The sequence below is a fragment of the Cupriavidus sp. 10L45 genome (genome assembly GCF_056395225.1).
Genome location: NZ_JBFTJC010000006.1, coordinates 113,342 through 171,012, shown reverse-complemented (window position 1 = coordinate 171,012; position 57,671 = coordinate 113,342). Strand labels below are relative to the sequence as shown.

Here is a 57,671-nt window from a genome sequence, read left to right as displayed (position 1 = left end):
TTCAGGACCTCATATTCGCGCGGGGATAGGGCGGAAGGCTTCGGGCCGGCCGCTGCCTGGGGGGCTCGCACCGGCGCATCGGCTGGCGGCGCCTGCAGGCGGGACAACACCTGGCGGGCGATCAGCGGACTGATCGGGCTGCCGCCCTGATGCAGTGACCGCAGCTCCCGCACGATATGGGCCGCCGTGCTGTCCTTGAGCAGGTAGCCGGTGGCGCCTGCGGCAATCGACTGCATGACGTGGCTTTCGTCGCCGAAGACCGTGGCCACCATCACATCGCAGCGCGGCCATGCCACGCGTGCCGCGCGGATGGCATCGATGCCGGACCCGTCGGGCAGCCCCAGATCGACAACGAGGATGTCTGCGGCAGGGGCCGATTGCAGCAGCGCCAGCCCATCGCACAACGTCGTGACGACGCCAGCGGTGCGCATGTCGGGCGCGCTGGACAGCGCCTCGAGGAATGCCGCACTGAAACCGGGATCGTCCTCGATCAGGGCGACGCGGATGGGCGGGGAAAGGGGAGAGGAGCGGTCAGTGGACACGGGAGGTCGAATGCGAGACGAACGGGTCGACGCACGACATGCAACGGCCCGTGCAGCCGCTATCCCCCCACGATCGTGGGGCATGACGGCTTGTCGCACGATCTGGGGACATACAGCCCGAAAACCCAAGGCTATGATCCAGCCGGATTGTTGCACGCACGGGACCGGATGCAAAGGCGGCGCGCGCGGGCATGCACCAAAACAACAGGCTCGACGAGCCAACAGACTAACGAACGGGGAAGGGTCGCAGAATGAAACGGGAAACCTGGGTGAAGGCATGGGCGGCCCTGGCGGTCAGTGTTGCACTGGGCGCATGCGGCGGGGACGGGGGAAACAACGGGGGGAACGGCGCGGGCAGTGGTGGCGGTAACGGCGGCGCGGGGACGCCATCGATGCCCGAAACACCGAGCACCCCGGGCAATCCGGAGACGCCCGCGACGCCGCAGGCCGTGACATACCTCGGCGTGATCAGCTTTGGCGACACGCTTGCCGTGACGCTCGATGCCCCGGCCGCAGGCCAGGTTCGGATCCGCTTCTCCGATTCGGCGTTCGGGCTGGCTGGTGCGGTGATCGGCCACTACGTCAAGAACGGGAACGTCTACACGGTCAGCGCGCTCGAGGCCGACAGCGCCGAACCGCCGCCGGCTTTCGTGACCGCGCTGCTGGGCTCGGTGACCGCGTCGTTCACGGTGTCGGGCACCACGCTGACGGGCGAGATCTCCGGCCTGCCGAAACAGCTCGGCAACGGCAAGCTGTCGGGACAGGTCACGGCAAGCAGTGTCAGCACGCCGGTGACGGCCGCCGATCTGGCCGGTACCTACACCTTCCTGCGCGGACAATCCACGTACTACGCAAGTTCCGGAAACCTCCAGATTCAGTACGGCATGGGCGGTCAGATGCGCGTGGGCGCCGACGGTACCGTGCGGCTGTGCCAGGCTGGCACGTACAGCGACACCTGCAGCATGGGCCTCGCCGGCACACTCGCGTTGGCGGACCAGACGCGCTACCCGGGCGCCTACACGCTGACCCTGGGTGGCAAAGTCTGGGGACAGGTCTTCCCGCTGAAGACGAACGGCGTCACGGCGCTGTACCTCGACCACCTTCAACTCGATTCCGCAGGTAACCGCATGACCGGCACGGGCGTCTTCCGGCCCGCCCAGACGCTGACGGCGAGCCAGATATCAGGGCAGTGGGTCTGCCGGCAGCCGGGCGTGTCGTATGCCGCTGTCACGGGTCTCGGCATTAGTGCCGCGCTCGATGGTTCGATGCAGGAGGAAGCGCTGACCATCTCCGGCACGGGTTCGGTCACCAGTGCCGGGACCGGACAGGTCGCCTCGCTGGCGCTGAATCAGGCCAACAACCTGCTGGGCGTCTCGTCGCCGGCCGCCATCCCGGGCACCATGTACGCGGACTGGACCGTGCCGGCGGTTCCGCCCAACACCGTCACGGGCCTGCGCACGCAGGTGTTCATGCCGCTCGACGAGAACAGCATGGCCTACTACGCCGAGGTGACCAGCAAGCCGACCGACCCGAGGAATTGGACGTTCGTCGTGCAGGGGATGTGTCGGAAGGGGTAGCTTGGGAAGCAACTGCCCGTAACCGAGATGGCATTTCCCGAACCAATAGGTTCTGACTGCCCCCCCACCGTCAGACAATCACCTACCCCCACAGAGCAATGTCAGGCGCAGGCCGTCTCTGACAATATCCGCCGACCGAGAAATCGGTAAGACCTAAATTCGCGTTCTGACCGCTGCCAATGCGCAGCGGTTTTTTTTTGTGCGTGTCACGCGTGCGCCGGGGACCGCCAGTCCCCAGCGCCTACCTGAGATACCCCTCGAAAGTACTACCTAGGGATTTCCGAACCCGGGTTCAGACAATTACCGATGGCCGGCAGGTGTGGCGCCGCGCAACATCCACGCGGTCAAGCAGACGTCAGGTTGAAGGAGCCCAGTGGTGAAGCCAGTGATAGCCGGTCGGGAGCGGGTGTGATTGATACCGCGCTCGCCCATCTCGCCTTGCAGTTGAATCAGATGTTCCGCCGCCGCGTGGTGCTGGCGGAGGACATGGTCGTTGTGTCCAACCTGCAGGAGCTGGGGGGAGGCGCGGTGCCTTCGGTAGCCAACAAGCTGGTGCTGTTCCTGGGCGGGATCGAGCGCGATACTGCCGCGCATCGGGCGCGCGGCGCCGTCACGGCCGAGCAGGGCAGCCGCGTGGCCGGCGCCGAGCCGCTGTTCCTGAACCTGCTGGTGGTCTGCGCGGCCACGTTCAGTGGGCAGACTTACCCCGAGGCGCTGCGCGCCCTGGCCGACGCCATCACGTTCTTCCAGGCCACCCCGGTGTTCGACCATCAGAACACCCCTGACCTCGACCCCCGAATCGACCGCATCGTGCTCAATATCGAAAACCTGAGCACGGGCGAGATGCATAGTCTGTGGAGCATCCACGGCGGCCACTACCTGCCCTCGGTGCTGTATCGCGTGCGGCTCGTGTGCCTGGACCCCGCTGCGACGCAACGTCGCGACCCGCTGGTGGGGCGCCCCGAGGTGGGTGTTCGGCCATGACGTCCGGCTATCGTGCGGTCACCGCGCTGTCCATCCGACATTCGTACTTCTCCGCGGGATGGCCGGGCGCCTTGCACCTCGCGCCGGAGCCGCCCTCGGCAGCGCTGATGTCCCGTTTTGGCCTGCTGCTGCGCGGCGAGCCGCGCCGCTTCGTGATCATGGCGGAAGCCAGCCAGCTCGACACCTTCTGGCGCGCGCGCGACGAATGGCCTGAAGCCGGCCTGTCGTTCACGGCCCGCTCCGCCGATCCGCTCTGGGCCTACTACACCGACGTGCGTGCCCCTGTCTTTGCGGAAAGACCGACGACCGGTGCCCTGCGCGTGAATTTTCCGCTGGCCTCGCGCGATTGCCCGACGCTGGCCGACTGGCTCGCCGCCGCGCCACTCGACCATGTTATCGACGTGCCGGTGCGCCATACGTTCTGGAAATACCTGCTGATCGGCGACTGGGGCACGCTGGATACGCTGCATTGCGCGGATCTTGCCGGCGCGGTCAGCTTTGCCGAGCCGGTGCCCGAGACGCTGCCGGACGGCGCCACCGTGACTGCCATCCGCTCGGCCGCGCCGCTGCCGCTGGCGGAGCGCCCGCGCCACCGTTTCCAGTTGCGCCGCGCATCGGGTGCGGGCGCCCGCGTGCTGGTGCCGCGCCTGCCGATGGCAGCCCCTGTGGCGTTGCGCCGGGAAGTCATCGACGGCGCGCTGTGCGATGTATCAGAGATCTTTGTCAACCGCTAACCGTTTTCACCGGGAGAGTGTGCAATGGGTGCAATGAAGACGCCTGGCGTCTATATCGTGGAGAAGAACGCCTTCCCGAATTCGGTGGTGGAGGTGGCAACGGCCGTTCCGGCGTTCATCGGCCATACGCAGATTGCCGATAACCGCAACAAGCCGCTCAGCATGAAGCCGTGGCGCATCAGCTCCATGGCCGAATATCACCAGTACTTCGGCTTCTCGCCGTTTCCGCGCTTCACGATCGCCGAAAAGACCGATGCCTCGGCGATTGCCGCGTTCCGCGTGGCCGGCAAGGACTACGTGCTCGAGATGCCGGAAGGCAAGGACGGCGGCGGCTACATGCTCTATCGCGCGCTGCGCCATTTCTTCCAGAACGGGGGTGGCCCGTGCTACATCGTCTCCGTGGGCGACTATACGCAGGACCTCGACCTCGACAAATTCAAGGCCGGCATCGACGAACTGCTCAAGGAGCAGGAGCCGACCATGGTCGTGATTCCGGAGGCCGTGCGTTTCAAGGCCGCCGAATGCATCGACCTGCAACAAGCCGTGCTGGCCCACTGCGGCGACAAGATGCGCAGCCGCGTGGCAATCCTCGACATCTGGGGCGGCGACAAGCCGCGCAGCGACCCCGCCGGCGATCCCGTAGCCGCATTCCGCAACGCGCTGGGGATCAATTTCCTGGATTTCGCCGCCGCCTACTACCCGTGGCTGAACACCACGGTCATCGGCGACAAGGACATCAGCTACGAGAACATCGCCAACCCGGACGTGCTGATGCAGTTGCTGCGCAGCGACCTGGGCCTGCCGGACACCTTGCCCGACGACGCACCGCCCAAGACGCGGGAACTGGCCGGCGCCGTCGCCGACATCGGCAAGGACTGGAGCGCCACCACGCCGCCGCTGACGGACGACGCCATCCTGACCAGCAAGGCGTTGCTGAACAAGACGCTGACTTCGGTCAGCAGCCTGTTCAACACCATCCTCAACGAAGTCAAGTACCAGTTGAACCTGCTGCCCCCGAGCGCGGCGATGGCCGGCATCTACACGATGGTCGACAACACGCGCGGCGTCTGGAAGGCGCCCGCCAACGTCAGCCTGGCCGGCGTGGTGTCGCCGTCGGTGTCGATCTCCGCGGTAGACCAGGAAGAGCTGAACGTCACCACGCAGGGCAAGTCGATCAACGCCATCCGCAGTTTCATCGGCGAGGGGGTGCTGGTCTGGGGTGCGCGCACGCTAGACGGCAACAGCCTCGACTGGCGCTATGTGAACGTGCGCCGCACGATGATCATGCTTGAGGAATCGTGCCGGCTGGCGGCCAAGGCGCTCGTTTTCGAGCCCAACGTGGCCAATACCTGGGTCACCATCAAGAGCATGATCCAGAACTTCCTGACCAGCATCTGGAAGCGCGGCGGTCTGGCCGGCGCGGTGCCGGAGGACGCGTTCAGCGTGCACGTCGGGCTGGGCGAGACCATGACGCCCGACGACATCCTCGAGGGCATCCTGCGCGTGACCGTGCTGGTGGCGATGGTGCGGCCGGCGGAGTTCATCGAGATCACGTTCCAGCAACAAATGCAGAAGTCCTGACGCCGGGTCGCGGGCAGGGTCCAAAGACAAATCACAGATAGCAAGGGAGAAGTGTCATGGCAGACGACGGCTCGGCACAGTCGAAGAACGTGTGGCCCATTCCGAAGTTCCACTTCCAGGTGAAGTGGGACTCCACGGTCATGTCTTTCGAGGAGGTCTCGGGGCTCGACGTCGAGGCCCAGCAGATCGAATACCGTTCGGGCGACAGCCCGGTGTTTTCCACGGTCAAGATGCCCGGGCTCAAGAAGTTCGGCAACGTCACGATGAAGAAGGGCGTTTTCAAGGCCGATAACAAGTTCTGGGACTGGTTCAACCAGATCAAGATGAACACCATCAAGCGCGTGCCGGTGATCATCAGCCTGCTGGACGAGACCGGCAATCCGACCATGGTCTGGACGCTGAACAACGCCTGGCCGGCGAAGATTACGGGTACCGACCTGAAGGCACAGGGCAACGAGGTGGCCGTGGAAACCATCGAGATCGCCCACGAGGGCCTGACCATCGCCAACAGCTGACGCGGGATCTTCCATGCAGAAATCGGCGCGCTTCGGCACCGACTTCACGCCGGTTTCGTTCGCCTTCTCGGTTGGCTTCACCAACATCGCCACGGGCGTTGACTGCTCCTTCCAGGAGGTGTCGGGCATGGACCAGACGATGGAGGTGGAGGACGTGCAGTGCGGCGGCGAAAACCGCTTCGTCTACAAGCTGCCGAAGGGCATCCGCCAGGACAAGCTGGTGCTGAAGCGTGGCGTGGCGGACATGCGTTCGCCGCTCATGCGCTGGTGCAAGTCGGTCCTTGGCGGCGGCTTCGTGCAGGCCGTGACACCGATGGACGTGAGCGTCTACCTGCTGGACGAGGTGGGCAACAAGGTACGCGGCTGGACCTTCCATGCGGCGTACCCGGTCCGCTGGGGCGTGGACGAGTTCCAGTCCACCAAGAACAACCTCGCCATCGAGACCATCGAGCTGGCCTACCTGAACTGCACGCGGGAGCTCTGAGCCCATGACGATCGAAGTCCGCCAGATGGTAATCCGCTCCGAACTCGGCAACGGCCAGCGGGGTGCGGCACCGGCCCGTGCCGAGGCCGAGCCCGATCCCGCGCAGTGCTGCGACGAGGACGAGGCCGCCAGCACGCGCCACCGCGAGCAGCGCGCGCAACTGCGCATGCTGCGGGCGCAGCTGGCCCGGCTGAGGGAGCGCTAGATGCCATTGCAGTCGGCCGAATTGACGCCACTCAAGATCACGGCCTGCGAGGACAAGGGCGGCGTGGTGTCGCCCCAGGCCGGCGCGGGCAAGTCCGTCTCGCTGCTGATCAACCCTTCGCAGCTGCGCCACGAGCGCAACACGTGCTTCAGCAAGGAGAAGCCGATGGGCGACACGGGCTCGGGCCGGCCGTTCAGCCATATGCAACCCGGCAAGCTTTCGTTCGCGGTGATCTTCGACGGCACCGGCGTGGTGCCGCGCCCGGCCAACAGTGCCGTGCCGGCCGAGGTGGAGGACCAGCTCAAGGCGCTGAGCGCCGTGATCTACGAGTACAAGGGCGTGCAGCATCAGCCCAGCATCGTCCAGATCCTCTGGGGCCAGCTTATCTTCACGGGCCGGTTGACCAGCTTCAGCACCGACTACACCATGTTCCGCCCCAGCGGCGTGCCGCTGCGCGCGACGGCCTCGCTCGCCTTCGACTCGTATACCAGCAGCAAGCAGGCCAAGCTCGAGGCGGACGCCAGTTCGCCGGACCTGAGCCACCTGGTGCAGGTGCGCGATGGCGACACGCTGCCGCTGCTGTGCGAGCGCATCTACGGCGACAGCCGCTATTACATGGCCGTGGCACGCTTCAATGGCCTGCGGCAGTTCCGTGCGCTGACGCCGGGCATGGCGCTACATTTTCCGCCGCTGGAGTAGCGCATGCCAACCTATCCGTCGATCGACACCGATGGCGTGCTGCGCCTCACCGTGAGCGCCAACGGCACAGCGCAGCCGGATCTCGCCGTGGTCTCGGTGACCGTGCGCCGCGCGTTCAACCGCATCCCATGGGCCGAGATCGTGATCCGCGACGGCGATATGCCCACCGGCACCTTCGCCTGCGGCGACTCCGCAGATTTCGCGCCCGGCAGCGGGGTGACCATCAGCGCTGGTTTCGGCAACGACGAGGCGCAGATCTTCAGTGGCGTGGTGATCCGCCACGGCGTACGCATCGAGGGCCAGAACGATTCGCGGCTCGTGATCGAATGCCGCGACGCCGCGGTAAAGATGACCGTTGGTCGCAACAATGCCAATTTCATCGACAGCACCGACAGTGACGTCCTGTCCACGCTGATTGGCGCACACGGGCTGACGGCCAAGGTCGACACCACCGTGGGCAGCTATGGCGAGATGGTTCAGTTCCACAGTTCGGACTGGGACTTCCTGCTGGCGCGCGCCGAGTTCAACGGCATGCTCGTCGACGTGGAGGACGGTACGGTCAACGTCCAGACGCCGCAGGCCGGCGGCGCCGTCGCGTTCGGCGTGACGTGGGGGCTCGACCTGTACGAGTTCGATGCCGACATCGACGCCCGGCTGCAGTACCAGTCGGTGCAAGCCACCGCCTGGGACCCGGCTGCGCAGGCCATCGTCCAGGGCGACGCGGCCGCGCCGGCGCCGTTCAACGCGCAGGGCAATCTCGACAGCGCCACGCTGGCCGATGTCATCGGCCTGTCCGTCATGCCGCTGCGCACGGCCACGACGCAGTCGCCACAGATGCTGACGAGCTGGGCCAAGGGCGTGCAGACCCGTGCCGAGCTGGCGCGCATTCGTGGCCATCTTCGCTGCATGGGCACGGCCCTGGCCCGGCCAGGTGTGCTGGTGCAGGTCAGCGGGGTGGGCCAGCGCTTCTCGGGCGCGGTCTACGTCACCGCAGTGGAGCATGCGCTGGTGGGCGGCTTCTGGCACACCGATGTCGAGTTCGGCCTCGATCCGGCCTGGCACCCCCTCCAGCACGACGTGGTGGCGCCGCCTGCGTCGGGGCTGCTGCCCGGCATCGGCGGCCTGCAGATCGGGGTGGTGCTCAAGCTGGACGGCGACCCGCTCAACGCGCAGCGCATCCAGATCTCGCTGCCGGTCACGCAGGCGCAGACACAGGGCGTCTGGGCCCGGCTGATCCAGGGCTATGCGTCGAACGGCTTCGGTGCCTTCTTCCTGCCCGAGGTCGGCGACGAGGTCATCGTCGGCTTTCTCAACGACGACCCCTGCCACCCGGTGGTGATCGGCGCGGTCTACAGCGCCAACCATGTGCCGCCGTATGCCATCGAGGCCGCCAACGACACCAAGGCCATCGTGACCCGCGCGCGCCACGTGATTGCGTTCGACGAGAAGAACAAGACCGTGACCATTACCACGCCGGGCAAGAACAAGGTCGTGTTCGATGACACCGCGCAGTCGATCCTGCTGCAGGACCAGCACAACAACAGCGTGAAGCTCTCGGAGGCCGGCATTGCCTGCGACAGTCCCTACGACATCACGCTCACCGCCCAGGGCAGCATCCGCATGAGCGCGAATGTGTCGATCGAACTGACGGCACAGGCTGACGTCAAGGCCGCCGGGCTCAATGTGCAATGCGAGGCACAGGTCGGCTTCACAGGCAAGGGCGGCGCCACGGCCGAGCTGTCCGCCGCCGGCCAGACCACGGTGCAGGGGGCCATGGTGATGATCAACTGAGCCCCACCGGCCGCCCCGCACCTTACTGAACCGAATCGAATCGAACCGAACCGAGCCCACTGCCTGCCGCCATGCCTCCCGCCGCCCGCTTGACCGACATGCACGCCTGTCCGATGCAGACCCCGGGCCTCCCGCCCATTCCCCACGTGGGCGGGCCGGTGATCGGCCCCGGCGTGCCGACAGTGCTGATCGGCAAGCTGCCGGCCGCCGTGGTTGGCGACAACGCGGTCTGCGTGGGCCCGCCCGACGTCATCGTGCAAGGCTCGGCCACAGTCATCATCGGCGGCCGCCCGGCGGCACGCGTGGGCGACACCACGGCCCACGGCGGCACGGTGGTGATGGGCCTGCCCACGGTCATCATCGGAGGCTGACGATGAACGAGACGAGTCCGTTCCTGGGCCGGGGCTGGCAGTTCCCGCTGCGCTTCGACCCGCGCAACGGCCAGGTCGGCATGGTGGCCGGCGTGGAGGATATCGAGGAAAGCCTGCGCATCCTGCTCGGCACCTATCCGGGCGAGCGCGTGATGCTGCCGGCCTACGGCTGCAGCGTGCGCCGCGCGGTCTTCGACACCCTCAACGAGAGCACGCTGACCGAACTCAAGGAACTGATCCGCCGGGCGATCCTGTTCTTCGAGCCGCGCATCCTGCTCGAGCGGATCGACGCCGACGTGCTGCCGCTGGAAGGCCGCGTGGACCTGCAGGTGTGCTACATCGTCCGCACCACGAACACGCGGCACAACCTCGTCTATCCGCTCTATCTCGACCAGGCCACCGAGCCGGTCCGGATGTACTGAGGCGGCGCGGTATGTCAAACGGTACGCGTCAGGAGGACCGCCTGGCCGATGCGCTCGCATCGCACCACCTGCTGCCTGACGAGTTCGGTCTGGCGGACCGCCTGCGTCTCACCCTGGCGCAGGCGCGCGGGCTGCGCTTCGGGGCGGGCGGCGACGCCAACTGGGATACCGTGCTGCGCCAGGACGAATCCATCCTGCTGGCCGAGCTGGCATCGTTCCCGCTTGAGCGTCTGGAACGGGATTTCCTGGCCGCACTGGACAGCGAAGGCGAGGGCGCGCTGTGGGCGCGCATCTGGCAGCTGGTGCGCGCCTACGACGGCTGGTGCTGGTGGCTCGGCGGGCAGGGCGTGATCGCTCACGGCGTGGGGGACCAGCCGCCCGTGGCCGACGGCAACGGCATGGGCGATGCGCTGCGCGAGGCGCTCTACGCGCAGATCTCCCAGGGACTGGCGAGCGTGCTGCGCACCGGCATCGACGCCTTCGGCCACGGCGGCGGCACGCTGCACCCGGCCTGGGCGATGCCGGCCGGGCATGGCGCCCACGCCGACGCCCCTCTGGCCGGCACGTTGCCCGAAGACGATGCCGCCGCGCGGCGGCAGTGGCTGCGCCGTGCCTGGCTGGCCATGCGGTTGGCCATCGCGCGGCTGCAGCCGCTGGCACGCGCGCGGCTCGGGCCCAGCCTTGCCACCGGCCGGCACGAGCCCGCAATGGGCCTGCTTTTGACGGCGCTCCAGCTGTTCCAGTACAGCCGCGCGCCGCTGAACCGCTTTCCGGACCGGCTGATCGATTTCTACTACCGCGACGTGCTGCGCCTGTCCCCGCGCCCGGCGGTGCCCGAATCGGTGCACCTGCTGCTGGGCCGTGCGCCGCGTTATGCCGGGCCGGTCGATATCGACGCCGGTACGCGCTTCCTGGGCGGCAAGGACGCGCAGGGCCGCGCGCTGGCTTTCGCCGCCGATACCGCGCTGACGGTGACCGATACCGCGGTCGCCATGCTGTGCAGCCTGCGTGTGGCGCGCGACCCGAGCATTTCGCCTGAGCGGGAATTCGACTATCCCACGCGCATCCAGGTCGAAACGCTGCCGCTCCTGCCGCCCGAGGCCGCGTATGCCGAACGTGCGCCGTGGTGGCCGCTGCTGGGGGGCGCCGTGCGCGACTCGGCCGCGCAGGCGCACGACGCGCGGCTCGGCTTCGCCATTGCCTCCCCGCTGCTGCGGCTGCGCGAGGGCCAGCGCGAGATCCGCGTCCGGCTGCAGCTGTCGCATCCGGCCAGCGACGATCCGGCGCTGCAACGCGCATTGCGCACCGCGCACGCGGCGCGCACCGTCGACTGGCTCGCCGATCTGTTCCAGCGCTACGCGGCGCGGGAGCGCCAGCAGTTTCCGCCACGCCCACGTCCACGCGCAACGCCGGCCCCCGCGCCCGCTGAATCGTCCGAGCCCGCCACGCTGGCCCAGGAAGCCTGGGCGCGCTCGCCGGATTTCGGGTCCGACGTGCAACTGGCCTACCTGCTCGCGGCCTGCCTGGCCTGCGCCGACGCCGAGCGGTTCGCGGAACGGCTGGGGCGGCTGTTCGCGGCCTGGCTCGTGGCAGGCGAGGAAGACCTGCGCGCCGCCGATCTCACCGCACTGCGCGCGCACGCCGCCAGGCTCGATCCGTCACGCGCGGGGCGCCGCGTGGAGATCGACGATCCGCTGATCCTGATCCACCCACCGCGCGACGCCGCGCAGGCCGGCGCGCTGCCGGACCGCGCGCTGATCTTCGAGCGGGTGTTCGCCGATGTCTGGCACGTCCAGTTGAGCGTGCCCACGGGTTGGCTGCGCATCGACACGGTCTTCACACGCCGGCGGCCCGGCAGCGGCGACCATGCCGGCGGGGCCATCGAACTGACGCTGCGGCTCGGCCCCGAGCAGCCCCCGGTGGTGCCGTGCCAGCCCGCCAGTCATGGCGCGCCGTGGCCGGCGCAAGCCGTGCTGCAGTGCATGCTGCGCACGCAGAGCCGGCTCTTTGCGCACGGCCTGCTGGCGCAGTACGCGGTCCACGATATGCGCCTCAGCGTGAGCGTGCAGGACATGCGCGACGTGGTGCTTTACAACCAGCTTGGGCGCCTCGACCCCTCCAAACCGTTCCTGCCGTTCGGCCCGACGCCTGCCGTCGGCAGCCATCTGGTCCTGGGCAGCGCCGAGTTGGCCTGCAAGCCGCTACAGGCGCTGCAGGTCGACCTGAAATGGTCGGGCCTGCCCACCGCGCCGGGCGGCTTTCCCGAGCAATACGCAGGCTATCCCGGCGACTGGTCGGCCAGTGACTTCGGTGTCGGCGCGCAGGTGCTGACCGATGGGCAATGGCGCGGTGCGGATACTGCGGTGCTGTCGCTGTTCAGCACGCACGACGGCGATGGCCGCGGCGAGCGCCTGGTGCCCGGCCACCGGCTGGTGTTCCCGAGCACGGTGCTGCGCCGGTTCCAGCGCGCGGCCGCACCGGTCGCCCCGGGCCAGCCGTTCCAGTATGGCCTCGGCACGCGCGCCGGTTTCTTCCGATTCGATCTGAGCCAGCCCGCCGGCGCGTTTGGCCACGCGGCCTATCCGGCGCTCCTCGGCGCAGCGCTCACCCGCAATGCGCGGCGCAAGCGCGCCGGTCCGCTCCCGCGCGAACCCTACACGCCGGTGCTGGAAAGCCTGTCCCTGCGCTACCAGGCCAGCCAGGACATCGACCTCGTCGGGGAGCCGAACGGCGGCCATGTCGATGGGCTGGTGCAGGCGGCCTATCACCTGCATCCGTTCGGCGTTTCGCCGATGGCGCGAGCTGGCGGCCAGCCGCCCGCGCTGCTGCCGCGCTTCCCCCATGACGGCAATCTCTACATCGGCCTGTCCGGCGGCAATCCACAGGGGGCGCTGAGCCTGTTCTTCCACCTGCGCAGGGAGGCAGCGGCCGGGCGCTGGGCCGATGCCGAGCCAGCCTTGCATTGGGCGGCGTGGCGGGACGGTGGCTGGCAGCCGCTGCCGGCGCACGCGCTGGTCAGCGACGGCACGCAGGGCATGCTGCGCCCGGGCATCGTCCGGCTCAACCTGCCGGCCGGCATGGCGACGGACTGCCTGGCTGTGTCGCGTCCCGCCGGCCAGGCGTACTGGCTGCGGCTCAGTGCCGATTGGGGCTTCCTGCGGCTGGCGGGTCTCCATGGCGTGCACGCCCACGCCGTGCACGCCACGCGCTGTGTCCCGGCCGATGCCGGCATCGCCCCGGACGCGGTGCAGGTAGCCTTGCCGCCGGGCAGCATCGACCGCCCCGAGCGCAGCGTGCCGGGTCTCGGCGCGGTGGTGCAGGTCGGCCCGTCCGAGGGCTGGCGCGCCGCCGATCGCCCTGAGGCGGTGCGCCAGCGCGGTGCCGAGCGGTTGCGCCACAAGGCGCGCGCGGTCACGCGTTGGGACTACGAGCGGCTGGTGCTCGATGCCTTCCCGGCGGTGTGGAAGGCCAAGTGCTTCCCCCACCACGAGGTAACGATCGACGACGACACGGCGGCCAACCGCAGTACGCGCCATCGCCACCTTGCCAACCATCCCGGGCAGGTGCTGGTCGTGGTGGTGCCGCATCCGCATTCGGGCGACCTGTTTCGCAGCACCGAAGCCCCGCGCTTCGACGCCGCCGTGCTCGACGCCATGCAGCGCCACCTTCAGTCGTGTGCGCCGCCCGGCGCGGCCGTGCGGGTGCGCAACGCTGCCTACGAGCGCGCGCAGCTGCGCTGCATCGTGCAGCTGCGCGCCGACGCCCACCCCGGCGCGGCGGTGCGCCAATTGAACCGGGCGATCGTCGAATACCTGTCGCCGTGGCATGCGGATGGGCTCGGCGCGGAGTTCGACTGGAGCGTGCGCGCGGAGGCCGTGGAAGCGTTCCTGCGCGGCCAGCCCGGCGTGGCCGCCGTGGGCCGTGTGTCGATGCTCCATATCGTGCGCAACGACAGCCAGTTCAACGCGCTGCGCGACACCGCCACGCACGTGACCCACGGCGAGGCGCGCACGCTGCGCCCGGCGCAGCCGTGGAGCCTGCTGCTGCCCACGCGGCGTCACCTGATCGAGTTGCGCGACGAGGTCGGCCCGCTGGTGCCGCAGCGCACCGGCATCGCCCGGCTCGAGGTGGGCAATACCTTCATCGTGGGCCGTTCGCTGCCGACGTCTTCCGCGCAGGAGCGAGATGACCAGTAGGAACCGAGAATCCCTCAAACGCTATTTCCGCGAAGGCGCGCTGCCTGACGAGGACCATTTCGCCGATCTGATCGACTCGATGCTCAACATGAGCGACGAGGGCTTCCGCAAGACGGTGGAACATGGTTTCGAGGTCTATTCGCCGGTTGGTCACGATGCGTTGATCAGCTTCTTTCGCGACCAGGACCCCGAGCGGCCCGCTTGGCGCATCGGCTTCGGCGGTGAGCGCGACGCGCTGCTGGTGCAGGGCCGCGCGGCCGGTGCCGGTGAAGGGGAGGGCAAGGAGGAGGGCGAGGTGGGGCCGGCGCTGCTGTGCCTGGACCAGGCGCGGCGTATCGGCATCGGCACGGAGCAGCCTGCGGCCACGCTGGACGTGGCCGGAGCGGTGCGCAGCCGGGGGCGCCAGGGCGCGTTCGGGCGCACGCATGCGACCCCGCTGCGCGCCGACGGCACGTGGCAAGACCTGACCGACGACCTGGAGGGCTGTCAGGCGTTCGAGGTCATGGCCGGCGCGGGGCTGCGCGGCAAGGGCCGCTTCGGGATGGTCCACGCCATCGCCGTCAACACCTACAACCCCACGCTCGGACTGTTCGACTTCCTGAACCGCAAGCGCGGCATCCGCTGCACGCACGGCTACTACAGCCGCCGCTGCGACAAGCTCGAATTGCGCTGGACCGGCACCAGCGGGCGCAATGCCACGTACCGGTTGCAGATCCGCACCGGCTGCGATTTCGGGCCGGACGTGCAGATCCAGGCGCAGCTGACCCAGCTCTGGTTCGATCCGCACATGAGCGGAGGCCAGCCGTGAGCCGAACCAACCCCGCACCCATGACCGGGCCGATGTCGGGTCCGGGCGCTTCCACCGATCCGCCGCCACGCGGCACCGTGTTGCCACCTGGCGCAGTGGATGCCGACGCGCTCGGTACGGCCGCCATCGCACGGCTGTACGGCGACGCGCCGTTCAGCTATCCCGACCTGCGCGCGCGGGGCATTGCGCTCTCGCAGGCGGCCAGCGGCCAGCTCTGGACCGACTACAACCTCCACGACCCCGGCGTCACGCTGCTCGAGTCGCTGTGCTACGCGATGACCGAAGGCGTATTCGCCGCGGACGCCGACGTGGCCGACCTGCTGACCGCGCCCGATGGCCGCATCCATTACCGCCGCCACGCGCTCCACGGCGCGGAGGAAGCGTTGCCGTGCCGGCCGACCACCGAAGCCGACTGGCTGCGCTACCTGCTGGACCGCGTGCCGGCGGTACGCCAGTTGCGCCTGCGCATGCCCGCAGCGGACGGGCGATGGCAGATGGCGCTGCGCGTGGCTGATGGCGACGGCGAGGCCGCCGCGCGCGACACCGTGCGCGCCTACCTGGCCCAGCGCAACCTGGCCGAGGATCTCGATGGCGCACCCGGCATCCTGCGCCCGCGCTGGTGCGCGCTGGAGATCCGTCTCAGCGTGGAAGGCCCGCGCGAGCTTGGCGACATCCTCGTCGAACTGGTGCGCCGCTGTGCCGACATCGTCGGTGCCGCGCCGCCGCGCCAGCCAGTGCAGGCCCGCCTCGCCCAGCGCGACGCCCAGGGCCGCGTGCTGCCCACCGACGAACTGTTCGACGGCCCCGCCGTGCAGTGCGGCTGGATGGCCACGGAAGACCTTCGGCACGATCCGGCCAACCGGCTTTACTTCAGCGACCTCGCACGCGCACTCCGCGAGATCGACGGCGTGGCCGACATCAGCACGCTACGGCTCGTGCCACTCGACGCCCCGGCCACGGACGTTACCCATGACGAGGCCGGCGACAGCCTGCCGTGGCAGGGCCCGGACTGGGCGCTGCAATTGCGCTGGCCGGAAGATGCCGATGCGCTGGCACGCTGGGAAGTCAGCCGGCGCGGCAGCCGGCTCCATCTGGATACCCATGCCCTGCTGGTACGGCTGGCCGATGCTCGGCAGGCTGCGCGCGTCGCCCTGACAGCGCCACGTACGGCGCCGTATGCAGGCCAGTTGCTGCGGCGGCCCACCGGACACTACCTGCCCGATGCCCCCTACCTGTCGAGCTGGCAGCACTTGCCACCGCTCTATCGGGAGGCTCACCTCGCGCCGAAGGCCGACCCGGTACGGCAGGCCCAGTTCGGCGCCTATCTTGCCCTGCTCGAACAATGGCTGGCGCACGGCAGCGCGCAGACCCAGCGCCTGCGGGCACTGTTCAGCGTGGCACGCGCGTCGGCCGACAGCTACTGGTGGACGCCGCTGGACGCCACGCACATCCCCGGCCTGGCCGGGGTGCCGGCCGACACGCCGGCGGCCGTGCAGGCGGCGCTCGGCCAGGAAGACGACGCACCCGAGCGACGCAGTCGCGTGCTGGACCTGATGCTGGCGCTGCACGGCGAATCGTGCGACCAGCACAGCATCCAGCGATTCGGCGTGTACTACGATAGCGCCGCCTGGCAGGCCCATCTGCTGACTTGCAAGCGGCGCTTCGTTCAGCGGATCGTGCGCCATACGCGGGACCGCGCCGGCGGTTTCGACTACAGCCGCCCCTCACTGGGGCGGCGGGGCAATACCGCGCCGCTGCAGGAGCGCGTGGGGCTGCTGCTCGGCTTCGCCGAGACGCACAGCCGGCGCCTCGCGGGCGTGCTGGCGCGCCACGGGCTGGCCCTCGACGAACGCCCGCCGCACGTCGCCCAGCCGCCCATCGCCCCCGCCACCCGCCCGACACCCCAGGCGGGCGCGCCCGACCACCCCGAGCTGCTGGTGATGTACCCGCCGGCACGCGCGCGGCTTGTCGCGCATTACGAGGAAGACCTGGCCGAGCGCCAGGTGCACGAACGGCTGGCTTTTCACTTCCCGCAACTGGCGCCGCAGGCGCTGCCGGCAGCACTGTTCCGCTGCGCAGTTCATGCCGGGCGTTATCACCGCGTGGAAGGGGCATCGGGGCCGGAACTGTGGTTGGGGCCGGACGAAGCGGGCCATTGGTGGCCGCTGCCGGTGCGCGACGGACCCGGCGGCGTGCTGGCACCCGCGCTCTACCTGCATGAGCTGGCCTGCCGCGTGCAGCGCGAGGCGGAAGGTCTTCATCTGGTCGAACACATCCTGCTGCGCCCGCTGGGGCAGGGTGGCGGCCAGCCGGACGTGCCCGAAACCTTCTACGCCCACCGGATCAGCGTGGTGCTGCCGGGATGGACCGCACGCGGCGCGGACCGGAGCTTTCGCGATCTCGCAACGGAGACCATCGGTCTCGGCTGTCCGGCGCATGTCAAGCCGGACGTCCATTGGCTCGACACCACCGCGCTGGCCGCCTTCGAGCGGGAGTTCGCGGCATGGCTGGATGCCCGCATGGCCCACGCCCGCGACAGCGCCGCCGTGGCGCGGCTCGACGCCTGCGCCGCGCGGCTGCGGCGGCGGCTGGCCGCCCTGGCGGGAGACCAGCCATGAGGCAGGCGCATGCGATCGAGACGCTGACCTGGCACGCGCTGGGCTCCGACGACCGCGAGGCAGCGCGCGCCCATCAGGCCCGCCTCAGCGCGTTCCTGAACGGGCCCGGGCGGGCGACGATTGCCCGTGTGTTTTCGCGCCTCTCCGTGCCGGGCGAGGTGTGGCAAATTGAGCGGCTCGAAATCGACACCGGCCCGATGCCAGCGGATGGCAGCTTCGGCCAGTGGTCAGCCATTCTCGAGCGCCAGCTGGCCGACGCGCTGCATCACACACTGCATAACGCGCGTCACGGCCAGCGCGGAGGGGGCATGCGTGCGGACGCCGCCGCGCTGGCCGGCATGGCGCCAAGGCCGGCGGACCACCAGCGGCTGGAGCACTTCCTCTTCTATCTGCGCCACGGACACCTGCCGTGGTCTCGCAGTGCGATGGCGGGGCGTGGGTTGTCGGCGTGGCTGGCCACGCTGGCACGGCGCACGGGGCCGCGCCTGTGGTCGTTGCTGCGCGCGCTGCGCCCCGCGGACTACGTGCTCGCGCGCCTGAGCCAGATCACGCCGTACCAGGGGTTGCAGGCGCTGGTGGCGATTCGCCATCGGGAACTGGCCGAGAGCCTCGACATGCTGGACGCGCAGATCCTCGCGCCGCTCCAGGCGCGCGGTCGCCTCAGCGCCTATCAGGTGCAGCAGCTGCAGCAGGCGTGGCGGGTGGCGGCGTTCCGCACGCTGTGGGACCGGCACGCCGGGCACCTTGGCGCAGATGGCATCCAGCGCTTGCGGCGCGAGCTTGGCGCCGCGCTGGCGCGGCAACTGGGGCAGGGCGGACTGGGCGCGTGGCGGCCCGCACGCCGGCAACCCCCGGGCCGCGCCAACGATGCCGCGCTCGCCCCCCTGCTGTTTGCTGGCGTCATCGACACCGTGGCTCCCGGCGCGATGCTGGCCCCGGTGCCTGCGCGCCTCGCCCCAGGCATGCCGGGGGGCGCGCCCGAGCACGCGCGGCGACCGCTGGATGCCGCGCTGGAACGGCTTGGCACCGCACTGGACGGTAGCGTGCCACTGGACGGCGCGGCGCTGGAGGTGCTGCTGCAGGATCTGTATCGACGCGAACCCGACGTGCTGCGGGCCCGGCTGCGTGGGCTGGTGCTGCGGGACGGGCAGGCCGAACAGTGGCTGGCGCGGCACGGCGCGCCGCTGACTGGCCGTGTGTTGCGGGCGCTCGCACCGCGCGACGACGCGGCGCGCGGCGCGAGCCTCGGCGTGCACTGGGCCGAGTCGCTGCGGCAGTTTGCGCTGGCCGCGCTGGCCCGCCCGGCCGGCGTGGGCCGCGCCGCGCGACCCGGGGGCGTCTCGGCGCTGCAAGCGTGGCTCGCGGCGTACAGCCTGCGGCAACTGGCGCTGGGCGAGCGCGCACCGACCGACCAGCGTGGCTGGGAACGGCTGTGGCTGCGCGCGCTGCGGGCATGGCAGCCTGACCATCGCCCGTCGCGCCGCCCGGCGGCTTCAGTGGCTTCAGCGGCTGCAGCGGTTTCATCGGCGCCCATCCAGGCCGTTCCAGGCCCTCAGGCTGTCCAGGCCATGCAGGGATCGACGGCAAGGCCGGCGACGTATGCGCCACAGACGCCTCGTGCGTTGGCCGGCCGGCTCGACTGGGACGCGATTCACCGCATCGCTTCCCGCACACTGCGGATTGCCCATCTGCTCGCCTTGCCGCAGCGTCCCGCCGCGCGGCGGGACTGGATGGTGCGGCGGCAGGCGACGCGCTGGTTGGCCGATCCCGCGCTGTGTGCCGACTGGATTGCGGTGACGCGGCCCACCCAGCGCTGGGCGCTGTTGGGCGTGCTGTTCCCGCGCGAGCTTGGCACGTTGCGCGAGGCCAGCGCCGCGCTGGCGCAGACCGCGGCGCTGCTGGGTCCCGACCTCTCGGCAGCGGCGCGGGCGCGCAGCCACTGGCGCTTTCTCGCACACCATGTGCTGGTGGAGCAGCGGCCGATCACGGCGGCATCGCTCGCGCGGCGCCATGCCTTGTACCTGTATCGCGAGCAGGGCCACGGCGCAGGGGCGCTTGGCCAGTGGCTGCGGCGTGTGGCGCAGGCCAGTGCCCGGCCGGAGGCGCCCGAAGCCACGCCCCCGCTTGCGCCGCCGGTGAAGCTGGCGAAGCTGGGGCAGTGGGGTCGGCTGGGGCGCTGGTGGCGGCGTGGGCATGCAGCCCCGGCGTCCTTGCCGGCGCCAGTCCTGTCTGCAGGCGCCATCCGTGCCTTGCACGCTGCACCCACCGAAACCGAGCAATGGGAAGCCCGCCAGCCACTGGACTGGCCGCTTCCGCCATCGACAAGGAATTCACCCGTGGCCGACCGCCCAACCCCTCCGGCGCCGGCGCGCCCCGAAGCCGCCGTACTGGCCGAACTCGCCGCGCTGGAAGCCGCCATCGCAACGGGCACGCATTACGTGTCCGATGCCGGGCTCGTGTTGCTGGCCAACTATAGCCAGCAACTGTTCCGCATGCTGGACCTGCTCGACGGTCCGCGCCTGCGCGATGCGCGGGCGGCATCGAAGGCGGTGCGCTGTCTGGCGTGGCTGGCGCACGGTCACGACGACGCCAGCGAGCCCGAGTGCATCCTGCCGAAGCTGCTTTGCGGCATGCCGCTCGGCGAGCCGCTGTCCGCGCCTGCGGAAGGCCCGACCTGGCTCGACACGGAGACGCGCGCGGTACTCGACAGCCTGCTGGGCGCGGTGATCGCCCACTGGAAGACGATCGGCCAGACCTCCCCGGATGGCCTGCGCGAGACGTTCCTGCGCCGCGAAGGCCGGTTGGTGCGCGAGGAAGCCGCCGCCGGCACGCACTGGCGCCTGGTGGTACGGCCTGCGCCGTTCGACATGCTGCTGGACCGCCTGCCGTGGTCGTACGCCACCATCAAGCTGCCCTGGATGCAGGAGGCGCTGTATGTCGACTGGCGCTGAGGTGGACATCGTCCTGCACGCCGAGGCGTTGCGGCGCGAACTGGACTGGCTTGTCGCCGCGCTCGATGCCCGCTTCCGGCAGCATTTCGCGCAGCCGGCCGGGGCGTCTCCCGCAACGCATGGCGACGCAACCGAGGTGGCGCCGGACGTGCCGCCGCCGCCCGCGCTGCCCGCCGGCAGCGCGTTGTCCGTCATCGTGACGCAGCACGGGCTCGCGGCCCACGAGCGGCTGGTGCTGGCGCTGGCGCTGGCACCGCACCTGCGGCCCTCTGCGCTCGACCTGTTTTTCGTCAAGAACCGCGATTTCGACCGGGGCTTCACTGAATTCGGCGGCAGTCGGGCGCAGCACCACGGCGGCTTCCTGCCGAGCGGGGAAACGGCCATCTTCCTGCTGGCTGGCGAGGACCTGGCCGCCCGGATCGCCGCGCTGGCCCTGTTCGACCCCGATCATGCGTTTGCGCAAGCAGGCCTGCTGCAGCTCGATGGGGAGATCGGTGGCGAACCGCAGTTGAGCGGCGCGCTGCGCGTCAGCGCCGAGACGCTCCAGCGCCTGCAGACCGGCGTCTGGCACAAACCCGACTACAACGCGCAGTTTCCGGCGCGGCGCATCGCCACGGCGCTGGCGTGGGACGACCTCGTGCTCGCGCCGGACGTGATGGACGAGATCGAGATCGTGCGCACCTGGCTGCGCGACGGCCCGGCCCTGATGGAGACCTGGGGCCTTGCCAGGACCGTCAAACCCGGCTACCGCTGCCTGTTCTACGGCCCACCCGGCACCGGCAAGACGCTGACCGCCACGCTGCTGGGGCAGGACGCGGGCGTGGACGTGTACCGGATCGACCTGTCGATGGTGGTCTCCAAGTACATCGGCGAAACCGAGAAGAACCTTGCGCGCGTGTTCGACCAGGCGCAGAGCCGGCGCTGGGTGCTGTTCTTCGACGAGGCGGACGCGCTGTTCGGCAAGCGCTCTGCCACGCAGAGCAGCAACGACCGCCACGCGAACCAGGAGGTGGCCTACCTGCTCCAGCGCGTGGAGGACTTCCCGGGCACAGTGATCCTGGCCACCAATTTGCGCGGGAACCTCGACGAGGCCTTCTCGCGCCGCTTTCAGTCGATGATCTATTTCCCGATGCCTGATGCAACCCAGCGGCTGCGGCTGTGGCGCAGCCTGATCCGCGAGCCGGGGCGGCTTGCGGCCGATATCGATTTGCCGGAGCTGGCCGAGCGGCATGAGCTGTCTGGCGGGGCCATGGTCAACGTGCTGCGCTTCGCCGCCTTGCAGGCCCATCGGGAGGGCGCGGTGCAGATTGGGGCCGGGCATCTGTTGCACGGCATCGCGCGCGAGCTGCGCAAGGAAGGGAGGACACCATGAGGCCAGCGCGGCGGGGTCTTGCAGCGGCGCTATTCGCGGCCGGGCTCGGGTTGCTCTGGCCTGCCCCGGCGGCAACGCCGGGGCAGGCATCGGCCGGGGTGGCCCCGCCTGCCCCGGCTTCCGTGCCGGCTTCGGCTGCCGTGGCGGTGCCGGCGTCCGCGCCGGCCGGTGCGCCGCTGGCGGTGGTGACGGTGGTCGCCTCGGCGCCGGCTGCGCTGTCGTGCGCGGTGGCGCCGGGCCAGCCCGTGCCCGATCAGTGCATTGCCGATGCCGACCCGCTGTCGTTCGAAAAGACGGCTGTGACCACGCTGCCGGCGGCGGTAGAGAACCTGCCGTATACGTACCGCTTCCGCGCCACGGGTGGCGAGCCGCCCTACGTGTTCCGCGCGGCTGACAACGGCTTGCCGGAGGGCTTGGCGCTCGATGCGGCCGGTAACGTGCAGGGTGCCACGGCGAGACGCGGCCGGCACACCTTCCTGGTCGAACTGCGCGACCGCTGGGGACAAGGCGTGCGCCAGCGCTTTGCGCTGAACGTGGTCGGGCCGCGCGCGCCGTCGCCGGCACGGCCGGCTTCCACGCCCGCCGCCGATCCGCCGATCCAGACCGTGCCGATCGCGGCCACGCAAACCCCGCTGCGTGGGCGCACGCTGATCGATACGTGGCTGCTGACCGAGGCTGTGCTCGGCAAGATCGCCCCGCCCGCGGCACCGCCGGCGCCGGAGGGCGAGGCCGATGGCGAGGGGGCGGGCCCATCGACGCCCCCGACGCCCCCGGCGCCCCCGGCACCACCGGCGCCAGACCCAGATGGCCTCGACGAACTGAGCGAGGCCGGCGCCAGCCAACTGGCCACACTGTTGCAGCCGTTGGTCAATGTGGAATACCCGACGCGCGCGCTGTTCACCGCGGCCCTCGATGCGCGTGTCTGCACCTACGCGGCGGAGCTGACCGCCAAGGTCGCGCTCGATACCGGCAAGGCCGCCCCCGGTGCCGCGCAGTGGCGCGAGCGCTGCCTCACGGCATGGCAGGGCCCGCCGCCGAAGACGCCGCCCCAACTGGCCGAGACGCCGGTCAAGTGGCAGGACCTGCCGGCTACGCTGCTGCCGCCGCGCGTACGCGCCTGGCTGGTCGAGCAGGCCATGACCAGCCACGATGCCGCCAAGGCCGTGGCACCGGGCTGGTCAGGCACCGGCTGCAACTGCTTCGTGTCCGAGTCCACCGGCAAGGTCTATGGCATGGTGCCGAACTGGAGCGACCCGAAGACCGGGCCAAAGACCGACTTCGGGCTCTATGACCGGCTGGTCGGCTATGCGCAGCCGTTCGACGAGGACGGCAACGTCACGCCCCTCGCGCCCGATGCGGCGCAGATCGACTTCCTGCGTGCGATCCACCGTTATGGCAGCAAGCTGGACGTGACGCTCTATCGCAAGGACTGGCAGTTTCTGCTGCGCCTGCCCGAGACACAGCGGCGGCGCGTGGCCGAGGAGGCCGCACGGCAGGCGCTGCGGCTGATCGACACGCCGCTCCGGCGGCTGGACACCCGCTGGGAGGACCGCGTTCCCGGGCTGGCTGGCGAGAGCCATGTCGGCGACGGCATCACGCTGTTCCTCGACCAACCGCCGTTGCCCGGCGATGCACGCTACGCCGCGTTCGACGACTTCCGCAACCGTCTGGTGCACGCGCTGATTGCCGAGATGCGCCAGCGCCACCGCCACTACACGCTGAACCTGATGGTCCAGGCGGCGGACCTCGTGCCTGCGCTGCGCAACGGCGACGAGCCGGCCACTGCTACGGCGCCCAAGCCGTCCAATCCGCCCACGCCCGCCGCACGGGGCAGGGCGCCTCCGCCGCCGGCGCCGCCGGCTGACCCTCCCTCTGCTACCTGGACCTTCGACGGGCTGCTCGACTATCTGGTGCGCGCCGAGGATCCGCCGTTCCAGGATGGTCGCATCGCCGTGGGCGCGGGTGGCTATCGATCCCACACCAATGTCACCGTGCGTTACCTGGTGGCGCTGCCGGAGCCGACCACGCTGAGCAAGAAGACGCTGCGCGAGGCCGTGGAGAGCACGCCGGCGCTGGCCGGCACCAACCGGGCAATCCTGATGCGGCGCATCCTGCCGCTGGTGTCGGTGGGCAGCAGCCAGGCGCAGCAGATGAGCGACGACATGGCTTACTTCAACGACAACTTCGGCGGGGTGGCGCTGTGGCCGCAGCCGGTGGCCGATGCCACGTTCACCCACCTGGTGGAAACCACCTTGCGTGGCACCATCCTGGCGGGCGAGACGCGCGAGGGCGCGCTGTGCAATCTGGTCTGCGACTGGCGCTGGGCGCTGCGCGCGGCGTTCTGGCTGCTGCTCGGCATCGTGGCCGTGTCGTTGGCCGCGTTGCTCCTCTCGTGCCGCGTGCGCGCGCTGGGCCGGCCGTACCAGCTTTATGTCGTGGTGGCGGGCATTGTGCCGCTGGTGATCGGCGGGCTGCTGTTGCGCTGCGATCCCGACCTCGCTTCCGCGAACTTCAGCAACCAGCTGCTTTTCGCGGTACTGGCGGTGGTGATCGTCGCGCTGCTGGTGCCGCTGCTCAAGCCCAAAGTGCAGAGGCCCTGAGCCATGGCGAAGCGCTTGCTACTGGCTCAGGCCCTCGCGCATCGCGTAGCGCGTCAGCTCGGCGATGCTGCGGATGCCGAGCTTGCGGAAGGTGTTCTCGCGATGGCTGGCGATGGTTTTGTCGCTGAGAAACAGCAGGCGGGCGATCGACTTGGTGCTGTGCCCCTCGGCAAACAGCTGCGCGATCTGGCGCTCGCGCGCGGTCAGCTGCGGCAGCCGCAGCGGCACCTCCACGGCGGCGGGGCTGCGCGCGGCGTGGAGCACGCCGCCGATCAGCTCGCCGCTCAGGTAGACCTGGTTAGCCATCACGCGGCGCACGGCGCGGGCCAGTTCGTCGTAGGAGTTTTCCTTCAGCACATAGCCCGATGCGCCGGCGTCGAGCGCCGCGATGACTTCCTGGTGCTGGTTGTTGACGGACAGGCACAGCATCTTGCACGGCATGGACTCGGCGGCCAGCCGGCGGATGGCCTCCATGCCGTTCATGATCGGCATGCCGATGTCGAGGATCGCCACGTCCGGCCGGACCGAGCGCACCAGGTGAAGCAACTCGATGCCGTTGCGGGCCTGGGCCAGCACTTCCATGTCGGCTTCACGCTGCAGCAGTGCGATCAGGCCCTCGCGGATCATCGCGTGGTCGTCGGCGACCACGATGCGGATGGTCATGGCGCGCCCGCGCCCGGCCAGCGGACGCGCGCGCGCACGCCCCGGCCTGGCGCAGTCTCGAGAGCGAGTTCCGCCCCGACCTGGCGCAGCGCGCCCGGCAGCCCGCGCAAGCCGCAGTGGCCGCGCGCGGGCTGGTGGAGCAGGGCGGCGTCGAAGCCGGGGCCGTCATCGGCGATCGTAATGTCGATGGCGCCATCGACCCCGCGCAGGGCCAGCGCCACGCGCGCCCCCGACGCATGCTTGCCGGCGTTGGCGAGCAGCTCGCGTATCGCGCGCAACAGCACACGTGCCACCGCCGCTGGCGGATCGGCGGGCAGCGGCGCCGCATCGACATCGATATGGATACCCTGCCGGCTCTGCTGCCGCGCGGCCTCTACGATCCGCGCGCATTGCACCGGAAACGCGCATGGGGGCTCCGGGGCTGCCGGCGTGGCCGCATCGAGCAGGCCGGCAATCACGTCGCGCGTGGTGCGCAGTGCGTCCTTGACGAGTTGGCGGCCGTGGCGCAGCGCCGCGTCGCGCGGGTCGCTGCTCGTGCTTGCGGCAGCGGCGGCGGCTCCCTGGGTGGCCGTGTCGATCTGGATCAGCGCGAACGAGAGGCGTTGCGCAAGGTCGTCGTGCAATGTCTGGGCCAGGGCCGCGCGGGCGGCGGGGTCAAGCGCGGTATGGCTGCCCCGATGGTAAGAGACGGCACGCAAATCGTCGAAGTGCGATGCCGGCACAGGCAATGAACCACTCATCATTCGTCCGAATTCCCGAAAAGACTCAACAGCTCTCCGGCAATGCCTTTGCATTGGACGCATGGTTGCGGCGCCGTCAGCCGGGATTTTGGCCGGCCTCGTACAGGATGGAACCTGGGGGCCGACGCGTATCGGACAGTACTATAGATCGCGTACCCGCTGCGCATCCTGCGGAAAAAACGCGTAAAACAACGAGCGATTTCTTCTTGTTTAATCGAGATGTAAGCGGCGTTTAATCCCGTATCGCGCCGCGATAGCGGGGCGCTTAGTCCCTGGCGCCTCCGACCACTTCATGTGACATCGTCGCGTGACATTCGATTGACTAGTATTGGATCCACCCTCAAGTAGACGGAAGAAGACGGACCTGCCATGCGCCTGAAAGTGGAAAAGCCCCATCGCCCCGAAGCCAGCCACGCATCGCCGCGCGCGCGACGGGAGCCTGAGAACGCCCACGACGCCATGCACGACGGGCGCCTGCAGGCGCCCGTCCAGCGGCAGGCCCAGGACCTCGCCAGCCATGGCGAGCGCGCTAACGCGCTGCGGGACCGGCAGGCGATGGCCGATGCGCGGTCCGATGGCCTGCCGGCACAGCTGAAGTCGGGGATCGAAGCGCTCTCGGGCATGTCAATGGACCACGTGAAGGTTCATTACAACTCGCCAGCGCCGGCGCGCGCGCAGGCCTTGGCTTATGCCCAGGGCCACGACATTCATCTGGCGGCTGGTCAGGCGCATCACTTGCCCCACGAGGCGTGGCACGTCGTGCAACAGGCACAAGGCCGCGTGCAGCCCACGCGCCAGCTCAAGGCGGGAATTCCCGTCAATGATGACGAAGCTCTCGAGCGGGAGGCTGACCGGATGGGCAGCCTGGCGCTGGCAGGGGGGCAGGGCACGGCAGCGCCCCGGTCTGGCGTGGCGGCCGCGCACGGGGCAATCCAGCGAAAGCCCGACGCGTATGGCGACGTCGAGCATGCGACAAAGAAGGCCGGCAAGCAGGCGGAGGGCCATCCCGAGGCGCCGCTCGATGCCTCGCTCAAGTTCCAGCGTTTCCGCAAGCTGAACCGCCTTGCCGGCGCGCTCTACCAGAACCAGGCGGTGCCCCATATCGACCCGGTGGTGACGGGGCTGAAGACCTTCCTGGTGACCGTCGATACCGATCTCGGCCTCACCGAGGCGACCGTGCCTGCCGATGACGGCATTCACCGCGACAGCGTCAGCGCACTCCAGGAGGCCGTGAAACCGGACACCGCCCTCACGTCGCAGGACTACGAGGCGTACAGTTTGCTCGGGCCGCTCGATTTCTGGCTCGAGAACCAGCACAGCTCGGACGATGTCCAGCTTGAACTGCGCAAGCTGCGCCTGAGAATGGCCGAGCGCCCCGGCGTCAGCATCGTCGCGCATCGCGGCCATGGTCCCACCAACCGCACGCGCGGCGGGCTGATCCGCCAGACCGATCTGCGCCGCACCGGCAACCCCGCGGAAAACTCGAAGTCGGCGTTCGACGCGGCCTATGCCCAGACCACGCGCACCCCCACGGCACCGTCGCTGGACGGTATCGAGTGCGATGTCTTCCTGTCGCAGGACGATGTGCCGATCCTCAGCCACGAAGGCAACATCAAGGAACAGCTCTCTGACGCGCAAAAATTGGTGCACCACGCACTGGTTGGCGACAACACGCATATCGAGGACCTGACCGCTGCCCAGCTGACCGGCATCCAGCGCACCGCCAGTGCCGACAGCGCATTCCTGACATTGAGGGGCTTCCTCGACGGCACGCTTGGCGTCGCGCAGTCTTACTTCACGGCCAGTGGCAAGCCGCTGCGGGTGGAAATCGAAATGAAGGGGCACCAGGCCGACGAGAAGATCACGGCGGCAACCAACCTGATCACGGGGCCGAATGCGAAGCAGCGCAAAAAGGATGAGAAGACGCGGCTGGAGGCCGAATACAGCGGCAAGCTGGAGGGTGCGGTCGCCAAGGCCATCAGCCAGTTCAAGAAGGCGCATCCCGAGCCCTGGTGGGAAATTATCCTGTTCAACAATTCGCCCGATGCGGCGAAACGCTTCGACGACCTTCGCAAGAAAAAGCCGCACCTGGGCCAGATCTACACCGGACTCGGCTCGAACAACACCGTCCATGGTGCCGACGCCCGGGTGGACGAACTGCGCATGGCGGCATCGGGCGAAAACCTGGCGCTCATGAAGGGCAACAAGAACTTCATCGTGACCTATGTGCCCGGGGCGGAACGCGCGGCGGAAACCCCCGACGCGCCTCTGGGCGACCTTGATTTCGCGCCCACCCAGAAGCCCGAGTATGTGGACCGGGTCAACAACGAGATGCGAGACACCACGGGGGCCCAGTCGACCATCATCTATCGGATTCTGGCCGAGACGGCCGGCGCGAAGAACGTGCACCTGCTCACGGACATGCCCCGCAACGCCGGATACTACAAGGGCATGCAGGCGCTGGCGGCGGACCTGAACGGCAAGGCGCCGAGTGCGATGCATATCGCCTGGAACGGGCTGCGGGAGGACCAGAAAACGGCCGTGCGGACGCTGGTGCTGGTCTCCCCGGAGACCTATCCGGAGGCCTACCGGCGGATCTTCCACCACCAGCGGCGACGCGGAAAGCGGGGGCTGTGACAGGGCGCCACCGCTGGCGCCCGGCGTCTGCTTCTAGTCGTCCAGGTAGGCCGTGAGCGATTTCTCGCTGCCCACGGGCCCGAAGATCGGCTTGTGGGCCTTCGTGGCCTTCCAGCGCTTGCTTGCCGTGCGCTTCTCGCGCAGCGACTTGACGGAGGTGTCGGTGTAGAACTGGTCGAGAGTCACCTGCAGGTCGGACAGCATCGTGAGCTTGTCCTCCAGCGCCTGGCGCTCGTCTGTGTCCACGGTCTTGTCGAGTTCCATCTCCAGACCAGTCTCCATCTTGTCGATCAGGGCTTTCTTGCGCTTCAGGTAGTCGGACTCCAGCCGCGTGACGTGGAAGTCCGTACCGTGCTGCTGGTTCGCCCATTCGACGCGCCGCTTCAGCAGCTTGCGGCGCTTCGTATGCTTGCGGTCGCGCTCCTCGGCGGTTTTGCGGCCGGGGSGCGCCGGGCGCGCCGAGTCCATTTCGTCGATCAGCTGCTTCTGCGAAGCCACCTTGGAAAGCGTGGCCAGACTGACCGTGAACAAGTCCATCCTCGGCTTGTTCTGGAAGATGTTCTCATCGACGTCCATGACGCTGGCGTCGCTGTGCGTCCCATAGTCTTCTGCATCGGACTGGTCATCGTCCGACTCCTCGCCGCGGGTGCTGAACTTCGGGAAGCCGAGCGTGTTCTGCACGTAGGTGGTTGCCTCGTCCGGCGTCGTCAGATGCGTGCCGTCCATCTGGGTCATCTGCTGGGCGAAGGCGTTGTTCAGGTGCAGCCGCTGGGTGAAGAAATTCTCCGGGGAGGGCGCCTTGTTTTCCGGCAGGGCCCGATAGGCGAGTTCGAGGATCTGCTTGGTGCAGAGGAAAACGGCCTTGTAGGTGGCACCGTCGAGGGTGCTCTGGGGCAGCGGCCGGTTGACATCCATCAGTGCGGAGAACGCCAGCTCGGGCTGGTCCGGTTCGGTGGGCTTGGGGGGCAGGGTCCTGCCGAAGCCGTGGCTGGCGTCGTGCACCAGCATGGCCTTGGACTTTTCCAGCTCGAACTGGCGGAACCGGTTTTGCCCGGCCTCCTCGTCGGTCGGGCCCTGCTTCCGGCGCCCCTTCAGTTGCGGATGATTGAACGCCTGATATTGCAGGGCATGCTGCACCATCAATTGGATGTCGGCGTCCATCCGGACATCGACATGGAGCTTCATGCGCTCGAAATTGTCCACCGCGGCCTGGGCGGCCTGCTTGGCCTGTTCGGGATCCATGCCCTGGGTGGCCGCGGCAAGGATCGAATGGAGGTCGACGTACGAGAAATCGCCCACCGGATCGGCCTCCACGGCCTCTGTATCCGAGTCGTCGTCGCTCCGCTTGCGCTTCTTCTTGTTTTCCGCTTTGGTCTTCGCCTCCTGCTCTTCTTGCGCCAGATGCCGATGGGTCCGCGAGCGCGCTTCCGGATAAGACGCGTCCACGTTCCGGGTGGTATGCAGGCGGCGGCCAATCTGTTTCAGCGCGAACCGTTCCAGGCGGGGGTCGTCGAGCTTGTCGAGGAGTTCATGCGTGTTCAGCGTGCCATGGTCGCCCTTGGTGGCGAGCGCAACCAAGGCGGCGATCTGACTGGGCGTGGCCTCGTCGCCATAGAGTTCCCTGGCGAGCTTCCCTGCGGCGGCCCGGCTGCTGATGTCGCGCAATTCGTCATCCTTCTTGTAGACGAACTTGCCTTGCAGGACCGGAGACGTGCCGGCGGCAGTCAGCGACGCGAGCGCCTGGCGCTGATGCAACTGCCGGGGCGAGCGGTCGACCAGCGCCTGCCGGCCGCCCGCCCCCACCGGCGTTGCCGATCGCTCGGCGGAGCCGGGTTCCGTGGCATGAGGATCAGGGGCCTTTTTCTGCCTCGTCAGGGATTCACGCATTGGGATCGCTGGAAGGTTGGGATTGCCGAGGACACTAGCAGGCCGCTCGCGTGTTGTCCACGAGGGCCGTGGTGGGTATTCGATGCGCTCGCACCAGCCACCCCCCGATTGGGGGATGTGGCATATCGCCGGCGCTGATAGAGTCGCGCGCAAGCTGCCCCGTTGAGGGCGCAAGTGGCCGCCGGCTCAAGGCTTGGGCGGCCCTCGCTATATAGATACGGGTTGGGGCCATGTTCTCACACGCTATTGCCGGCGCGCGCGCTGCCGGCCTTGCCTTGCTCGCCGCGGCCTTGCTCGCCGCCTGCGGCTCCGATGATCCCCCCGAAAGCCCGACCGCCACGCCCGCGGCAGCGCGCCTGGTGGTCGACACCGGCAGCGCCGCGCCGGTGGCGGGTGGCACGCTGACGCTCAAGGCGACGCTGCTGGCCGCCGACGGCACCGAGGTGAAGGGCGCGAGCTTCGCCTGGACGTCTTCCGATCCGGCCGTGGCCACCGTGGCGAGCGCCTCGGACAAGGCGCCAGCCGCCTCGGCATCGGTCATGGGGCCGGTCGGCACCTACGCCACGATCCAGACCCTGGCCGCCGGCGCGGCCGACATCACGGCCACGGCGACGCTGGCCGATGGCAGTCGCATCAGCAGCATCACCCATCTGGTGGTGCAGGCCGCGCCCGCCAAGTCGTACGCCCTCGTGCTGACCCCGGCGAGTCTGGTCGTGACGGCCGGCGGCGCCGCGCAGACCGTGACCGTCGCCGTGCGCCGCTCGGACGGCGTGGACGGGGCAGGGGATCTCACCAACTGGGCGTGGACAACGGATGGCGCCAGCTTCGTGGCCACCCCAGCCGCCGACGGCCACAGCGCCCAGGTGGCGAGCCCTGTCTCGGCCGTCGCCGCCGCAGCCGGCGTGCTGACGGCCTGCGCCGACGCCCCGGCTGGCGGCCGGCTGTGCGCCAATGCGGCGCTGTCGCGAGGCGCTGCACCGACGATCTACACCGTGGGCGGCACCGTGTCGGGCCTGGCTGCGGGCAAGAGCCTGCAACTGGCCGACACCAATGGCGACACCCAGGTCGTCAATGCCAACGGCAGTTTCGCGATGCCGGCTTCGCGCGCTGTCGGCACGGCCTACAACGTCACCGTGGCCGGCCAACCCGCCGGGCAGACCTGCACGGTGGGCAATGGCAGCGGCACGCTCGCGGCGGCCAGCGTGACCAACATTGCGATCACCTGTGTGCAGGCGCAGTTTGCCGTGGTGGCCAACAGCACAGACCGCACCTTATCTGTCTACCGGATCGACCCGATCAGCGGCGCGCTCGCCGCGGTGCAAGGTAGTCCGTTTGCGGCCACGGGGCAGATCGCCGATCTCGCCTTTTTGCCGTCGGGACGGGTAGCGTACGCGCTGATGCGAGACACAGACAGATTGATGCCATTTGCGCTGGACCCGGCATCCGGCGTTTTGGAAGCCGTGCCAGCTGCCGCGATACCGAGTCCAATCGCGGGAGTTAGAACCATCGCCGTATCGCCCTCTGGGCAGTCGTTCTACGTAGGCTTGGATTCTGGCTGGACATTTCGGTACGACGTGGATGCCGCCAGTGGTATGCCGCGTGCCTGGACTAGCAACATCAAGGTGGGATCCGCAACGCAGGCGGGGACGGCTATCGCGATTTCACCCGACGAACAGTGGATCTACGTGGCCGGCACGAGTGCGGATGCGGTCACGACGTTGCGGGGCGATCTTTATATCGGATTTTTTGCTGACACGCCTTCCGGAGGCATCGGACCGAATGCGGCTGTGCTTTCGCCGAACGGGGCGTTTCTCTATACCCCTAACATGGGCAGCGGCACCGTCGGCGTTCATGCACTGGCTGCCGGTTCTGGCCTCATTGTCGGTACCCACGCGTTTGCAGTGGGTTCGGCGCCGACCGATATCGCGATGGCACCTTCCGGCCAGTTTGCCTACGTGGCCAACAGCGGCAGCAACAATATTTCGTCTCTTCAGATCGATGCCACAACAGGCATGCCGACAACGGCTCCGGTGAATGTTGCTGCCGGGATAGGCACCCAAAGGCTGCGCGTGACGCCGAACGGGAAGTTTCTGTACGCGCCGGCGCTCAATGGATCGGTCTACGGCTACGCGATTAACGGGACGAGCGGTGCCTTGACCGCGGTGCCGGGCAGCCCATTCCCCACCGGCAACGGCAACGTGGCGATCGCCATTGTCGAGCCGAGGCCCTGAGGAGAGGCGGGCCGGTTGCGGTTCCAGCAGGACCGCAACCGGCCGACGGACGACTCGACCAGCGGCGATGGCATAAGCCTCGCCTCACCGCTCCGCCTCACGTCTCCTATGCTGTTCAAGCGCCTAAGCCGCTTGACCTGCCCCCAAGGAGATCCCCCATGCTCACCCAAAAAACCAAAGACATCGTCAAGGCCACCGCTCCCGTCCTGGCTGAGCACGGCTACGACATTATCAAGTGCTTTTACACGCGCATGTTCCAGGCCCATCCTGAGTTGAAGAACATCTTCAACATGGCTCACCAGGAGCGGGGGCAGCAGCAGCAGGCGTTGGCGCGGGCGGTTTATGCCTATGCGGAAAATATCGAGGATCCGAGCAGTCTGATGGCGGTATTAACCAATATCGCCAACAAGCACGCGAGTCTGGGTGTTCGTCCCGAGCAATATCCTATCGTCGGGGAGCATCTGCTTGCGGCGATCAAGGAAGTCTTGGGCAGTGCAGCGACGGACGACATTATCTCGGCATGGGCGCAGGCGTATGGGAATCTTGCCGATGTGCTGATGGGGATGGAAAGCGATCTGTATGAGCGGTCGGGGGCACAGGACGGGGGCTGGACGGGCTGGCGGCATTTTGTCGTGCGGTCAAAGGACGCGGAAAGCAGCGTTATCACCTCATTCGTTCTGGAACCCGTCGATGGCGGGCCGGTGGTCAACTTTGAGCCCGGCCAGTACACCAGCGTTGCCATCAACGTGCCTGCACTGGGTATGCAGCAGATTCGTCAGTACAGCCTGTCCGATATGCCGAATGGCCGCAGCTACCGGATCTCGGTCAAGCGTGAAGGGGGCGGGCCGCAGCCGGCGGGCTATGTATCGAACCTGCTGCATGACCACGTGAATGTCGGCGATGAAGTCAGGTTGGCAGCGCCTTATGGCAGTTTCCATATCGACGTCAATGCGCGCACGCCCATCGTGCTGATTAGCGGCGGCGTAGGGCTGACGCCGATGGTCAGCATGCTGACGCAGGCGATCCAGGACCCGCAGCGGCATGTAGTTTTCGTGCATGGTGCCCGTAATGGGAGCGTTCACGCCATGCGCGACCGGCTGCGCGAGACGGCTCGGACATTCCCCAATTTCGATTTGATCGTGTTCTACGATGCGCCACTGCCGGAGGATATCGCCAATCACGACTACGATTTTGCCGGGCTAATCGACGTGGCGGCGATCAAGGATTCGATATTGCTGACCGATGCCGATTACTACATTTGTGGCCCGATTCCATTCATGCGGCTCCAGCATGACGCGCTGAAGGGATTGGGCATTCGTGAGTCGCATATTCATTACGAGGTTTTCGGCCCCGACCTGTTCGCCGAATAACCCAAGAAGGCCAGCGAGCAGTGGATCTCGTCATGATTGCTGGCTTGAGACTTACGCGCGACAATGCGTGCCATATTGCCAACCGCTGAATCACTGCATGCAACATGGGACACTCGAAGGAGACGAAGGCCTCTACGCGTCAACGCATACTTGCCGTCGCCGCACAGCGCTTCCGCGAGCATGGTTTTTCAGGGATCGGGCTGGCTGAGATCACCCGCGAGGCAGGTATTACGCCGGGGGCGTTCTACCGGCATTTCTCGTCGCGCGAGTCAATGCTGGCCGAAGTCGTCCGTATCGCCGCGCGCAGTCTCGATGAGTGGGCTGCAGGATCGCCTGATGCGCCCAGTGCGGTGCGGAATTACCTCAATGCCGCGCACCGGGACGCACCCGGTGTTGGCTGCCCCTTGGTGGCGCTGGTGCACGACATCGCGCACGCAGACCCGACCACACGCGATGCCTATACGCTCGAGGTGAACCGCGTGCTGGACTTCCTGGAAGGACTCAACAAGGCGGAAGGGCACGCCGATTCACGGGCGATGGCGCTGCTTCAACTCTCCGCCTTCGTCGGTGCGATGGGGTTGTCCCGTGCCGTCAGCGATCCCGCGTACTCGCAAGACCTCCTCGACAACGTGGCGGACGGTCTGGTCCAACTCGCCACGCCGCTGCGCTAGGGACGCTGGCGCCCTACAGCACGGCTTCGTGCTCGTGTGCTATCGCGGGGGCCGCGGCCGGCACGCGAGCGGATGCGCCTGCCAGCGGCATCGCATCGGGACACTTGCCTTCATCCGCCGCCAGCAGCGGGCAGCATTCGAACATCTGCGCCACCCAGTCGACGAACACCCGCACCTTTGGCGCGAGATGCCGGTTCTGCGGATAGATCGCCGCAATCGGAATCGGCCGTGGCCGCCATTGCGGCAATAGCTCCACCAGCGCGCCACTGCGCAGGTGCTCCTTCACCATGAAGCGGGGCGCCTGCAGCATGCCGGCGCCGCTCAGGCCATACGCCACGTAGGCATCGGCGTCATTGAAGCTGACGCGGCCGCGCATCGCCACCTCCACCGGATTGCCGTCCACGATGAAGTTCATGTCCAGCGTGCGCCCGGTGCGGTTGGAGAAGTAATGGATGGCGGTGTGGTGCGCCAGGTCGGCCAGCGTACGCGGGATGCCATGGCGGGCGATATAAGCCGGGCTGGCCACGGTGGCCAGGTGCATGTCGCCCAGGCCGCGCGCTACCAGGCTCGAGTCCTGTAGCGGTCCGACGCGGATCGCACAATCCACGCCGTCCTGGATCAGGTCCACGAGCTTGTCGCCATAGCCCACCACCAGTTCGATGTCGGGAAAACGCGCGTGGAACGTATGCAGCCGCGGCACGACGATGGCGCGGCCGATGGCCGCCGGCATCTCCACGCGCAGCCTGCCCATCGGCCCCTGACCAGAGCGCGTCATGGCCACCTCGGTCTCGGCAATCTCCGCGAGGATGCGCATGCAGCGCTCGTAATAGTCGGCGCCCTCGGGCGTCAGCCTGAGCTGCCGCGTGGTGCGGTTGATGAGCCGCACGCGCAAGTGCGCTTCCAGTCCCTGGATGATCGTGGTGGCCGACGTGCGCGACAACCCCAGCGCCTCCGCCGCACGCGAGAAGCTGTTCATCTCCACCACGCGCGTGAAGACTTCCATTGCCTGGACCTTATCCATCGTCTTGCCCTTCATTGGTGCGCCGGACCGGAACGCCTGGTGCGTTACGGGCCGGATTGTTCGGTCACGCCAAATTGTGTTCTGGATTATGAACGTTTACCAGAAGTTCGCAATGTACCAGACTTCGTGCATCGCAGCATTTGCAATTCTAGGCAGCCCCTCATGGTCCCGAATGGCCAATCCCCTCCTGTAACGACCCGCGTGGAAAGCGTGCGGATTGCGGGTCACGTGCAGCCGATTCCCTTGCGCATCTACGTGCCGGTCGGACTGGACGTCCGGCCTCCCGTGGTGCTCTACCTGCACGGCGGCGGTTTCGTGCAGGGCAGTGTGGCGTACGCCGACGCGGCAGCGCGGGCCATTGCCGCCGCCACCCCAGCCGTGGTGATTGCGGTGGGCTATTCGCTGTCGCCCCGGTTTCCGTTTCCTGTACCGCTTGAGGACGGGTATCTGGCAGGGCTTTGGGCCTTGGCCAATGCGGGCACCTACGGCGGTGACGCGCGCCGCATGGGTATCGCAGGTCACGATGCCGGCGGCAACCTCGCGGCTGGCATCGCGGCCATGGCGCGTGACCGCAAGGACCTGACGCTGCTCGCGCAAGCGCTGATTGCCCCGCTACTCGACCCCAGCATGACCCGGCTGGCCGATGGCGGGAGGCTGGTTGGGGCCGATCTCTCGGCGAGCGACTGCGCCATGGCCTATCGCGCCTACTTGCCTGACGTCCTCCAGCACTTGCACCCCTACGTGGCGCCGCTGGAGTCGCGCCGCCTGCAACGGTTGCCGCCCACGCTGATCGTGAGCGCCGCGCGCGACCTCTGCCACATCGAAGGCGAGACCTACGCCAGCGAACTGATTGCGGCGGGCGTGCCGACCGAGACCACCCGCTACGCCGAGGCGTCACACCAGTCGATCGTGACCCATGCCGGCGCGCTGGCCGACGTGGCAGCGTTCTTCGCTCGCCGTCTCCACGCTGCCGAAGCCGGCCCGCGCCGCGCGCAATGAACATCCCATCCACAAAGACACGCTTCGCAGGAGTGAAGTCATGGAACAACGTAGATCCATTTTCCGCCGTCCACCGGTGCTGGCGGGCGTCGGTGCCGTCATGGTGGCAGCCGGGTTGGCAGCCAGTGTGGCGCTGACCGAAACAAGCGCCGCCGCACCGCCGGCCGCCGCTGCGCCCACGGAGGTGACCGTGAAGTCGCTGCAGCCGGAGGACGTGCGCGTCTGGACCAGCTTCTCCGGGCGACTCAAGGCGGTGGACGAGGCGCTCGTGCGGCCCGAGGTGAGCGGGCGCATCGTGGAAGTGAAGGTCCGCGACGGTCAGTCCGTACGCGCTGGCGAGGTCATGTTCGTGATCGATCCGCGGCCGTACGAAGCCGCCGTGGCGCGCGCGAGTGCCGACCTCGCCTCGGCGCGTGCGCGGGCGGAGTTTGCCACCACCGAGTACGACCGCGCCAAGGGCCTGATTGCCGCCGAGGCAATTCCCAAGAGCGTGCACGACCAGCGCGGCAACGAGTACCGCATGGCGCAGGCGGCGGTGCTGGCCGCCAATGCCGCGTTGCGGCAGGCCAGCATCAATCTCGACTATGCCTACGTCAAGGCACCCATCGCGGGCCGTATCAGTCGTGCCGAATTGACGGTGGGGAACCTCGTGCAACCGGGCCCCAACGCGCCGGTGCTCACGCGTATCGTGTCCAACGATGGGATCTATGCGGACTTCGAGGTGGACGAGCAGAGCTATGTCCGCTCCATCCGCAATCACGCGGACACGCAAAGCAAGGAACAGCAGATCCCTGTGGACATGCGGCTCCAGGGCGATGCCGAACACGTCTATCAGGGAAAGATCTACACGTTCGATAACAGCATCGATGTGAACACCGGCACCATCCGCGCGCGAGCGCGCTTTGCCAACAAGGACGGCGCATTAGTGCCCGGCATGTTCGTCTCCATCAGCCTGGCCGGTAGCGGAGACACCCGTGCGCTACTGGTGCCGGACGTGGCGGTGGGGTCCGACCAGAGCAAGAAGTTCGTCTTCGTAGTGGGGCCGGAGAACAAGATCGTCTATCGCGAAGTGACGCTCGGCGCGGGCGTCGATGGCCGGCATATCGTGCTGAGCGGGCTCAACGCGGGCGACCGCGTGGTGACCAAGGGCTTGCAGTTCGTCCGCCCCGATGTCGTGGTCGCCCCGAGGGAGGCCGCTCCCGAGGCGGTGAAGACGGCATCGGCGGGCCCGGCGCGGGGCACGCCGCCCTTGGCGGAGTGACAGCATGAATCTCTCGAAATTCTTCGTCGATCGGCCCAACTTCGCGGCGGTCATTTCCATCATTATCTTCCTGGCTGGGCTGATCGCCATCCCCAAGCTGCCGATCTCCGAGTATCCGGAAGTGGTACCGCCGTCGGTGGTGGTGCGCGCGCAGTTTCCGGGCGCCAATCCGAAGGTGATTGCCGAAACCGTCGCCACGCCGCTCGAGGAGCAGATCAACGGCGTGGAGAACATGCTCTACATGTCGTCGCAGGCCGCCAGCGATGGCCAGATGACGCTCACCGTGACGTTCAAGCTCGGCACCGATCCGGACCTCGCCACGCAACTGGTGCAGAACCGCGTCAATGAGGCACTGCCGCGCCTGCCGGACGTGACGCGCCAGCTCGGCGTCAGCACGGTCAAGAGTTCGCCCGACCTGACCATGGTGGTGCACCTGGTCTCGCCCAATGACCAGTACGACATGCTGTACCTGCGCAACTACGCACGGCTCAACGTGAAGGACGAACTGGCCAAGATCAGCGGCATCGGCCAGATCAACATGTTCGGCTCGGGCAATTACGCCATGCGCATCTGGCTCAACCCGCAAAAAGTGGCCGAGCGCAACATGAATCCCGACGAGGTGGTGGCCGCCATCCGCAAGCAGAATATCCAGGTGGCGGCAGGGGTGATTGGTGCCGCGCCATACGCGAACAACGTCGAGATCCAGTTGCCGGTTAACGTGCAGGGGCGTTTGTCCGATGTCGACCAGTTCGAGAACATCATTGTCAAGCGCGACGGCGGGGTGGTTACCTACCTCAAGGATGTGGCGCGCATCGAGATTGGCGCCAGCGACTACGCGCTGCGCGCACTGCTGGACAACAAGCAGGCGCTGGCACTGGTGATCTTCCAGTCGCCGGGCGCTAACGCCATCGAGATATCGAACAATGTGCGGGCACGGATGGAGGAACTGAGCAAGCGGTTTCCCAAGGGGCTCGAGTACCGCATCGCCTATGACCCCACGACCTTCGTGCGCGACTCGATCACCGCCGTCACGCATACGCTGATCGAAGCCATCGTGCTGGTGGTACTGGTGGTCATCCTGTTCCTGCAGACCTGGCGTGCAGCGATCATCCCGCTGCTGGCGGTGCCCGTGTCCGTGGTGGGCACCTTTGCAGCGATGCATGCGTTCGGGTTCTCGATCAACGCGCTGTCGCTGTTCGGGCTGGTGCTCGCCATCGGCATCGTGGTCGACGATGCCATCGTGGTGGTGGAGAACGTGGAGCGCAATATCGCCACCGGGCTCTCGCCACGCGATGCGACCATCAAGGCCATGAAGGAGGTGACTGGTCCGATTATCGCCATCGCCCTGGTGCTGTGCGCCGTGTTCGTGCCGATTGCCTTCATCAGCGGCCTGACCGGGCAGTTCTATCGCCAGTTTGCGCTGACCATTGCGTTCTCCACGGTGATCTCGGCCTTCAACTCCCTGACACTGTCGCCGGCACTGGCGGCGCTGCTGCTGCGCGGGCACGATGCGCCCAAGGACCGGCTGACGCGCTTCATGGACCGGCTGCTTGGTGGCTTCTTCACCAGATTCAACCGATTCTTCCACCGCAGTTCCGAGGCGTACAGCGGGGGCGTGACGCGCGCGCTGCATCGCAAGCGCGGTTCGATCGCCATCTACCTCGTGCTGCTGGGGGCCACGGTGCTGGGCTTCAGCAAGGTGCCGTCGGGCTTCGTGCCGATCCAGGACAAGGGATATCTGGTCAACCTGATCCAGCTGCCGAATGGTGCCACGCTGGAGCGAACCGAATCGGTTGTGCGGCAGATGACCGACATCGCCGCCAAGGAGCCGGGCTTCCGCAATGCGGTGCAGTTCCCGGGGCTGTCGCTGAATGGCTTCATCAACAGTTCTTCGTCGGCAACCGTGTTCTTCGGCGAGAAGACGTTCGAGGAGATGCGCGAGATCGGCTCGTCCGGTCCGGCCCTGGCCGGCGCGCTGCAGCAGAAGTACAGCGCCATCAAGGATGCGTTCATCGCTGTGTTTCCGCCGCCGCCCGTGCAAGGGCTGGGCAATACGGGCGGCTTCAAGCTGCAGATCGAGGATCGGGGCGATGTGGGTTACCTGGCGCTGAGCAAGACCGTCAACACGGTGCTGGAGAAAGCGCGCAAGGCGCCCGAGCTGGCCGGGGTGTACTCCACGTACAACGTCACCACGCCGCAGCTATTTGCCGATGTGGATCGCACCAAGGCGTCACAGCTGGGCATCGACGTGGATGACATCTTCAAGACCATGCAGATCTACCTGGGCTCGCTGTACGTGAACGACTTCAACAAGTTCGGCCGCACGTATCAGGTGATTGCACAGGGCGATGCGGACTTCCGCTCGTCGCGTGATGACATTCTTCGACTGAAGGTGCGCAATGGCGAGGGCAAGATGGTGCCGCTGGGCGCGGTGGTTACGCTGAGCGACACCAGCGGGCCGGAGAGCGCCGCACGCTACAACGGCTATCGCTCGGCCGATATCAACGGCGGCCCGGCGCCCGGTTACTCCACGGGGCAGGCGCAGGCCGCGATCACCAAGATCCTGGACGATACGCTGACGGGCGAGATGACGTTCGAATGGACTGAACTGGCTTACCAGCAGATCCTGGCCGGCAACACGGCGCTGATCGTGTTCCCGATCTGCATCTTGCTGGTGTTCCTGGTGCTGACCGCGCAGTACGAAAGCGTGTTCCTGCCGCTGGCCATCATCATGATCGTGCCCATGTGCCTGTTCTCGGCCATCATGGGCGTGTGGCTGACCAAGGGCGACAACAACCTGTTCACGCAGATCGGCTTCTTCGTACTGATAGGGCTGGCGTGCAAGAACGCCATCCTGATCGGCGAGTTCGCGCGCGAGTTGGAGATCGAGGGAAAGTCCACGTTTGCGGCGGCGGTGGAGGCGGCTCACCTGCGGCTGCGGCCTATCCTGATGACATCCATCGCGTTTATCGCAGGCGTGCTGCCGCTGGTGCTGTCGCACGGTGCCGGTGCCGAGATGCGCCATGCCATGGGGGTGGCGGTGTTCTTCGGCATGATCGGCGTAACGTTCTTCGGCCTGTTCCTGACCCCGATTTTCTATGTGATGGCGCGCGCATTGGAGAAGCGCATCACCAAGACCGAAAAGGTGCATCACCATGTTGAAGCTTAAGCTGATGACGGCGCTGGCGGCTGCGGCGCTGGCGGCCTGCACGGCACCCGTGGGGCCGCAGTCGTCGGGCATCGATCCTGCGCCGCAGTGGACGAAGCTGGAGGACGGAAATGGGGCGGCAAACGCCTATCTGGTGGCCGACGCCGGTGCCGGCGTAGACCAGACGTGGTGGTCGCGCTTCCGCGACCCGACACTCGATACCCTGGTGAGCGAGGCATTGGCCAGCAACAAGGCACTGGCGATTGCCAAAGCCAGGGTGGAGGAGGCCCGCGCGGGCCGCCTGTTGGCGCAATCGGCGCTGGCGCCGCAGGTCAATGCGACGGCCAGCTCCGAGCGCGGCAACCGGGGGTTCGTGACCAATGACCAGGCCGTGACGATCAATCAAGTGGCGATCTCGGCCGCGTGGGAGGTGGACCTGTTTGGCCGCAACCAGGCACGCACGGCACAGGCGGCTGCGGTGCTGCAGTCCGCTGAAGCGAGCCAGCGGGCGGTGCGCGTGGCGCTGCTGGCCGAGGTGGCACGCAGCTATTTCGAACTGCGCAACTTCGCGCAGCAGATTGGCATCACGGAACGCAACCTGGACAGCCAGCGCCGCACACTGCAGTTGATCGAGGCGCAGAAGCAGGGCGCGCTGGCGAGCAACTTCGACGTACAACGTGCCGCCGCACAGGTATCCGCAACGGAGTCGCTGCTGCCTACGCTGCGTACCGGATACGACGGCGCGATGAACAGGTTGTCGAGCCTGCTGGGCCGCACGCCGGGCTCGTTGTCGGCGATGCTTGCCGGAGAGCCGGCCTGGCAACCGCTCGATCCAGGCATCGTTGTCTCGGCCCCGGCAACGGTGCTGGCCACGCGGCCCGACGTGCGTGTGGCGGAGCGTCAGTTCGCGGCGAGCATCTCGGCACGCAAGGCAGCGGTGGCGGAACTGTTTCCCAACATCTCGCTGACGGCCTTCTTCGGGGCGCAGAGCGCATCGCCGTTCTCATCAACACCGTGGGGGATTGGCGCCGGGCTGATCCAGCCGGTGCTGAACTTCGGTCGCATCCGCTCGCAGATCAACGCGGCCGATGCACGGCAGACGCAGGCCTATCTCGGCTATCAGCAGACTGTGCTCGATGCGCTGGAGGACATGGAGAACGCGCTGTCCGGGTATCTGAACGAGAACGTCAAGAATGCATCGTTGACGGCAGGGGTGGCGCAGAACCGCAAGGCGGCAGAACTGGCGCGCCTGCAATATCGATATGGGTATGTGGGACTGCTCGATGTACTGGTAGCGGAACGGGATCAGCTAGAGGCGGAGTCACGCCAGGCGGCCTCGGATGCGAACTTGCGCAAGGCACTGGTGCGGATCTTTGCGGCGGCTGGAGGTGGCTGGGAAGTGCAGTAGGTAGCTTAGCGCTCCTCTCCCTCAGGGAGAGGAGCAGGGGAGCGGTCGGGCATTTCAATCACCGCCATCAGTTGATCCGCCACGGCATTCAGCAATTCCCTCGATAACTTTGCATCGGACACCGCGCGTGACAGGGTCAGCGCCCCTACGCACGCGCTATACACCAGCATCGCCTTGGCCTGCCTGTTGGCTCCGTCCTCCGGCAGCAGCGACGCAATCAGTTCCACCAACCGCCGCAGCCGATTCGTATACAACGCACGCGATTCCACACCGCTGACACCCGTGTCGTTCAGGAAGGCCGCAATGCCGCAGCTGTTTTCGCGCCGGTCCCGATGCGATTCCCCAAGGTATTCCCGCAACGATCGCCGAAGATTTGCACGCAGGCGCAGGCTCCACTGGTCGGTATCGAGGAACGCCTCGGCCATCGCCTCGCAGACCAGCGCCTCACGTGTGGGAAAGTGCTTGTAGAAGCCGCCCACCGTCAGCCCGGCTTCCTGCATGATGTCCGCTACGCCGATGCCGCGAAGTCCGTGCACGCGGAAACGCTGCGCCGCAATGGTGACAATGCGTGCGTGAGTGGCTTGCCTGGAGGCTTGCGAATGGCCCATGGGAGGAACGACTGGATGAAGGCGGATGCTGCGGAGCATAGCCGATATCGCCACACACTGAACGGCCTCTCACGGTCTCGAGCGGCGACTGCTGGCCGATCGCGCCTTCATGTCCTTCCCGCTCTGCGTTGCCCACAGAGCAACGATCTTGTGTAAGGATTGCTGTATCTCGAACAAAATTTCCGGCCAACAATCCCCTCACAACCGGTTCTCGTATCGATGCGAGAAGGTCTAATAAAGTGGAGGACGAGATGCAAGACCGAGGACACCCCCCCGCCAACCGCTGGATGGCGCTTAGTGCCGTCATCCTGGGGATGACGCTGACCGGCGCACCGGCATCCGCTGCCGACGCGTTTCCCACCAAGCCAATATCGATGCTGGTCGCATTTCCTCCGGGAGGGCCCGCCGATGTGCTGGCGCGGGCCATGCAGCCGGCAATGGCCAAGGCGCTCGGCCAGCCCGTGATCATCGAGAATCTGCCCGGCGCCGGCGGCGCGCTGGCAGTGCAGCGGCTGCTGAGCCGTCCGGCAGACGGCTACACGCTCATCATGGGCTCGCCCAACGAGGCCATCCTGACGCCGCTGGCGCTTGCCAGCGCCAAGTACAAGTCAGAGGAACTAACTCTGCTGGCGCCGGTCTCGAACCACCCACTCGTCGTGATGACGCGCAGCGACCTGCCGTACAACTCGATGGAACAGATCATCGCGGCCGGCAAGTCGGCAGGTAGCAATAGCCTGACCTTCGGCAATCCGGGCTACGGGACCATGTACCACATCGTCGCCGAATACATGGCTCAGCTGACCGGCGCCAAGATGCTGCAGGTGCCGTACAAGGGCGCCACGCCAATGCTGGCAGACCTGACCGGTCGCCAGATTGACATGACGATTCTGCCAAACCTCGGTGCCTCCACGCAGTTGCTGGAAACACACAAGATCAAGGCGGTGGCGGTGCTGGACACGCAGCGCATGCGAACTCTGCCCGACGTGCCTGCCATCTCCGAAACCAGCGTCGCGCGCAAGTCCGAGTTCGTGTATTCGATCTGGCTGGGCGTCATGAGCAAGGCCGGTGTCCCAGCGGAGCGTGCCCGCGTATTGACGGACGCCTCGCAGCAAGCGCTGCGGTCGCCCGAACTGATCAAGGCGCTTGAGCTCTCCGGCGTGCAGCCGATGAAGCCACAGACCCTTGCGGCGTCCGCGAAGTTCTACGTCGACGAGACCGAGAGGCTTAGGAAGATGGCCGCCTCGATCAAGCTGACGCCCCAGTAGTTCCAACCCAAAGCGGGCATCCAGGATGGGCAGAGACTGATATCCACTAGACGCCAGGCATGACCGGAGAATGCCCTCAGCGCGTTTTCTCCAGCGCCTCATGTATCTGCTGGACAACGTGCGCCTCGATGTCCCCCTCATTTGCACCCGGCGAGAAAACTGCGCAGCACGCCGTGGCTTCACCAACGGTGCCACGATAGACCGCCACGACACTTCCGGGCCCACATCCGGTATGTCCAGCCACGATCAAGCCGCCTCCGATAGCGCCTCGCATAAGACCCAGAGCGTATCCTGGCGAAATCCAGGGACGCCCGGCGATCGGGCCACCCAGTACCCGTGTCGACTGCATATCCTGAAGCAAGTTGGCGGGAAGAAGCTCTCCGGCGAGCAGACGATCCAGAAGAAGAGCAGCCTGCGAAACGGGGCCGATCAGCAATCCGTGATAGACCCAGGCCGGATCGTAGTTCAACGAACTGTCGAGGTAATCCCGGTGTATATCTGTGCGCTCCGTTGCGAAACGAGCCGTCGAAATATCGAGAGGCACCAACACCTGCCGCCTGACGGCTTCTTTAAGCGGCTGGTCTGTCGCACGTTCGATAAGCCTTGCTACGAGCATGTAGCCAACATTCGAGTAGCGCCAGGCAGCTCCGGGGGTGTATCGAAGCCGGCGACCATCGAGACGGCGCATCATCTCGTCTGGCGACCATGCCGCTTCATGGTTTGCAATGGCAGCGTGGTACTCGGGAAGCTCGCCATAGTCTGCGAGTCCAGCCTCGTGCCGCAGGAGTTGGCGCAAGGTGAATGCGCTTTCAGGAAGTGAAGTATCCAGGTCGAGCAGTCTGTCTCGCACCAGTGTCAGAGCTGTCGCGGCCAATACTGTCTTAGTAAAACTCCACCATGGTACGGCGGGTTCAAACTGCCCGGGAGGTCTTGGTGATTGGCCGTTGGAGATGACGGAGATCAGCATTGAGCACTCAAACGGTAGTGGCTGGATGGTGGTAAAGCGTGGAGCAGGCAAGATACACCATCAACCGGTAGCGCCGTCCGCAATGACTGCTTAAACTACGACCTTGACGAAGGAATAGAGGTGATGGAGACGAATGGCAGAGTTCTATTCGCAGAGAGCCCTCTCCATGTCGAGCTGCGCCAACGGTCCGACCGCTATCGCGATTTTTCCCTGTAGGCCGTTGCCGGAACTTTCGAGTCGGGCGTGGGCGAGGGGGATGTCGGCGAGGGAATAGACTGCGCCTACGTGCGGCCGTAGTTGGCCGCGCTCGACCAATGCGCTCAGTTCGTCGAGCTTGCCGCGGTTCTGTCGTGTGAACACGAAGTGGTAGCTCGCGTTCTTGCCCCATGCCTGCATCACGTTCTGCGGCTGCGCGGTATCGACGATCGTGACAACGCGGCCGAGTTGGGCGAGGGCGTCCGGGCTGCGGGACAGCGTGTTGCCGCCGATGGTGTCGAACACGACATCAACGCCTTTGCCGCCTGTTTCGCGCAGGATCGCGCCGACGTAATCCTCTTTCCGATAGTCGATGCCCACATCCGCCCCCAGGCGTCTTGCGAACTCGAAGTTGTCGTCGCGCACGGTCGTGAATACTCTGGCTCCCATCGCTTTCGCGAGTTGGATCGCAATATGGCCAACGCCGCCCGCACCGCCGTGGATCAGGATGCTCTCTCCCACGCGCAGCGCCGCACGCGCGACCAGCGCTTCCCACACCGTTCCGCCAACGAGGCTCAGGCTTGCCGCTTCGAGGTGGCTCAGGGACGCAGGCTTCCTTCCTACGATGTTCTCGGATGCTACGTGGTATTCGGCATAGCTTCCGGGGCCGTCGAAGATCTGCGGGGTGTACCAGACTTCGTCGCCGGGGATGAAGGCCGTCACGCCGGGGCCGATTGCTTCGACGACGCCAGAGACGTCGTGGCCGGTAATGGCGGGCAGTGGCACGAGGTCGGCGTAGTCACCACGCCGGACCTGATAGTCCAGGGGATTGATCGAGGTAGCCTCGACCCGGACCAGGACTTGTCCCGCCTGAGGCGCGGGCTTAGGTACTTCCCAAAGTGCGAATGCGTCGGGCCCGCCGAATGTTTTCAGGACCAGTGCTTTCATGGTGAGGTGTCTCCGGATTGTTTCGATAAAACGGGATATCGGGAAATATCGATATATATAGGCAAAAAATTACAGCTCCTTCCCGATGAGCTGGGCGAGGGCGCTGATGGCTGCTTCGTTCCGCTTGTAGTAGGTCCACTGTCCGATGCGCCGGACCTCGACCAGGTCCGCGCGTTGCAGCGTGGCAAGGTAATCCGACACCGTTGATTGCGACAGTCCGACCCCTTCCTGGATGCTGCTCACGCAAACGCCCACCGTGTGAACGTCGCCCTCATCCTGCGGCGGGAAGTTCTTCACGGGATCTTTCAAGCCGCGCAGGATCTCGAGCCGTGTCCGGTTCGAGAGCGCTTTGAAAATTTCGAGCAGGTCCATGACGGCAGTATATCGATATTTCCCGATATGTCAATGAAGGGTTCTGCCGATGTTGAATCACATATGGTCCGATTGTTGACGCTGTTCCGGCATCGGAGCAAAGGCCGCGTCCGAAGGGCGACCGACGATTCCCTCCCATGTGATTCGTAGTGTACTTGACCTAGAATGCCAGACATCTTGAACTCCGTGTCCGGAACATGTCCAAGTCGCTATTGCGGTTACTGATTGCCTCGGTTGTTGCAGTGTTTCTTGTGCTTGGCGTGTTGTATGCGATCGTACGTGGACCGGACTACCGCGACCAGTATCGCGATGTGCTCATCGCCTTCCATCTGGACACGCTGCCGCGCGACGCTTTCAGCCGCCGCGACATCGTCGGGCACCTGGACTCCCTCAATCGCGAGCGATGCGACAAGCAAGCGGCATGGGATCTGTCCCGCGCGCTGCTGGCGGCGCGCTATCGGCGCGAGGCCGCGACGTTGCTGACCGAATACGGCAACGTGTGCCAGCCGCAGCCGGCCTTCCTGAGCGACGCTGTGGAGATCTTCCGGATGCTCGGTGACTATCGTGCCGCGCGGCAGGCGGCCGACAAGCTGGTCAGCATCGACGGTTCCGATATGGCGTTGTTGATGCGCGGGACGGTGCTGAATGCGCAGAAGGAATACGCCGCAGCGCTGCGGGATTTCGAGACGATCATTCGCCGTAGCACCGCCCCCTCGCAGTTGATCGGTGCCGTGTATGTGGGCGCGGCCGATGCGCGCGCAGCGCTGGGCGAGCCGTGCAAGGCGGCCGAATTGATGGCGACATGGATTGGCTATGATCCGGCGCGGCGGGCTTCGTCCAGCGCGCGCAAGCAGCTCGCGCAATACCGGCAAGAGGGCGGCAACTGCAAGACCGAGGAACTGCCGCCGGTGCAGCGTTTCCCGCGCAGGCCTAACGAGGTGATACGCGTCAAAGTGACGGTCAACGGCCAGACGGGCAACTTCATTCTGGACACGGGCGCAAGCTATGTCTCGATGACATCGGCTTTCGCCCGCCGGGCCGGCATTTCGCCCACCGACGGCCGGCCCATCAAGCTGCATTCCGCCAACGGCGTGACGACTGCGATGCTGGCGCACGCATTCACCGTGGCGGTTGGCAACATGAGTACGCGTCAGGTCGAAGTCGCGGTGAAGGAGAAGGGCGACTTCGCGCCCGGCATCGATGGGCTGCTCGGTCAATCCTATTTATCGCGCTTCCAGGTGGTGATTCATCCTGACCACTGGTCGATTGCCTTGCGTTGATGAGGACCTCGGCCCGATTCGGGGACGGCATCTCGGCACCAGAGGCGGCTGCCGACCCTGAGCGGTCATTTGGATAGGCGGCTTCTCCAGTGAGCGTAACCACGCGATAGCCAATTGGAGCGGGCGATCGGAGGAAGACGGTTCGTCCGAGTTTCTAGTTCGCCACCGAGGCCGCGAAAACGCGTCGATAGTTGCCACCGAGGATCTGCTCGGATTCGGACTGCGAGAACCCTGCAGCGAGCAAGGCGTTACCGAGGGATGGCAACTGCGCGTAGCTGGTGAATACGGGCGGGGAAATGAAGCCGAGCATGTCCGTCCCAAGCCCTACGTGGTCGACGCCCACGATGTCGGCCATGCGTCTGAATCCATGTGCCATATCCTGCAGGTCGTGGAACGAACTGGAGCTAGGCCACACGCCGATCACGCCGCCCGTGTCCGCTATCGCGCGTGCATGATCGGCAGAGATCAATCGGCCTCGGCTGGTCGGGCGCCTGGCCAGCGCGGTATGCGACAGGACCGGCGGCTTTGTTGCCACGGAGGCCGCACGCTTTACGATAGTGAGTCAACTGCAGGTGGCGTAGCTGATACAACGTAAAGGCTTCGTCGACACGCTCGATTTTGTCTTCGAGAAAATCCGCGCCTTCTGCCGAAATGATCGCGCGAGGCCCGGCAGCATCGTCCGGCGTGAGTTCGCCCGGATGCGTGACGACGCTGATCCCTTCCTGCTCGACGAGCGCCTTCGCGCGCTTGAACTCTTCCTGCGATAAATGATAAAGCTCTCCTGGCTCCGGCTTGCGCCACGCCTCGAAGCGTCTGCGATCGGCAGAGACTCGCGTAACGAGGGCATCCGTCACAATCGCAAGACAAATCACGTTCATGCCGCCAGGAAAGCGGCACCGTGCTACGGACACTGGCTTAGGCATTACCGTTTGGGAAGCAAACTATCAGGGTCGCGCAGGAAAATTGTCAACGATTTCTGTCCTCAAGTCGACTAAGCGCTTCTGGCGGATAGCTGCCATGTCGGGGCGCTCGCCGGCCGTCAAAGGAAGCGACAGGCATGTGTCCCAGTTCGCCAAATGAACGCTTCGGGTCGAGAAATGCAGTTCGTCGAGCTACTTCCCCAGTGATTTCAATTTCAGTCAAAATACGTTGATGACAGTAGACTCACCTTCTGCGGGCAATCGGAAAGGAGAATAATGCAAACAGCCGAAACAACCACCACCCCGGTGAAGATCCGTACGGTCAATCCGGACGATTTTCCTGCTTGGAAAGTTCTCTGGGATGGGTATAACGCGTTCTACGGCCGGCACGGTGCTACTGCTTTGCCGGCTGAAATCACGCTCACAACCTGGTCACGCTTCTTCGACGCGTACGAGCCAATGCAAGCGTTAGTTGCAGAACAAGCCGGTGAGCTGATTGGGTTGGCACACTTTTTACTGCATCGAAGTACGATTCAACTTAATCCGAACTGCTATCTGCAGGATCTTTTCACAGCGGAGGCCGCAAGAGGAAAGGGGGTTGCACGCTACTTGATCGATCAGGTCTTTTCGCGTGCAAAGGCACAGCGCGTGGAGAGAGTGTACTGGCAGACCCAGGAAACAAACACGACCGCCATGCGCCTCTACGACACCATCGCTGAGAAGTCCGGATTTGTCGTGTACCGCAAGCAGCTTTGAGTCAGCTTTGAGTCGAGAACACTACCCGGCCGGGACAACCGATTGATGACCGCCAGCCGGGCATAGGCGGACGGAACAACGGCGGTGACATTTTCTATTTGGCTCAGAGGGGCTGCGGACGATTTCTTGGACTGATTCAGGTTGCGATTCCCAAGCGGCGCCGGTAGTCGACCGGGCTCATCGCCTGCAGGGACAACTTGATGCGCCGCTCGTTGTACCACTGGATGTACGAGTTTAGCTCGTTCATGAATGCCTCTACCGTGGTGCCGGCCCAGTTGCGACCGTAGTACATCTCGTTTTTCAGGCGCCCAAAGAAGCCTTCGCACGCAGCGTTGTCAGGTGAGCAGCCTTTTCGCGACATGGATCGGACGAGACCCGCCGCATCGATACGTTGTAGCCATCCCGGCCAACGATAGTGCGAGCCCCTGTCACTGTGTACGACGGGGCTGTCGCCTTCGGTGAGCGTCTTGATAGCGCCGTCGAGCATGCTATTGACCAATTGCGCGTCAGGCCTCGTTCCGATAGACCAACTCACAACCTTGCCGTCAAAGCAGTCGATCATGGGTGATAGGTAGACCTTGCCCGCTGGAAGCTGGAATTCGGTGATGTCCGTCAGCCACTTTTGATTTGGAGCCTGCGAATGGAAGTCCCTGGCAATCAGGTTCTCGGGCGCAACGCCAATCTCCCCGCTGTAAGAGCTATACCGGCGACGAGGTCGATGGACAGTAAGCTGCTCCTCCGCCATCAATCTGCGCACAACTTTCTCGGAGATCTGCATATCGCGCTGGCGCAGTATCGCGTGGATACGGCGGTACCCGTAACACCGATGGTTGCCCTCAAAGATCTCGACCATGGCGTTACGAACCTCGCCATATTTATCGGCCAGGCCTAATCTTGTCTTGTGATAAAAATAGCTACTGCGTGCAAGCCCGACGATGCGAAGAAGTTCGGACAACGGATACGTAGATTTCAAGGCATCAACCACCTGTGTCTTCTCCCTGTTTGTCAGGGCCAGGGTGTTGATGCCTTGGTCTTTTTTTATTAGATCGCCCGCCTGCGTCAGGATGTCGCGCTCAAGTTGCAGCTGGCGTACCTGCTGTTCGAGCTGCGCGATTCTTTCCAGCAACGCCGCATGCTCGTCTTCAGGCGAAGCCAATTTACGTTTTCGCATAGATCGATATGCCTCGTCTCCGAGCAGTTGATCTTTCCACTTGTACAACATCGGTCGGCTTACTCCAACCTTTTTTGCCACATCCTCCGCTGAGCCCGGGCGGGTGCAAAGGTCAGTGACTGCCTGACGCCTCTGTTCGGACGCAAACGGCGCACTGGTGTTTGTGCTCGTGACCATGCGGCGCGACCCAGGGCGCAGCTCCTCAATCCAGCGGGCCAGCATTTCGGTGCTGGGATACCCGAGGGCTCTGCGGGTATGAACTAAAGAGCAGCCATGACCGAAATAGTGATCCACCGCCACGCGTTTTTGCTCCAGCGTGTATCGCTGCCTTGGACGGCGGAGCTTGGGCAGGTCCCCAAGCGCCTGGTACAGGTGAACCCACCGCTTCAGGTTCTTGCCCGACGGATAGCCCAGCTCACGAACGACCGTTGCCGTCTTTCCCCCGTACTTGAAATATAGCTTGACCGCCCTGATGCGATCCTCGTACGAATACATGAACTACCTCCAAGTAGTCCAAGTTTTCATCCGCACCCCCTCTTCCGCTAAATAGAAATGTCAGTCCGGGCGTGCTTTTTGTGCGGGGTGGGATGTTTTTTGTGGGGTGCCCGTAAGGCGGTGGCGCTGGCCGATGGCGCCTGAGCCGGGAGCAGGGTGGGACATTCCGTTCCCGCGATGGCGCGTTCCAGATCCAGCCGGTTGATCAGCCGTTGGCGCTTGACGTTCAAGGGCACCTTGGCCGGGCGCGGCGACTCGCCCGAGAGCGTGCGCGACGGCGCGCTCCAGTGCCGGCTGTCCCGCTCGGCCTGGACCGTGGCGGCAATCGCGAGCACGTGCCCGAGCCGCTTGTTGTCCACGATCGCGCCCTGATCCACCTCCGGCAACCGGTCATAGGTGGTGTAGGGCAGGGCAGCGCCATCGGCCCATAGCTCGACCCGGCCATCGGGGTACTCCGCCACCTCGATATAGCGGTGGATCAGCCGGCGATGTTCAGGCAGGTCCTCGATCAGGTACATGACCTTCGCATACTGCAGTGTGAGGCTCTGCGAGACCTTGCGCCATTCGCGCCAGCTGAAGATCCGTTCCAGGTCCTCGTCACCGCGCAGCGGCCGATGGGCATCGAAGTCGCTGCGCGGCACCTTGGCGAAGCGCGCGTTGAAGTCAGCCATGAAGGCCGGCGCGTAGGCGTTGGCGGCTTCCATGCTGGAAATCTCCCGCAGCCGCAATTCCTTGACCAACCGGTCCTGCAGCGTGCCGTTCATTCGCTCGACGCGGCCCTTGGCCTGGCTCGTGTTGGCGCACAGGATGTCGATGTTCAGCTCGAAGAGGGCGCGCCCGAACTGCGTATAGCCGCGGCCTTCGGCATTCTCCTGTCGGTTGACGCGGAAGACGCCAGCCTTGTCGGAATAGAACGCCATCGGCTTGCCGTGCCGTTCGATATAGGCCCGGGTGGCGGCAAAGTAGGCTGGCGTCGATTCGGTCGGCACGAACAGCAGCTGCATCAGCCGGCCGGTGGCGTCGTCGACGTAGACCAGCAGCGTGCACGCCGCCGCCCGGTCCTCGAACCAGTGATGATCGCTGCCATCGATCTGCACCAGCTCGCCCAGGCAGGCGCGGCGGTTCCTCGGCTGGTGGACCTTGGGCGGGCGCAGCTTCCTCGGCACCCAGAAGCCGGCGTCGATCATGATCCGGCGGACGCACGCGGAGGAGATATCAATGCCGTGGCGCTCGCGCAGCTTCTCGGCGGCCAGGGTCGGCCCAAAGTCGGCGTAGCTGTCGCGGACGAGGCCGCGGACACGAGATTCCAGGCCGGGAGGCAACTGGCGATTGCTGGAACGTCCGCGCTTGCGCGATACCAGCCCGCTTGGCCCGTCCTCCAGGAGCCGCAAGACCAGCCGTCTGACATGCCGGGCACTGACGCCCAGACGTTCGGCTGCCCGCCAGCGCGCAAGGTGCCCATCGGCCACAGCCTGGATCACCTTCATGCGGTCAACTTCGCGCATGCTCATGGTCACCAATCCTTGTCTGTGCATGGCTGCCTCCCAAAGCGCCCGACGAAACTCGGAGCGTACGGGGAGGCAGCCTCAGGTGACATCTCTATTCGTCGCAAAGGTGACATTACTAATAACGGCCAACATCGTTCAGATGCATAATCTATCTTATGTTAAATACAATTCGTACTCCGGTGCCCCAACCATCCCGATCAACACTCTCTTACAGCGCAAGGGTCACCACGCGCAGCGTCGTGTCGTCGGGACACGGTACGTCGGCAAATCCTAAGCGGTGAGCCAATCGCCGCATCGCGGTGTTCGATGACAGGACATAGCCTTCCATGGATCGGTAACCGCGGCGGCGAGCGGTGTCGATTAGCGTGCTCAGCAGTCGGCTGGCAAGGCCAAGCCCATGCCAGTCATCGACGATCGTGACCGCAAACTCGCAGGTATCGTTGCCGGGCGCCGCGGCATAGCGCACGCCCCCCACAATAGACGGGCCCTTGCCTTTGGTGGCTACTGCCACCAGGGCAAGCTCGCACTCCGGCGACGGATGCGTTGCGTGCTCGAGCATGGCTTCGGGTAGCTGTTGCATGGCGGCCATGAATCTCGTGTAACGCGCGTCGGCGGAAAGTCTGTCGAACGCCGCCAGCAGGCCAGCCCTGTCGTCTTCGGCAATCTCCCGAACCAGCACCTCCCGTCCATCGCGCAGCAACACGCTGAACGGCACGAATGTTGTTGTGTCAGGCTTGTCTTGCATGGCAACCGTGTCGTTAGGGAAAAGACGAGTTCGATGCATTCGCCTCGTCGCATTTCATACTAGGTGACCCGGTGCAGTTCGCCGAAGTCGGCGTCGGACCACCGGACACGGCATCCGGGCCCTCAGGTTTTCCCGGACTATCCCGAAAAGCAAAATGCATGTCCCGAACGGTCAAACCGTACGCAACTGATTCTAGATACTTGCTTCCGTTGCGACCGGACGTTGGCAAGCGCCATGGAAGGACGCGTCAGCGCCTCGGCTCAAGTGGCCGGGAGTCGTCAAAGTGATCCTTCTGAGGTATTCATGCTCGAACAACGTTCCACATTTCCGACCATGGCAGCAGATCCAGTCAGGCCAGTCGGACTCCACTACTACTCGTGGGTAGTGTTCGCGCTGGGCTTTGGTCTGCTGCTGTCAGACTACATGTCGCGCCAGGTGCTCAATGCCGTATTTCCGCTACTGAAGCAGGAATGGGCGCTGACCGATACGGAACTCGGCGCGCTCGGCGGCATTGTTGCGCTGATGGTGGGTATCCTGACATTGCCACTGTCTGTCCTCGCGGACCGCTGGGGCCGGGTCAAGAGCCTTATGCTGATGGCCGGCTTGTGGAGCCTCGCTACGCTCGGCTGTGCCGTGGCGACGAACTTCGGCGAAATGTTCATCGCCCGACTGTGCGTGGGCGTCGGCGAAGCCGCCTATGGCAGCGTGGGCATTGCCATGGTGCTGTCGGTATTCCCCCGCCGCTTGCGCTCCAGCCTGAGCGCCGCGTTCATCGCCGGCGGCCCGTTCGGATCGGTGCTGGGAATGGCCCTGGGCGGCACCCTCGCCGCTCATCTCGGGTGGCGCTGGGCGTTCGCCGCGATGGCCATCTTCGGCCTGATACTCGTAGCCGTGTTTCGCTTCGTGGTGACGGAACCGCGCCTGAAGGCGCAGCGCGCGCGGATTGGCGAGGACAAGGGCGACGCGGGAGCACCCAAACGCCTGGCTTTGCGGCCCCTGGTATCCGCCCTGTTCTCGGCCCCTTCGATTCTTTGTACCTATGTCGGCAGCGCCATGCAGTTGCTGGTCACGGGCGCCCTGCTTGCGTGGATGCCGAGCTACCTGTCACGCTACTACGGCATGGCGACGGACCGTGCAGGCCTGACAGCCGCAGGCTTCGTGCTGGCGGCCGGCGCAGGCATGATTGCCTGCGGTGCGCTGACCGACTGGGCCGCCCGCAATGCCCCGACCCGCAAGTGGCTGATGGCCATTGCCTACAGCACCACCAGCTGCGTGCTGCTCGTGGCGGCCTTCCACACGCCGGCGGGCACGACGCAAATGGTCCTGATCTTTGCCGGCATGCTACTGGTCGGCGGTACGGCCGGACCGGCGAGCGCCGTGGTGGCCAACCTCACGCATCCCAGCATTCACGCGACGGCCTTCGCCACGCTCACGCTCGCCAACAACCTGCTGGGCCTTGCGCCCGGTCCCTTTGTGACGGGACTGCTCGCCGACAGAATCGGTTTGCTTGGCGCCCTGCAGATCATTCCGCTGGCCGGCCTGTGCGCCACATTGTGTTTCGCGATCGGGCGCAAGTACTACGCCGCCGACCTGCGTCGCATCGAGACCGAGCGCGCCTCGCAGGCACAGACCTGACCGCCCTCCCCAACTCTCCTATGATGAGTGCCATGGGAGGGTCCGACGTCGCATCTCCATGCAAGACGATGGGAGGAGACCGGGGTGAAACTGAAGAACATCGCCATCGCATCGCTGCCCCTGTGTTCTGGGGCGGCATTTGCGCAGTCTAGCGTCACGCTCTACGGTGTGGCGGATGTGAACGTCGAGTATGTCAATCACCTGGGCGTTGTACCTACGGCGTTCAATCAGTTCAATCGCGGGCCATCCCATGACGTCGCCCGTATGACCTCGGGCGGACTGGCCGGGTCGCGTTGGGGCCTGCGTGGTGTTGAAGACCTCGGTAGTGGCTTGAAATCCATCTTTGTCCTGGAAAGCGGCTTCAATCTGGAGACCGGCACCTCGCAGCAAAGTGGCCGCCTGTTCGGCCGCCAGGCGTTGGTGGGCCTGCAGAGTTCTTATGGCCAGGTCAGTTTTGGCCGCCAGTACACCTCGATGTTCGAGATGCTCGCGAATTACTCGCCGACCGCCTATGCCACGCAGTACGAGCCCATCATCCTGCAATCGGGCCCGAATTTCCGCGAAGACAACACCCTCAAGTACAGCGGCCAGTTTGGCCCGGTGAAGGCAATTGCACACTGGTCCTTTGGCGTCGGGGTGGCCCTGCCCGCGACGGTCGGCATCGCGACGCCGATTGGTGGCAATGGCGAGGTGCCTGGCCAGTTTCGGCGCGACTCCGCCTACGGGGCTGCCGTGGCGTATGAAGCGGGTCCGATTGGCCTCACCATCGGCTACGACCAGTGGAATCCGACCATCGATACGAGCAGTGGCACCGTCAGGAAGGCCGTGGTCGGCGCCAGCTACGCCTACGGCCCGGCCAGGATCATGGGCGGTTATCGCTGGGGTCGAAACACGAATGCGGCGGACGTTATGTTTCAGCGTGACGATTTCTACTGGATCGGTGCGATCTACCAGGTCTCCCCTGCCGTGGGCCTCACGCTCGAATACAACTACGACAACGTGAAGAGTCTGTACGGCAACACGCAAGTGGCCAACCCATGGCAGATCGCCTTCGTCGCGAACTACGCGTTCTCGAAGCGTACCGATGTCTATGTGACCACGGCGTTCGCCAGGAACGCCGGCCTGATGCTCGAATCGCTGGCAACCGTCTACGCCAACAGCCTGTCGCTGGGCAACAGCTATGCCCTTGGCAACGGGCAGAGCACGATGATCGGTGCAGCCGTAGGCCTGCGTCACAAATTCTGACTAAAGCGAATCTGACAAAGGTGGCCTCCCGGATTCCGGGGGACCACTGCGTCAGGCCTGAGGCTGACGCAGGAAACGCAGCACCACCGTTGCTGCTTCGCTGACGCGAGTCAGGAGAAAGAGGTGTCCATCGTCGAAGATGTGGAGCGCTGCATGTCGAATGCGCGAAGCGAGGATCCTGGCATTGACCAGGGGCACGATGGGATCGTCGGAGCCGTGCATGACCAGCGTGGGCTGGCCCAGAGCGCCGAGCCACAACAGGCTGCTCCATCCCCATGCCGCCAGCAACTGGTACACATAGCCGCGGCCGCGCGGCGGATGCATATGCCGGCCGTGCGCTTCCAGCAATCCGGGATCGTCGCGGAAGGCACCGCCATAGATATCGGCGCCCACGCGCCGCAGGTAGTCCGGGTCGTTATAGCGGCGCGCGCCGATCATCTTCGAGAGGACCGACACGCTACCCGGCACCATGATCACGCCGGGCGACGTTGCCGCCAGCACAAGGCGCCGGCAGCGCATCGGGTAGAGATGCGCGAACTCCTGCGCGAGCGCCCCGCCCCAGGAAACGCCGAGCACGTCGACCTGCCCTTCATAGCCGAGATGGCCAAGCAGTTTGTCGGCGAGCACGCACAGGTTGGACAGACGATAGGGAAGCAGCGGCGCGGGAGAACCGCCAGCGCCGGGGACATCGAAGATGATCACTTCGACACCCTCGAGCGCATCGACGAACGGTTCGACGAGTTCGAGATTGGCGCCGATACCGTTGAACATGAGGAGCGGCGGCCCCGCATCGTTGCCGGGCCGGATGCCGACCCGCAGCACCTGTCCATCCAGGTCTACGGTCCGGATTGCCATCTTGTGGCCAGATTCAACGCTGGCACCGTTTATTGTCATCAAGTCGTCCTGGATGCATTGCCCTGAAGCGGGCGGGACGGCACGGCCCGGGGAGGCCGTGCCGCGGGGGTTACGGCTTGGGGCGCAGGATGCTCTTCACTTCTTCCACGTTCTCCGCGAAACGCTTGCCGACCACGGCAAAGCTGTCGGCTTGCGTCTTGTACACGGTGTCGGTCAGGCC

At 66.1% G+C, this 57,671-nt stretch carries 46 protein-coding genes (2 of these 46 running past the window's edge); 30 read left to right on the top strand and 16 right to left on the bottom strand.

From position 1 onward, the window contains the following. Positions 1-542, bottom strand: partial view of a LuxR C-terminal-related transcriptional regulator gene (locus AC1DFU_RS12950; RefSeq protein ID WP_441593123.1) — the 5' portion only. Its footprint begins 166 nt before the window's first position; the window shows 542 of its 708 coding nt (coding positions 1-542); its start codon is at positions 540-542; the stop codon falls past the left edge of the window. Positions 543-934: 392 nt separating this feature from the next. On the opposite strand from AC1DFU_RS12950, the gene AC1DFU_RS12945 reads away from it, so the two are divergent. From AC1DFU_RS12945 to AC1DFU_RS12865, 17 genes are all read left to right on the top strand, one after another. Then, positions 935-2,119 (top strand): hypothetical protein, encoded by a 1,185-nt coding sequence (locus AC1DFU_RS12945; protein ID WP_441593121.1) that lies wholly within the window; start codon positions 935-937, stop codon positions 2,117-2,119. Positions 2,120-2,527: 408 nt separating this feature from the next. Then, a complete protein-coding gene (locus AC1DFU_RS12940) occupies positions 2,528-3,103 on the top strand; it encodes a Pvc16 family protein (protein ID WP_177219951.1) in 576 nt (191 codons plus the stop codon). Beyond that, the gene (locus AC1DFU_RS12935; protein ID WP_441593119.1) at positions 3,100-3,837 is read left to right on the top strand and encodes a hypothetical protein; all 738 of its coding nucleotides are present in this window, start codon (positions 3,100-3,102) and stop codon (positions 3,835-3,837) included. Before AC1DFU_RS12940 ends, AC1DFU_RS12935 begins: the two co-directional genes overlap by 4 nt. 24 nt (positions 3,838-3,861) lie before the next feature. Next, positions 3,862-5,418, top strand: coding sequence for a phage tail sheath family protein (locus tag AC1DFU_RS12930; RefSeq protein ID WP_441593117.1), 1,557 nt, complete (start codon positions 3,862-3,864; stop codon positions 5,416-5,418). Between the two features lie 56 nt (positions 5,419-5,474). Next, positions 5,475-5,933, top strand: a complete 459-nt coding sequence (locus tag AC1DFU_RS12925) for a phage tail protein (protein WP_092296337.1) — start codon at positions 5,475-5,477, stop codon at positions 5,931-5,933. Positions 5,934-5,946: 13 nt separating this feature from the next. After that, on the top strand, positions 5,947-6,417 hold the full coding sequence (locus AC1DFU_RS12920; RefSeq protein ID WP_092296334.1) for a phage tail protein: 471 nt from the start codon (positions 5,947-5,949) through the stop codon (positions 6,415-6,417). Between the two features lie 4 nt (positions 6,418-6,421). Further along, positions 6,422-6,622 carry a DUF5908 family protein gene (locus AC1DFU_RS12915; RefSeq protein ID WP_092296331.1) on the top strand — a complete coding sequence of 67 codons (201 nt, stop codon included), beginning with the start codon at positions 6,422-6,424 and terminating at the stop codon, positions 6,620-6,622. After that, positions 6,623-7,321, top strand: coding sequence for a LysM peptidoglycan-binding domain-containing protein (locus tag AC1DFU_RS12910; protein WP_092296328.1), 699 nt, complete (start codon positions 6,623-6,625; stop codon positions 7,319-7,321). 3 nt (positions 7,322-7,324) lie between these two features. Continuing rightward, a complete protein-coding gene (gene vgrG, locus AC1DFU_RS12905) occupies positions 7,325-9,112 on the top strand; it encodes a type VI secretion system tip protein VgrG (protein ID WP_441593115.1) in 1,788 nt (595 codons plus the stop codon). A gap of 98 nt (positions 9,113-9,210) precedes the next feature. Further along, complete coding sequence (locus AC1DFU_RS12900) at positions 9,211-9,483, top strand: PAAR domain-containing protein (protein WP_255370870.1); 273 nt, start codon at positions 9,211-9,213, stop codon at positions 9,481-9,483. Between the two features lie 2 nt (positions 9,484-9,485). Then, positions 9,486-9,905 carry a GPW/gp25 family protein gene (locus AC1DFU_RS12895; RefSeq protein WP_092296319.1) on the top strand — a complete coding sequence of 140 codons (420 nt, stop codon included), beginning with the start codon at positions 9,486-9,488 and terminating at the stop codon, positions 9,903-9,905. An 11-nt stretch (positions 9,906-9,916) separates the two neighbouring features. Next, positions 9,917-14,101 carry a baseplate J/gp47 family protein gene (locus AC1DFU_RS12890; RefSeq protein ID WP_441593112.1) on the top strand — a complete coding sequence of 1,395 codons (4,185 nt, stop codon included), beginning with the start codon at positions 9,917-9,919 and terminating at the stop codon, positions 14,099-14,101. Next, positions 14,091-14,909, top strand: a complete 819-nt coding sequence (locus AC1DFU_RS12885; RefSeq protein ID WP_092296313.1) for a hypothetical protein — start codon at positions 14,091-14,093, stop codon at positions 14,907-14,909. Before AC1DFU_RS12890 ends, AC1DFU_RS12885 begins: the two co-directional genes overlap by 11 nt. Further along, complete coding sequence (locus tag AC1DFU_RS12880; protein WP_441593110.1) at positions 14,906-17,527, top strand: hypothetical protein; 2,622 nt, start codon at positions 14,906-14,908, stop codon at positions 17,525-17,527. Before AC1DFU_RS12885 ends, AC1DFU_RS12880 begins: the two co-directional genes overlap by 4 nt. Beyond that, the gene (locus tag AC1DFU_RS12875; protein ID WP_441593109.1) at positions 17,524-20,478 is read left to right on the top strand and encodes a contractile injection system tape measure protein; all 2,955 of its coding nucleotides are present in this window, start codon (positions 17,524-17,526) and stop codon (positions 20,476-20,478) included. Before AC1DFU_RS12880 ends, AC1DFU_RS12875 begins: the two co-directional genes overlap by 4 nt. Further along, the gene (locus AC1DFU_RS12870) at positions 20,462-21,850 is read left to right on the top strand and encodes an ATP-binding protein (protein ID WP_441593107.1); all 1,389 of its coding nucleotides are present in this window, start codon (positions 20,462-20,464) and stop codon (positions 21,848-21,850) included. Before AC1DFU_RS12875 ends, AC1DFU_RS12870 begins: the two co-directional genes overlap by 17 nt. Then, positions 21,847-24,450, top strand: a complete 2,604-nt coding sequence (locus AC1DFU_RS12865) for a putative Ig domain-containing protein (RefSeq protein ID WP_441593105.1) — start codon at positions 21,847-21,849, stop codon at positions 24,448-24,450. Before AC1DFU_RS12870 ends, AC1DFU_RS12865 begins: the two co-directional genes overlap by 4 nt. A gap of 18 nt (positions 24,451-24,468) precedes the next feature. Here the strand turns inward: AC1DFU_RS12865 and AC1DFU_RS12860 are convergent, their stop codons facing one another. Continuing rightward, on the bottom strand, positions 24,469-25,113 hold the full coding sequence (locus AC1DFU_RS12860) for a response regulator (RefSeq protein WP_441593103.1): 645 nt from the start codon (positions 25,111-25,113) through the stop codon (positions 24,469-24,471). Further along, on the bottom strand, positions 25,110-25,835 hold the full coding sequence (locus AC1DFU_RS12855; RefSeq protein ID WP_441593323.1) for a sensor histidine kinase: 726 nt from the start codon (positions 25,833-25,835) through the stop codon (positions 25,110-25,112). Before AC1DFU_RS12855 ends, AC1DFU_RS12860 begins: the two co-directional genes overlap by 4 nt. 387 nt (positions 25,836-26,222) lie before the next feature. Here AC1DFU_RS12855 and AC1DFU_RS12850 point away from each other — a divergent pair, with 387 nt between their 5' ends. Continuing rightward, positions 26,223-28,490: an eCIS core domain-containing protein gene (locus tag AC1DFU_RS12850; protein ID WP_441593101.1), complete on the top strand. Its 2,268-nt coding sequence runs from the start codon at positions 26,223-26,225 to the stop codon at positions 28,488-28,490. A gap of 33 nt (positions 28,491-28,523) precedes the next feature. Here AC1DFU_RS12850 and AC1DFU_RS12845 read toward each other — a convergent pair whose 3' ends face one another. After that, positions 28,524-30,377, bottom strand: coding sequence for a hypothetical protein (locus AC1DFU_RS12845; protein ID WP_441593099.1), 1,854 nt, complete (start codon positions 30,375-30,377; stop codon positions 28,524-28,526). 230 nt (positions 30,378-30,607) lie between these two features. Here AC1DFU_RS12845 and AC1DFU_RS12840 point away from each other — a divergent pair, with 230 nt between their 5' ends. The 3 genes from AC1DFU_RS12840 (at position 30,608) to AC1DFU_RS12830 (ending at position 34,649) form a co-directional block, all read left to right on the top strand. After that, entirely contained in the window at positions 30,608-32,608 is a 2,001-nt protein-coding gene (locus AC1DFU_RS12840; RefSeq protein ID WP_477159782.1) for a lactonase family protein, read from the top strand. Positions 32,609-32,766: 158 nt separating this feature from the next. Next, entirely contained in the window at positions 32,767-33,978 is a 1,212-nt protein-coding gene (gene hmpA / locus AC1DFU_RS12835; RefSeq protein WP_092296285.1) for an NO-inducible flavohemoprotein, read from the top strand. A 104-nt stretch (positions 33,979-34,082) separates the two neighbouring features. Next, complete coding sequence (locus AC1DFU_RS12830) at positions 34,083-34,649, top strand: TetR family transcriptional regulator (protein ID WP_441593095.1); 567 nt, start codon at positions 34,083-34,085, stop codon at positions 34,647-34,649. A gap of 13 nt (positions 34,650-34,662) precedes the next feature. Here AC1DFU_RS12830 and AC1DFU_RS12825 read toward each other — a convergent pair whose 3' ends face one another. Next, a complete protein-coding gene (locus AC1DFU_RS12825) occupies positions 34,663-35,670 on the bottom strand; it encodes a LysR family transcriptional regulator (protein WP_092296823.1) in 1,008 nt (335 codons plus the stop codon). A gap of 228 nt (positions 35,671-35,898) precedes the next feature. On the opposite strand from AC1DFU_RS12825, the gene AC1DFU_RS12820 reads away from it, so the two are divergent. The 4 genes from AC1DFU_RS12820 to AC1DFU_RS12805 are packed head-to-tail and all read left to right on the top strand — an operon-like array spanning position 35,899 to position 42,486. Further along, complete coding sequence (locus AC1DFU_RS12820) at positions 35,899-36,669, top strand: alpha/beta hydrolase (RefSeq protein WP_441593093.1); 771 nt, start codon at positions 35,899-35,901, stop codon at positions 36,667-36,669. A gap of 40 nt (positions 36,670-36,709) precedes the next feature. Then, positions 36,710-37,930 (top strand): efflux RND transporter periplasmic adaptor subunit, encoded by a 1,221-nt coding sequence (locus AC1DFU_RS12815; protein ID WP_092296276.1) that lies wholly within the window; start codon positions 36,710-36,712, stop codon positions 37,928-37,930. A 4-nt stretch (positions 37,931-37,934) separates the two neighbouring features. Beyond that, positions 37,935-41,099, top strand: coding sequence for an efflux RND transporter permease subunit (locus AC1DFU_RS12810; RefSeq protein WP_092296273.1), 3,165 nt, complete (start codon positions 37,935-37,937; stop codon positions 41,097-41,099). Next, positions 41,086-42,486: an efflux transporter outer membrane subunit gene (locus tag AC1DFU_RS12805; protein ID WP_441593091.1), complete on the top strand. Its 1,401-nt coding sequence runs from the start codon at positions 41,086-41,088 to the stop codon at positions 42,484-42,486. Before AC1DFU_RS12810 ends, AC1DFU_RS12805 begins: the two co-directional genes overlap by 14 nt. A gap of 5 nt (positions 42,487-42,491) precedes the next feature. On the opposite strand, the gene AC1DFU_RS12800 is transcribed toward AC1DFU_RS12805, so the two are convergent. Then, entirely contained in the window at positions 42,492-43,133 is a 642-nt protein-coding gene (locus AC1DFU_RS12800; RefSeq protein ID WP_441593089.1) for a TetR/AcrR family transcriptional regulator, read from the bottom strand. 212 nt (positions 43,134-43,345) lie between these two features. Between AC1DFU_RS12800 and AC1DFU_RS12795 the strand changes: the two genes are divergently transcribed. After that, positions 43,346-44,359, top strand: coding sequence for a tripartite tricarboxylate transporter substrate binding protein (locus AC1DFU_RS12795; RefSeq protein ID WP_441593088.1), 1,014 nt, complete (start codon positions 43,346-43,348; stop codon positions 44,357-44,359). A gap of 76 nt (positions 44,360-44,435) precedes the next feature. On the opposite strand, the gene AC1DFU_RS12790 is transcribed toward AC1DFU_RS12795, so the two are convergent. The 3 genes from AC1DFU_RS12790 to AC1DFU_RS12780 all read right to left on the bottom strand — a co-directional run bounded on the left by AC1DFU_RS12790 (position 44,436) and on the right by AC1DFU_RS12780 (position 46,841). Next, positions 44,436-45,326, bottom strand: coding sequence for a serine hydrolase domain-containing protein (locus AC1DFU_RS12790; protein ID WP_441593086.1), 891 nt, complete (start codon positions 45,324-45,326; stop codon positions 44,436-44,438). Positions 45,327-45,470: 144 nt separating this feature from the next. Then, complete coding sequence (locus AC1DFU_RS12785; protein ID WP_441593084.1) at positions 45,471-46,469, bottom strand: zinc-dependent alcohol dehydrogenase family protein; 999 nt, start codon at positions 46,467-46,469, stop codon at positions 45,471-45,473. A 69-nt stretch (positions 46,470-46,538) separates the two neighbouring features. After that, the gene (locus AC1DFU_RS12780) at positions 46,539-46,841 is read right to left on the bottom strand and encodes an ArsR/SmtB family transcription factor (protein ID WP_441593082.1); all 303 of its coding nucleotides are present in this window, start codon (positions 46,839-46,841) and stop codon (positions 46,539-46,541) included. A 197-nt stretch (positions 46,842-47,038) separates the two neighbouring features. Here AC1DFU_RS12780 and AC1DFU_RS12775 point away from each other — a divergent pair, with 197 nt between their 5' ends. Beyond that, positions 47,039-48,121: a retroviral-like aspartic protease family protein gene (locus AC1DFU_RS12775; protein ID WP_441593080.1), complete on the top strand. Its 1,083-nt coding sequence runs from the start codon at positions 47,039-47,041 to the stop codon at positions 48,119-48,121. Positions 48,122-48,275: 154 nt separating this feature from the next. Here the strand turns inward: AC1DFU_RS12775 and AC1DFU_RS12770 are convergent, their stop codons facing one another. Both AC1DFU_RS12770 and AC1DFU_RS12765 read right to left on the bottom strand, forming a co-directional pair. Next, positions 48,276-48,620 carry a membrane dipeptidase gene (locus tag AC1DFU_RS12770; protein WP_441593321.1) on the bottom strand — a complete coding sequence of 115 codons (345 nt, stop codon included), beginning with the start codon at positions 48,618-48,620 and terminating at the stop codon, positions 48,276-48,278. Continuing rightward, positions 48,526-48,999 (bottom strand): hypothetical protein, encoded by a 474-nt coding sequence (locus AC1DFU_RS12765; RefSeq protein ID WP_441593338.1) that lies wholly within the window; start codon positions 48,997-48,999, stop codon positions 48,526-48,528. The genes AC1DFU_RS12770 and AC1DFU_RS12765 overlap by 95 nt, the downstream gene beginning before the upstream one ends. A 318-nt stretch (positions 49,000-49,317) precedes the next feature. Between AC1DFU_RS12765 and AC1DFU_RS12760 the strand changes: the two genes are divergently transcribed. Continuing rightward, complete coding sequence (locus tag AC1DFU_RS12760; RefSeq protein WP_441593078.1) at positions 49,318-49,797, top strand: GNAT family N-acetyltransferase; 480 nt, start codon at positions 49,318-49,320, stop codon at positions 49,795-49,797. A 136-nt stretch (positions 49,798-49,933) separates the two neighbouring features. On the opposite strand, the gene AC1DFU_RS12755 is transcribed toward AC1DFU_RS12760, so the two are convergent. From AC1DFU_RS12755 to AC1DFU_RS12745, 3 genes are all read right to left on the bottom strand, one after another. After that, positions 49,934-51,463, bottom strand: coding sequence for an IS3 family transposase (locus AC1DFU_RS12755; protein WP_441593077.1), 1,530 nt, complete (start codon positions 51,461-51,463; stop codon positions 49,934-49,936). A gap of 47 nt (positions 51,464-51,510) precedes the next feature. Further along, a complete protein-coding gene (locus AC1DFU_RS12750) occupies positions 51,511-52,998 on the bottom strand; it encodes an ISNCY family transposase (RefSeq protein WP_441593076.1) in 1,488 nt (495 codons plus the stop codon). A gap of 181 nt (positions 52,999-53,179) precedes the next feature. After that, positions 53,180-53,716 (bottom strand): GNAT family N-acetyltransferase, encoded by a 537-nt coding sequence (locus AC1DFU_RS12745; protein ID WP_092300744.1) that lies wholly within the window; start codon positions 53,714-53,716, stop codon positions 53,180-53,182. A 303-nt stretch (positions 53,717-54,019) separates the two neighbouring features. On the opposite strand from AC1DFU_RS12745, the gene AC1DFU_RS12740 reads away from it, so the two are divergent. Both AC1DFU_RS12740 and AC1DFU_RS12735 read left to right on the top strand, forming a co-directional pair. Then, positions 54,020-55,351, top strand: a complete 1,332-nt coding sequence (locus tag AC1DFU_RS12740) for an MFS transporter (RefSeq protein ID WP_092300442.1) — start codon at positions 54,020-54,022, stop codon at positions 55,349-55,351. Positions 55,352-55,435: 84 nt separating this feature from the next. Continuing rightward, positions 55,436-56,596 (top strand): porin, encoded by a 1,161-nt coding sequence (locus AC1DFU_RS12735; RefSeq protein WP_092300445.1) that lies wholly within the window; start codon positions 55,436-55,438, stop codon positions 56,594-56,596. Positions 56,597-56,647: 51 nt separating this feature from the next. Here AC1DFU_RS12735 and phaZ read toward each other — a convergent pair whose 3' ends face one another. Beyond that, the gene (gene phaZ, locus AC1DFU_RS12730) at positions 56,648-57,490 is read right to left on the bottom strand and encodes a poly(3-hydroxyalkanoate) depolymerase (protein WP_092300448.1); all 843 of its coding nucleotides are present in this window, start codon (positions 57,488-57,490) and stop codon (positions 56,648-56,650) included. Positions 57,491-57,560: 70 nt separating this feature from the next. After that, positions 57,561-57,671, bottom strand: the 3' end of a protein-coding gene (locus AC1DFU_RS12725; RefSeq protein ID WP_441593056.1) for a phasin family protein. The gene runs 315 nt beyond the window's last position; only the last 111 of its 426 coding nucleotides appear in the window; the start codon falls outside the window, past its right edge; it ends in the stop codon at positions 57,561-57,563.

What these genes read in the sequence shown, in the direction of transcription:
- AC1DFU_RS12760 (WP_441593078.1), top strand. Translation starts at nt 49,318, where the DNA reads ATGCAAACAGCCGAAACAACCACCACCCCGGTGAAGATCCGTACGGTC.
- vgrG (WP_441593115.1), top strand. Translation starts at nt 7,325, where the DNA reads ATGCCAACCTATCCGTCGATCGACACCGATGGCGTGCTGCGCCTCACC.
- AC1DFU_RS12850 (WP_441593101.1), top strand. Translation starts at nt 26,223, where the DNA reads ATGCGCCTGAAAGTGGAAAAGCCCCATCGCCCCGAAGCCAGCCACGCA.
- phaZ (WP_092300448.1), bottom strand. Translation starts at nt 57,490, where the DNA reads ATGACAATAAACGGTGCCAGCGTTGAATCTGGCCACAAGATGGCAATC.
- AC1DFU_RS12870 (WP_441593107.1), top strand. Translation starts at nt 20,462, where the DNA reads ATGTCGACTGGCGCTGAGGTGGACATCGTCCTGCACGCCGAGGCGTTG.
- AC1DFU_RS12885 (WP_092296313.1), top strand. Translation starts at nt 14,091, where the DNA reads ATGACCAGTAGGAACCGAGAATCCCTCAAACGCTATTTCCGCGAAGGC.
- AC1DFU_RS12930 (WP_441593117.1), top strand. Translation starts at nt 3,862, where the DNA reads ATGGGTGCAATGAAGACGCCTGGCGTCTATATCGTGGAGAAGAACGCC.
- AC1DFU_RS12815 (WP_092296276.1), top strand. Translation starts at nt 36,710, where the DNA reads ATGGAACAACGTAGATCCATTTTCCGCCGTCCACCGGTGCTGGCGGGC.
- AC1DFU_RS12915 (WP_092296331.1), top strand. Translation starts at nt 6,422, where the DNA reads ATGACGATCGAAGTCCGCCAGATGGTAATCCGCTCCGAACTCGGCAAC.
- AC1DFU_RS12795 (WP_441593088.1), top strand. Translation starts at nt 43,346, where the DNA reads ATGCAAGACCGAGGACACCCCCCCGCCAACCGCTGGATGGCGCTTAGT.
- AC1DFU_RS12785 (WP_441593084.1), bottom strand. Translation starts at nt 46,469, where the DNA reads ATGAAAGCACTGGTCCTGAAAACATTCGGCGGGCCCGACGCATTCGCA.
- AC1DFU_RS12925 (WP_092296337.1), top strand. Translation starts at nt 5,475, where the DNA reads ATGGCAGACGACGGCTCGGCACAGTCGAAGAACGTGTGGCCCATTCCG.
- AC1DFU_RS12780 (WP_441593082.1), bottom strand. Translation starts at nt 46,841, where the DNA reads ATGGACCTGCTCGAAATTTTCAAAGCGCTCTCGAACCGGACACGGCTC.
- AC1DFU_RS12810 (WP_092296273.1), top strand. Translation starts at nt 37,935, where the DNA reads ATGAATCTCTCGAAATTCTTCGTCGATCGGCCCAACTTCGCGGCGGTC.
- AC1DFU_RS12920 (WP_092296334.1), top strand. Translation starts at nt 5,947, where the DNA reads ATGCAGAAATCGGCGCGCTTCGGCACCGACTTCACGCCGGTTTCGTTC.
- AC1DFU_RS12860 (WP_441593103.1), bottom strand. Translation starts at nt 25,113, where the DNA reads ATGACCATCCGCATCGTGGTCGCCGACGACCACGCGATGATCCGCGAG.
- AC1DFU_RS12790 (WP_441593086.1), bottom strand. Translation starts at nt 45,326, where the DNA reads ATGCTGATCTCCGTCATCTCCAACGGCCAATCACCAAGACCTCCCGGG.
- AC1DFU_RS12825 (WP_092296823.1), bottom strand. Translation starts at nt 35,670, where the DNA reads ATGGATAAGGTCCAGGCAATGGAAGTCTTCACGCGCGTGGTGGAGATG.
- AC1DFU_RS12830 (WP_441593095.1), top strand. Translation starts at nt 34,083, where the DNA reads ATGGGACACTCGAAGGAGACGAAGGCCTCTACGCGTCAACGCATACTT.
- AC1DFU_RS12945 (WP_441593121.1), top strand. Translation starts at nt 935, where the DNA reads ATGCCCGAAACACCGAGCACCCCGGGCAATCCGGAGACGCCCGCGACG.
- AC1DFU_RS12755 (WP_441593077.1), bottom strand. Translation starts at nt 51,463, where the DNA reads ATGTATTCGTACGAGGATCGCATCAGGGCGGTCAAGCTATATTTCAAG.
- AC1DFU_RS12740 (WP_092300442.1), top strand. Translation starts at nt 54,020, where the DNA reads ATGCTCGAACAACGTTCCACATTTCCGACCATGGCAGCAGATCCAGTC.
- AC1DFU_RS12935 (WP_441593119.1), top strand. Translation starts at nt 3,100, where the DNA reads ATGACGTCCGGCTATCGTGCGGTCACCGCGCTGTCCATCCGACATTCG.
- hmpA (WP_092296285.1), top strand. Translation starts at nt 32,767, where the DNA reads ATGCTCACCCAAAAAACCAAAGACATCGTCAAGGCCACCGCTCCCGTC.
- AC1DFU_RS12745 (WP_092300744.1), bottom strand. Translation starts at nt 53,716, where the DNA reads ATGCAAGACAAGCCTGACACAACAACATTCGTGCCGTTCAGCGTGTTG.
- AC1DFU_RS12900 (WP_255370870.1), top strand. Translation starts at nt 9,211, where the DNA reads ATGCACGCCTGTCCGATGCAGACCCCGGGCCTCCCGCCCATTCCCCAC.
- AC1DFU_RS12750 (WP_441593076.1), bottom strand. Translation starts at nt 52,998, where the DNA reads ATGCACAGACAAGGATTGGTGACCATGAGCATGCGCGAAGTTGACCGC.
- AC1DFU_RS12875 (WP_441593109.1), top strand. Translation starts at nt 17,524, where the DNA reads ATGAGGCAGGCGCATGCGATCGAGACGCTGACCTGGCACGCGCTGGGC.
- AC1DFU_RS12865 (WP_441593105.1), top strand. Translation starts at nt 21,847, where the DNA reads ATGAGGCCAGCGCGGCGGGGTCTTGCAGCGGCGCTATTCGCGGCCGGG.
- AC1DFU_RS12895 (WP_092296319.1), top strand. Translation starts at nt 9,486, where the DNA reads ATGAACGAGACGAGTCCGTTCCTGGGCCGGGGCTGGCAGTTCCCGCTG.
- AC1DFU_RS12840 (WP_477159782.1), top strand. Translation starts at nt 30,608, where the DNA reads ATGTTCTCACACGCTATTGCCGGCGCGCGCGCTGCCGGCCTTGCCTTG.
- AC1DFU_RS12890 (WP_441593112.1), top strand. Translation starts at nt 9,917, where the DNA reads ATGTCAAACGGTACGCGTCAGGAGGACCGCCTGGCCGATGCGCTCGCA.
- AC1DFU_RS12775 (WP_441593080.1), top strand. Translation starts at nt 47,039, where the DNA reads ATGTCCAAGTCGCTATTGCGGTTACTGATTGCCTCGGTTGTTGCAGTG.
- AC1DFU_RS12765 (WP_441593338.1), bottom strand. Translation starts at nt 48,999, where the DNA reads ATGAACGTGATTTGTCTTGCGATTGTGACGGATGCCCTCGTTACGCGA.
- AC1DFU_RS12800 (WP_441593089.1), bottom strand. Translation starts at nt 43,133, where the DNA reads ATGCTCCGCAGCATCCGCCTTCATCCAGTCGTTCCTCCCATGGGCCAT.
- AC1DFU_RS12805 (WP_441593091.1), top strand. Translation starts at nt 41,086, where the DNA reads ATGTTGAAGCTTAAGCTGATGACGGCGCTGGCGGCTGCGGCGCTGGCG.
- AC1DFU_RS12910 (WP_092296328.1), top strand. Translation starts at nt 6,623, where the DNA reads ATGCCATTGCAGTCGGCCGAATTGACGCCACTCAAGATCACGGCCTGC.